At 70.0% G+C, this 54,629-nt stretch carries 60 protein-coding genes and 4 pseudogenes (1 of these 64 running past the window's edge); 18 read left to right on the forward strand and 46 right to left on the reverse strand.

What is annotated here, in order from left to right; genetic code table 11:
* Positions 1-527: pseudogene (locus ACIQGV_RS37820) on the reverse strand (hypothetical protein); the annotation flags it as partial.
* A 139-nt stretch (positions 528-666) separates the two neighbouring features.
* On the opposite strand from ACIQGV_RS37820, the pseudogene ACIQGV_RS37825 reads away from it, so the two are divergent.
* The 4 genes and pseudogenes from ACIQGV_RS37825 to ACIQGV_RS37840 form a co-directional block, all read left to right on the forward strand.
* Positions 667-852 (forward strand): annotated as a pseudogene (locus tag ACIQGV_RS37825) (IS5/IS1182 family transposase); the annotation flags it as partial.
* A gap of 562 nt (positions 853-1,414) precedes the next feature.
* Positions 1,415-1,657: a hypothetical protein gene (locus ACIQGV_RS37830; RefSeq protein WP_402503565.1), complete on the forward strand. Its 243-nt coding sequence runs from the start codon at positions 1,415-1,417 to the stop codon at positions 1,655-1,657.
* On the forward strand, positions 1,654-2,535 hold the full coding sequence (locus ACIQGV_RS37835; RefSeq protein WP_402503568.1) for an XRE family transcriptional regulator: 882 nt from the start codon (positions 1,654-1,656) through the stop codon (positions 2,533-2,535). The genes ACIQGV_RS37830 and ACIQGV_RS37835 overlap by 4 nt, the downstream gene beginning before the upstream one ends.
* An 11-nt stretch (positions 2,536-2,546) precedes the next feature.
* Positions 2,547-3,350: a hypothetical protein gene (locus tag ACIQGV_RS37840; RefSeq protein WP_402503571.1), complete on the forward strand. Its 804-nt coding sequence runs from the start codon at positions 2,547-2,549 to the stop codon at positions 3,348-3,350.
* Positions 3,351-3,646: 296 nt separating this feature from the next.
* Here the strand turns inward: ACIQGV_RS37840 and ACIQGV_RS37845 are convergent, their stop codons facing one another.
* Positions 3,647-4,027: a GPI anchored serine-threonine rich family protein gene (locus ACIQGV_RS37845; RefSeq protein ID WP_402503574.1), complete on the reverse strand. Its 381-nt coding sequence runs from the start codon at positions 4,025-4,027 to the stop codon at positions 3,647-3,649.
* Positions 4,028-4,412: 385 nt separating this feature from the next.
* A complete protein-coding gene (locus tag ACIQGV_RS37850; protein ID WP_402503576.1) occupies positions 4,413-4,910 on the reverse strand; it encodes a lamin tail domain-containing protein in 498 nt (165 codons plus the stop codon).
* Between the two features lie 602 nt (positions 4,911-5,512).
* On the opposite strand from ACIQGV_RS37850, the gene ACIQGV_RS37855 reads away from it, so the two are divergent.
* The gene (locus ACIQGV_RS37855) at positions 5,513-5,974 is read left to right on the forward strand and encodes a hypothetical protein (RefSeq protein ID WP_402503578.1); all 462 of its coding nucleotides are present in this window, start codon (positions 5,513-5,515) and stop codon (positions 5,972-5,974) included.
* Positions 5,975-6,018: 44 nt separating this feature from the next.
* On the opposite strand, the gene ACIQGV_RS37860 is transcribed toward ACIQGV_RS37855, so the two are convergent.
* The 3 genes from ACIQGV_RS37860 to ACIQGV_RS37870 all read right to left on the reverse strand — a co-directional run bounded on the left by ACIQGV_RS37860 (position 6,019) and on the right by ACIQGV_RS37870 (position 8,545).
* Entirely contained in the window at positions 6,019-6,693 is a 675-nt protein-coding gene (locus ACIQGV_RS37860) for an HNH endonuclease family protein (protein ID WP_402503581.1), read from the reverse strand.
* A gap of 238 nt (positions 6,694-6,931) precedes the next feature.
* Positions 6,932-7,783 (reverse strand): helix-turn-helix domain-containing protein, encoded by an 852-nt coding sequence (locus ACIQGV_RS37865; RefSeq protein ID WP_402503583.1) that lies wholly within the window; start codon positions 7,781-7,783, stop codon positions 6,932-6,934.
* A gap of 9 nt (positions 7,784-7,792) precedes the next feature.
* Entirely contained in the window at positions 7,793-8,545 is a 753-nt protein-coding gene (locus tag ACIQGV_RS37870; protein ID WP_402503586.1) for a DUF6879 family protein, read from the reverse strand.
* Positions 8,546-8,726: 181 nt separating this feature from the next.
* Between ACIQGV_RS37870 and ACIQGV_RS37875 the strand changes: the two genes are divergently transcribed.
* Genes ACIQGV_RS37875 through ACIQGV_RS37885 form a run of 3 tightly spaced genes read left to right on the forward strand, consistent with a single transcriptional unit; the run spans position 8,727 to position 9,594 of the window.
* Entirely contained in the window at positions 8,727-8,930 is a 204-nt protein-coding gene (locus tag ACIQGV_RS37875) for a hypothetical protein (RefSeq protein WP_402503588.1), read from the forward strand.
* On the forward strand, positions 8,927-9,385 hold the full coding sequence (locus ACIQGV_RS37880; protein ID WP_402503591.1) for a hypothetical protein: 459 nt from the start codon (positions 8,927-8,929) through the stop codon (positions 9,383-9,385). Before ACIQGV_RS37875 ends, ACIQGV_RS37880 begins: the two co-directional genes overlap by 4 nt.
* Complete coding sequence (locus ACIQGV_RS37885) at positions 9,382-9,594, forward strand: hypothetical protein (protein ID WP_402503593.1); 213 nt, start codon at positions 9,382-9,384, stop codon at positions 9,592-9,594. Before ACIQGV_RS37880 ends, ACIQGV_RS37885 begins: the two co-directional genes overlap by 4 nt.
* A 414-nt stretch (positions 9,595-10,008) precedes the next feature.
* Here ACIQGV_RS37885 and ACIQGV_RS37890 read toward each other — a convergent pair whose 3' ends face one another.
* The 32 genes and pseudogenes from ACIQGV_RS37890 to ACIQGV_RS38045 form a co-directional block, all read right to left on the reverse strand.
* Positions 10,009-10,491: a hypothetical protein gene (locus tag ACIQGV_RS37890; protein WP_402503594.1), complete on the reverse strand. Its 483-nt coding sequence runs from the start codon at positions 10,489-10,491 to the stop codon at positions 10,009-10,011.
* Entirely contained in the window at positions 10,491-10,694 is a 204-nt protein-coding gene (locus ACIQGV_RS37895; protein WP_402503596.1) for a hypothetical protein, read from the reverse strand. Before ACIQGV_RS37895 ends, ACIQGV_RS37890 begins: the two co-directional genes overlap by 1 nt.
* 301 nt (positions 10,695-10,995) lie before the next feature.
* Positions 10,996-11,455 (reverse strand): annotated as a pseudogene (locus tag ACIQGV_RS37900) (hypothetical protein).
* Complete coding sequence (locus tag ACIQGV_RS37905) at positions 11,437-12,114, reverse strand: GGDEF domain-containing protein (protein WP_402503598.1); 678 nt, start codon at positions 12,112-12,114, stop codon at positions 11,437-11,439. Before ACIQGV_RS37905 ends, ACIQGV_RS37900 begins: the two are co-directional and overlap by 19 nt.
* Before the next feature lie 99 nt (positions 12,115-12,213).
* Positions 12,214-12,516: a hypothetical protein gene (locus ACIQGV_RS37910; protein WP_402503600.1), complete on the reverse strand. Its 303-nt coding sequence runs from the start codon at positions 12,514-12,516 to the stop codon at positions 12,214-12,216.
* A 99-nt stretch (positions 12,517-12,615) separates the two neighbouring features.
* Positions 12,616-13,494 (reverse strand): AAA family ATPase, encoded by an 879-nt coding sequence (locus ACIQGV_RS37915; protein ID WP_402503602.1) that lies wholly within the window; start codon positions 13,492-13,494, stop codon positions 12,616-12,618.
* A gap of 34 nt (positions 13,495-13,528) precedes the next feature.
* Positions 13,529-15,652 (reverse strand): SpoIIE family protein phosphatase, encoded by a 2,124-nt coding sequence (locus ACIQGV_RS37920; RefSeq protein ID WP_402503604.1) that lies wholly within the window; start codon positions 15,650-15,652, stop codon positions 13,529-13,531.
* Between the two features lie 3 nt (positions 15,653-15,655).
* Positions 15,656-16,081 carry a hypothetical protein gene (locus ACIQGV_RS37925; RefSeq protein ID WP_402503607.1) on the reverse strand — a complete coding sequence of 142 codons (426 nt, stop codon included), beginning with the start codon at positions 16,079-16,081 and terminating at the stop codon, positions 15,656-15,658.
* 89 nt (positions 16,082-16,170) lie between these two features.
* The gene (locus ACIQGV_RS37930) at positions 16,171-16,581 is read right to left on the reverse strand and encodes a hypothetical protein (protein ID WP_402503610.1); all 411 of its coding nucleotides are present in this window, start codon (positions 16,579-16,581) and stop codon (positions 16,171-16,173) included.
* Entirely contained in the window at positions 16,578-18,671 is a 2,094-nt protein-coding gene (locus tag ACIQGV_RS37935; RefSeq protein ID WP_402503723.1) for an integrase, read from the reverse strand. The genes ACIQGV_RS37930 and ACIQGV_RS37935 overlap by 4 nt, the downstream gene beginning before the upstream one ends.
* Before the next feature lie 44 nt (positions 18,672-18,715).
* Positions 18,716-20,371: a hypothetical protein gene (locus tag ACIQGV_RS37940; protein ID WP_402503612.1), complete on the reverse strand. Its 1,656-nt coding sequence runs from the start codon at positions 20,369-20,371 to the stop codon at positions 18,716-18,718.
* 77 nt (positions 20,372-20,448) lie between these two features.
* On the reverse strand, positions 20,449-21,981 hold the full coding sequence (locus ACIQGV_RS37945; protein WP_402503614.1) for a site-specific integrase: 1,533 nt from the start codon (positions 21,979-21,981) through the stop codon (positions 20,449-20,451).
* A gap of 28 nt (positions 21,982-22,009) precedes the next feature.
* Positions 22,010-22,273 (reverse strand): annotated as a pseudogene (locus ACIQGV_RS37950) (AAA family ATPase); the annotation flags it as partial.
* Entirely contained in the window at positions 22,270-22,620 is a 351-nt protein-coding gene (locus ACIQGV_RS37955; RefSeq protein ID WP_402503616.1) for a hypothetical protein, read from the reverse strand. The gene ACIQGV_RS37955 and the pseudogene ACIQGV_RS37950, both read right to left, overlap by 4 nt.
* A complete protein-coding gene (locus ACIQGV_RS37960) occupies positions 22,617-23,036 on the reverse strand; it encodes a hypothetical protein (RefSeq protein WP_402503618.1) in 420 nt (139 codons plus the stop codon). Before ACIQGV_RS37960 ends, ACIQGV_RS37955 begins: the two co-directional genes overlap by 4 nt.
* A gap of 29 nt (positions 23,037-23,065) precedes the next feature.
* A complete protein-coding gene (locus tag ACIQGV_RS37965; protein ID WP_402503621.1) occupies positions 23,066-23,485 on the reverse strand; it encodes an RRQRL motif-containing zinc-binding protein in 420 nt (139 codons plus the stop codon).
* 746 nt (positions 23,486-24,231) lie between these two features.
* Positions 24,232-24,789 (reverse strand): hypothetical protein, encoded by a 558-nt coding sequence (locus tag ACIQGV_RS37970; RefSeq protein WP_402503623.1) that lies wholly within the window; start codon positions 24,787-24,789, stop codon positions 24,232-24,234.
* A gap of 71 nt (positions 24,790-24,860) precedes the next feature.
* Positions 24,861-25,049: a hypothetical protein gene (locus ACIQGV_RS37975; RefSeq protein WP_402503625.1), complete on the reverse strand. Its 189-nt coding sequence runs from the start codon at positions 25,047-25,049 to the stop codon at positions 24,861-24,863.
* 66 nt (positions 25,050-25,115) lie between these two features.
* On the reverse strand, positions 25,116-27,248 hold the full coding sequence (locus ACIQGV_RS37980) for a chromosome segregation protein ParM (protein ID WP_402503628.1): 2,133 nt from the start codon (positions 27,246-27,248) through the stop codon (positions 25,116-25,118).
* A gap of 80 nt (positions 27,249-27,328) precedes the next feature.
* Positions 27,329-27,742 (reverse strand): conjugal transfer protein TraB, encoded by a 414-nt coding sequence (locus ACIQGV_RS37985; RefSeq protein ID WP_402503630.1) that lies wholly within the window; start codon positions 27,740-27,742, stop codon positions 27,329-27,331.
* Between the two features lie 16 nt (positions 27,743-27,758).
* Positions 27,759-29,975, reverse strand: coding sequence for an ATP/GTP-binding protein (locus ACIQGV_RS37990; protein WP_402503632.1), 2,217 nt, complete (start codon positions 29,973-29,975; stop codon positions 27,759-27,761).
* Positions 29,976-30,130: 155 nt separating this feature from the next.
* Positions 30,131-30,367 carry a hypothetical protein gene (locus tag ACIQGV_RS37995; RefSeq protein WP_402503635.1) on the reverse strand — a complete coding sequence of 79 codons (237 nt, stop codon included), beginning with the start codon at positions 30,365-30,367 and terminating at the stop codon, positions 30,131-30,133.
* Positions 30,364-30,852, reverse strand: coding sequence for a hypothetical protein (locus ACIQGV_RS38000; protein ID WP_402503637.1), 489 nt, complete (start codon positions 30,850-30,852; stop codon positions 30,364-30,366). Before ACIQGV_RS38000 ends, ACIQGV_RS37995 begins: the two co-directional genes overlap by 4 nt.
* 125 nt (positions 30,853-30,977) lie before the next feature.
* The gene (locus ACIQGV_RS38005) at positions 30,978-33,140 is read right to left on the reverse strand and encodes a hypothetical protein (protein ID WP_402503640.1); all 2,163 of its coding nucleotides are present in this window, start codon (positions 33,138-33,140) and stop codon (positions 30,978-30,980) included.
* A 61-nt stretch (positions 33,141-33,201) separates the two neighbouring features.
* On the reverse strand, positions 33,202-33,576 hold the full coding sequence (locus tag ACIQGV_RS38010; RefSeq protein ID WP_402503643.1) for a hypothetical protein: 375 nt from the start codon (positions 33,574-33,576) through the stop codon (positions 33,202-33,204).
* A gap of 132 nt (positions 33,577-33,708) precedes the next feature.
* Complete coding sequence (locus ACIQGV_RS38015) at positions 33,709-33,900, reverse strand: DUF5999 family protein (protein ID WP_402503725.1); 192 nt, start codon at positions 33,898-33,900, stop codon at positions 33,709-33,711.
* A 125-nt stretch (positions 33,901-34,025) separates the two neighbouring features.
* Positions 34,026-34,343 (reverse strand): WhiB family transcriptional regulator, encoded by a 318-nt coding sequence (locus ACIQGV_RS38020; protein WP_402503646.1) that lies wholly within the window; start codon positions 34,341-34,343, stop codon positions 34,026-34,028.
* Between the two features lie 138 nt (positions 34,344-34,481).
* Entirely contained in the window at positions 34,482-34,667 is a 186-nt protein-coding gene (locus tag ACIQGV_RS38025) for a hypothetical protein (protein ID WP_402503649.1), read from the reverse strand.
* Positions 34,668-34,770: 103 nt separating this feature from the next.
* Positions 34,771-35,154: a hypothetical protein gene (locus ACIQGV_RS38030; protein WP_402503652.1), complete on the reverse strand. Its 384-nt coding sequence runs from the start codon at positions 35,152-35,154 to the stop codon at positions 34,771-34,773.
* A gap of 308 nt (positions 35,155-35,462) precedes the next feature.
* Positions 35,463-35,879 (reverse strand): hypothetical protein, encoded by a 417-nt coding sequence (locus tag ACIQGV_RS38035; RefSeq protein ID WP_402503655.1) that lies wholly within the window; start codon positions 35,877-35,879, stop codon positions 35,463-35,465.
* On the reverse strand, positions 35,876-36,724 hold the full coding sequence (locus tag ACIQGV_RS38040) for an IS5 family transposase (RefSeq protein WP_402503658.1): 849 nt from the start codon (positions 36,722-36,724) through the stop codon (positions 35,876-35,878). The genes ACIQGV_RS38035 and ACIQGV_RS38040 overlap by 4 nt, the downstream gene beginning before the upstream one ends.
* 1,067 nt (positions 36,725-37,791) lie before the next feature.
* The gene (locus ACIQGV_RS38045; RefSeq protein WP_402503661.1) at positions 37,792-38,049 is read right to left on the reverse strand and encodes a helix-turn-helix domain-containing protein; all 258 of its coding nucleotides are present in this window, start codon (positions 38,047-38,049) and stop codon (positions 37,792-37,794) included.
* A 111-nt stretch (positions 38,050-38,160) separates the two neighbouring features.
* Here ACIQGV_RS38045 and ACIQGV_RS38050 point away from each other — a divergent pair, with 111 nt between their 5' ends.
* The 7 genes from ACIQGV_RS38050 (at position 38,161) to ACIQGV_RS38080 (ending at position 44,429) form a co-directional block, all read left to right on the forward strand.
* Positions 38,161-38,706, forward strand: a complete 546-nt coding sequence (locus ACIQGV_RS38050) for a GntR family transcriptional regulator (RefSeq protein WP_402503663.1) — start codon at positions 38,161-38,163, stop codon at positions 38,704-38,706.
* Positions 38,707-39,480 carry a GntR family transcriptional regulator gene (locus ACIQGV_RS38055; protein WP_402503666.1) on the forward strand — a complete coding sequence of 258 codons (774 nt, stop codon included), beginning with the start codon at positions 38,707-38,709 and terminating at the stop codon, positions 39,478-39,480.
* Positions 39,481-41,191: 1,711 nt separating this feature from the next.
* Positions 41,192-41,866: a hypothetical protein gene (locus ACIQGV_RS38060; protein WP_402503669.1), complete on the forward strand. Its 675-nt coding sequence runs from the start codon at positions 41,192-41,194 to the stop codon at positions 41,864-41,866.
* A 159-nt stretch (positions 41,867-42,025) separates the two neighbouring features.
* Positions 42,026-42,157, forward strand: a complete 132-nt coding sequence (locus ACIQGV_RS38065; protein ID WP_402503672.1) for a hypothetical protein — start codon at positions 42,026-42,028, stop codon at positions 42,155-42,157.
* A 324-nt stretch (positions 42,158-42,481) separates the two neighbouring features.
* A complete protein-coding gene (locus tag ACIQGV_RS38070) occupies positions 42,482-42,733 on the forward strand; it encodes a hypothetical protein (RefSeq protein WP_402503674.1) in 252 nt (83 codons plus the stop codon).
* Positions 42,730-43,317: an RNA polymerase sigma factor gene (locus ACIQGV_RS38075; protein WP_402503677.1), complete on the forward strand. Its 588-nt coding sequence runs from the start codon at positions 42,730-42,732 to the stop codon at positions 43,315-43,317. The genes ACIQGV_RS38070 and ACIQGV_RS38075 overlap by 4 nt, the downstream gene beginning before the upstream one ends.
* A complete protein-coding gene (locus ACIQGV_RS38080; protein WP_402503680.1) occupies positions 43,314-44,429 on the forward strand; it encodes a hypothetical protein in 1,116 nt (371 codons plus the stop codon). The genes ACIQGV_RS38075 and ACIQGV_RS38080 overlap by 4 nt, the downstream gene beginning before the upstream one ends.
* 202 nt (positions 44,430-44,631) lie before the next feature.
* On the opposite strand, the gene ACIQGV_RS38085 is transcribed toward ACIQGV_RS38080, so the two are convergent.
* Entirely contained in the window at positions 44,632-44,745 is a 114-nt protein-coding gene (locus ACIQGV_RS38085) for a DUF6207 family protein (RefSeq protein WP_402503728.1), read from the reverse strand.
* A gap of 25 nt (positions 44,746-44,770) precedes the next feature.
* The gene (locus tag ACIQGV_RS38090) at positions 44,771-45,253 is read right to left on the reverse strand and encodes a hypothetical protein (protein ID WP_402503683.1); all 483 of its coding nucleotides are present in this window, start codon (positions 45,251-45,253) and stop codon (positions 44,771-44,773) included.
* 82 nt (positions 45,254-45,335) lie between these two features.
* Here ACIQGV_RS38090 and ACIQGV_RS38095 point away from each other — a divergent pair, with 82 nt between their 5' ends.
* Positions 45,336-46,211, forward strand: a complete 876-nt coding sequence (locus ACIQGV_RS38095) for a CGNR zinc finger domain-containing protein (RefSeq protein ID WP_402503685.1) — start codon at positions 45,336-45,338, stop codon at positions 46,209-46,211.
* Here ACIQGV_RS38095 and ACIQGV_RS38100 read toward each other — a convergent pair.
* Positions 46,208-46,609: a hypothetical protein gene (locus ACIQGV_RS38100; protein WP_402503688.1), complete on the reverse strand. Its 402-nt coding sequence runs from the start codon at positions 46,607-46,609 to the stop codon at positions 46,208-46,210. The genes ACIQGV_RS38095 and ACIQGV_RS38100 overlap by 4 nt on opposite strands.
* 573 nt (positions 46,610-47,182) lie before the next feature.
* On the reverse strand, positions 47,183-47,365 hold the full coding sequence (locus ACIQGV_RS38105) for a hypothetical protein (protein WP_402503691.1): 183 nt from the start codon (positions 47,363-47,365) through the stop codon (positions 47,183-47,185).
* Between the two features lie 819 nt (positions 47,366-48,184).
* On the opposite strand from ACIQGV_RS38105, the gene ACIQGV_RS38110 reads away from it, so the two are divergent.
* A complete protein-coding gene (locus ACIQGV_RS38110) occupies positions 48,185-49,585 on the forward strand; it encodes a replication-relaxation family protein (protein ID WP_402503694.1) in 1,401 nt (466 codons plus the stop codon).
* A 369-nt stretch (positions 49,586-49,954) separates the two neighbouring features.
* Here ACIQGV_RS38110 and ACIQGV_RS38115 read toward each other — a convergent pair whose 3' ends face one another.
* Positions 49,955-50,161 carry a hypothetical protein gene (locus ACIQGV_RS38115; RefSeq protein WP_402503697.1) on the reverse strand — a complete coding sequence of 69 codons (207 nt, stop codon included), beginning with the start codon at positions 50,159-50,161 and terminating at the stop codon, positions 49,955-49,957.
* A gap of 919 nt (positions 50,162-51,080) precedes the next feature.
* On the opposite strand from ACIQGV_RS38115, the gene ACIQGV_RS38120 reads away from it, so the two are divergent.
* Positions 51,081-51,626, forward strand: coding sequence for a lamin tail domain-containing protein (locus ACIQGV_RS38120; RefSeq protein ID WP_402503700.1), 546 nt, complete (start codon positions 51,081-51,083; stop codon positions 51,624-51,626).
* Between the two features lie 184 nt (positions 51,627-51,810).
* Here the strand turns inward: ACIQGV_RS38120 and ACIQGV_RS38125 are convergent, their stop codons facing one another.
* The 3 genes from ACIQGV_RS38125 to ACIQGV_RS38135 all read right to left on the reverse strand — a co-directional run.
* Positions 51,811-53,037 (reverse strand): helix-turn-helix domain-containing protein, encoded by a 1,227-nt coding sequence (locus ACIQGV_RS38125; protein WP_402503703.1) that lies wholly within the window; start codon positions 53,035-53,037, stop codon positions 51,811-51,813.
* Between the two features lie 154 nt (positions 53,038-53,191).
* Complete coding sequence (locus ACIQGV_RS38130) at positions 53,192-53,473, reverse strand: hypothetical protein (protein WP_402503705.1); 282 nt, start codon at positions 53,471-53,473, stop codon at positions 53,192-53,194.
* A 427-nt stretch (positions 53,474-53,900) separates the two neighbouring features.
* On the reverse strand, positions 53,901-54,629 hold the 3' portion of the coding sequence (locus ACIQGV_RS38135) for a sulfite exporter TauE/SafE family protein (protein ID WP_402503707.1). The gene runs 57 nt beyond the window's last position; the window shows 729 of its 786 coding nt (coding positions 58-786); the start codon falls outside the window, past its right edge; its stop codon occupies positions 53,901-53,903.

Here is a 54,629-nt window from a genome sequence, read left to right on the forward strand (position 1 = left end):
CCGAAGGCGTCGACGATGTCCTTGTAGTCACCGGGCAGCGCGGTGCCCAGCGCTGCCTCCGTCGCGGCCCAGTCGACGCCGCACCGATCGGGCTCCGTCCGCCCGGTGGCCTCCCGCAGCAACGCCACCCACCCGGCCCCGGGCGGGCGGGTGAACGCGCGCCGGGCGAGGACCACCACGCGGCGCGGGCCCTCGGCGGTGGCCGTCACGCCGTATCCGAACCAGTGCTCGGCCAGCACCCACCCGCGCAGCTCCAGCAGCCCGCCCTTCCCGCCGATGGGGAGCCCGCCCTCCCCGCCCACCGGCGGACCGTCGGGCACCTCTGCCGCCCTGCCCCCGACGACCCAGGCACGTACCGGCAGACCCGTCCCGTCAACCACGTCCGCAGCGACGCGCTCCAGCTCGGCCAGATCCTCCGCGTCACTGGGCACACAGACATGCCCTGCCCCGTGAATGGGCAGCGGACAGTGCAGTTCGGGCGCGCGCCAGGCGTCGTTCAGACGGGCGCGCAGAGCTGAGGCGTCCACGCGGCCAAGTGAACAGCACGGCACTGACATCGAGCCCTTTCCAATCTGCACAAGCAGTACGCCGTTGGGCCGACCACAGGATGAAGCCCCGGGCAGGCGGGTTCTCAACCAAGATCACCAGTCTGTCAGGAGCTTCCGCGTGCTTGTCTGCCCGTCCGGTATCGACCTGTCCAGCCGCTCTCTGCAGCACCTGTCCGGTCTCCTCGCAGGCCACCGTCGACAAATCGGCTCCCGCCGGCGTCGCCCGACCTGTGGCCGGCAGGCCGTGCTCGTCCTGGCCCACCTGCGATGCGGCGACACCCACGCCCGCCTCGCAGCAGGTTTCCGCTGAGGATCTTGTAGGGGCGGACCAGGTCGCCGAGCAGATCAGCCTCGACACCGGCTCGTCGCGGAAGGGGCCGTGGACTGCATCCGGGCCAAGTACGGCCCTCGGTGTGACCGGCCCAGCTGCCGTCCTGCTGCGGGCGTCCTGACCTGTCCGGGAGCCGGCCGGTGTTTCGTGATGTCCATGACCCGCGGCTGAGGGGGGTGGCCGTGCGGCCCCCTTCTTGGGTGTTGCTTCAGCACAGGGGGCCGCACGGTGGTGCGGCGTCGATGTGGCGCCCTCGCATCCCATGATGCGGCATGTGCGTCCGGTCGGGGCCGGAAGTGACGTTTCCCCCTCAAATGGTTGAATCGGCGGCTATTTGACTCCTGCGGCCCGGGTGGCGGGAGGTAGCGGGGGGTGGCTGATGAGCCGCATTGTTCCGTAACCCCATGATCACGTGGCGGTCGTGCCGCAGGCCGGTCCATGCTGAACCTCGCCTTCCTGACGGCGCTTCAGCACCGCTGTCAGGAAGGGCTGTTGGCGCGGGGATCAGTGGTTCTCTGACAAGGAAACGGATTCAATGGCACGTAAGAAGGTGGTGACCCTCGCCGTCCTGGCGGTGGTCCTCACGTGGAGCACGGTGATGACCGTGCTGGGCCACGAGACGGCCGTCGCCGTCGTGGTCCCCTCGCTGGGCCTGCTCGTGCAGCAGATTGCCTACGCCCTGACCGCGCCCGACGGCACCCGCCCCGCCGACCCCCTCGGCCCGGCCGCCGAAAGCCCCGGCCCGGCCGCCAGCGGGGGACAGGAGGCGCCCCGATGATCTGGCCCCCGGACGCCGACCAGCCGCTCCCACCGGACACCTCCACCAGGCGCGGCCGCCCGCCCGCCCCGATCGCCGCGAGTGCCGGCCTGTTCCACCGCGCCTGGCTGGAACCGGTGCGCGCATTCCTGCACGCTTCCGGCATCACCCTCGATGACCTCGTGAACCGCTCGGGCTTCTCCAAGACCCGCATCAGCGAACTCCTGCGCGGCAACGACTACTACCCCGCCTGGGAGATCACCTCCAGCGTCATCCATGCCCTGGGCCTGCCCCTGGAACCGATGCGCCGCCTCTGGCTCGCCGGCGCCCGCGAAGCACGACGGCCCGAAGCATGGATCGAGCGCAGCATCAGCCAGGTCGCCCTTCAGCCGGAACCGCCGCCCGTGCCGTACGAGGCATTCACCGACACCGTCCGCGACGCCTACACCGCCTACGCCCGCGCCTTCCTCCTCACCGACCAGCGTGCCGGCGCCGTCGTCGCGGAAACCTTCGACATCCTCTGGCTGTCCTGGAACGAAGCCGCCACCAGCGAAAATCTTCCCCGCTATGCCTGGCAGCTGCTGCGCGCCCGGGTCATGGCCCGCGCCCACCACCATCACGGCCACCCCGACCTGCGCGCCGCGGTGTTCTCCACCGCCGAGATCCATGACCACATGCCCGGCCACTTCGTCGCCCTGAGCGAACTCACGCGCTTGTTCGACGCCATCGGCCGCCTCCCGGACGACCAGATGGACATCGCCGTCCTGCGCTACCTGTGCGCCGTCCCCGACGCTGCGATCCCCGGCATCGTCGGCCTCAGCGACGTCATCACCCGCGCCATCGACCACCATGCCCGGGCCGCCCTCGAAGCCCTCCTCCCCGACCTCACCCAGGAGTGAACCCGTCCCTCATGCCCCCCATCGACGCCCTCCTCGCCCGCGCCCGCCTCAACCCGCGCCCCGATGTTCCCGCCGACACCGTCTCCTACGCCGACACCGCCTGCCTCACCCCCCTCCCGCACGTTCCAGCACCGCCCGCCACCGACCCCGCGGCCGCCGCCCACCTGCATGACCTGTGCGAGGCGGTCGTCACTGCCGTCACCGCAGACGACCTGGAGTTCGTCACCGACACCATCCCCGAACCCCACGGCGCCTGGCTCCTGGGCTGCGCCCTCCACCTCGCCGGCATCGAAGACGGCGCCCGCTTCTGGTGGCAGTTCGCCGCCGCAGCCCCCCACCCTGCCGCCGCCTACTGCCTCTTCCTGCACCACACCGCCCACGGCGAAGACCACGCCGCCGACTTCTGGTACGCCCAGAGCGGCCTGGAACAGGCCGTCGAATGCGACACCATCACCGTCACCGGCATCACCCCACCCCTGAACCGGTTCCGCTTCGACGTCGGCATCCCCACCGTCCTGCGCATCTTTCACCGCCTGACCCACCCCACCGGCCGGGCCCGCCCGCAACGGGCCGAAGCCCTCACCAACTACGTCGCCCGCGCCGTCACCCGCGGCTACCGCCGCCACCCCGACGTCGAGATCCCCGTCCCCGAACCCCGCTTCGCCGCCCGCATCGCCTTCATCCTCGCCGCCACCCCGCCCTGGGCCCTGCGCCCAGAGCGCCTGATCGACTGCGTCCTGCCCCGCCGAAGCCAGGACCCCTATCGGACCAGCGAACGCCCGCTGGACAACGCGACCCAGGGCGCGCCCGGATGAAGGACCAAAGGGAGGCGCCAGTCAGCACGGTCGGGGTTGCCACGCACGGGCTGCCCGCGGATCCCGAACCTGCCCGGCAGGCGCAGCAGTGCGCAGCTGTCACTCTCCGGGACCCGCCAGGCGTGCGACACGGCTCGACATCGCCCTACAGTCCGATTGCCCGGCTACTTTGCAGCAGGGCTCATGGCCCCGTGCTTCCGCTCGCACGCCGCACGGGGCCGTTCTGTCCTGCGAAGCCTGCCCTGCTTGCGGGAGCACATGAAGGAATCCCCGCCCGGGCTGCGCCTCTCAGGGTGTCACCGGGGTGTGGGTACCGGCTCCGGGTCGGGGCTGGCGCTGCCTGCGATGGTGAACAGGCCGGTGTATCCGGTGTCCGGGGGAGTGCCGAGGGCGATGGCGTAGTCGCTGCCGGTGGGGAGATCTGCGGGGACCCCCCACTCGCACAGGCCGTCGGTCCCCTCGACGATGGCGATCTGCAGGACCTGCTGCAGAGCGGTAGCCCGTTCTTTCATAAGGTTCAGCGGCTGCGCGCCAGGGGCGGCGTCGCTCCAGATGATCGCGTAGGTCTTGCCTGCTTCCCACTGGGCGTTGGTGATGGGCGAATCCGGCGGCTGCGACGGCGGGCAGGGGCCGGGTGAGACTGGCGGCGGTGGCGTAGACCAGGCCGAGGGCGGCATTGGCCAGGAGGCGCTGCCGCGTCAGGGTGATGGGGTTGCTGTGCACGGTTGATGAAACGAAGCCCGGGCCCGCTCATTTCGCCCGCAGAGCCCGGTGTGATACCGAGCCCCGACTGCATCGGAAAAGTCGTCACGTCCTGGATGGCCCGCCCCTGGGATGCTGGCCCACGGCCGACAGCGCCGCTGCTGAATCCTGTACACGTCGATACAGACCCGGCGGCCGGCGTCGCCCCGGCAAAAGCGCAGGCCCACCTCGAACCGGAGGGCGCAGTTGCCAGGAAGCGACACGACGCGCCCGGCCGTGGAGCTGGCCGGGCGCGCCGATCGCTTCATGCGCGTGCGTGGGTGCGGTGTTCAGCCGTCACCGGCGCACTGCGGGTTGTGGTCAGCGGCGGTTGCCGCCGTGGTGGTGGCGGTTGTTGTTGCCCCAGGATTCGTCGTCGATGAAGCGGTCGCGGTCGTTGCGCAGGGTGGCGGTGTCGGAGCGGTTGTCCCAGACGTAGTGGCGGCGGTCCTGGTAGAGGTCGGTGCGGGTGTCGCGGCCCTGGCCGGTGTGGATGCGGACGGTTGCGCGGCCGGGCAGGCGGTAGCCGTCGAAGGTGTAGGTGTGGCCGTCCTCGTCCTCCAGCGTCCAGCCGTCGAGGTTGACGGCGCGGCGGGTGGTGTTGGTCAGCTCCACCCATTCCTTGTTCAGGGAGCGGTTGGAGCGGTCGTCGCGGCCGGGGGAGTCGTACTGGACGTCCGAGATCTCCACCCTGGGGGCGCGGGCGTTGCGGTCGTGGTCGGCGGCCGATGCCGGCAGTGCCGCGGCTCCGATGACGGCGCCGGCCGCGAGGGCGGCGGCGAGCAGACGGCGGGAAGAGGCGGTAGAGGAAGCAGACATGAGTCCCCCTGCATGGTGCGGGCACCCTCCCGTCGGCGGCAGCCGGCTTTTGCGGGGCTGTCCGGGGGTGGGTGCGGTGTGCGGGTGGCGGCCGGTTGGCCGCGCATCCACACTTTGTCCACCGTGTGCGGGAGTTAAGAGGGAAACACGCGCTGTGTTACCTGTTGACCATATTTCCGTGACTGTTGAGTGTAAAGCCCATGTATGTCTCATGCTCGCGAGGTTGACGTCTGGATGGATGATCGGCCGGTGCGGGAGCGGGGCCGTGCTCTCCTGCCGCCACGGCACGCCACCCCGCCAGACTCCGGCCTGTCACCCGAAAGTGAGTAACAGCCTGCTGCATCTGCCGTGCCGGGGAGTGTGGTCGTCACAGCGCGGTGAGAACAGGGCACTCGATCATGTAAAGAGACCGAGCTGGAGCGGGCGCCCGGCCGGGACATTGCCCGCCCGGTCACCAGTGGCGTAGGCGCTGGGAGGGGGTGCGGGTTTGTCCGCACTCGGGGTGTGCAGCGACGAGAAGACCCGTACGGGCCGAAGGACACCGGACGTCGATCCGCGTGTGCTCAGCCGTGCCGTTGCGCGGCGGGTGAGACCCTGAAGCCGTGGCCGCAGACAGCACGCAGTCCCACGACAACATGCAGGACCATGCGACGCATGTCCGGGCCGAAGCCGAACGCGTGCTCGCTGAAGCGGAACGGCGAGAACGCAGCGCTCACCAGCGGGTGCGTTTTTGGGGTGTCATCGACATCGCGCTCGGCTTTCCCGCCGCAGTCCTCGCCGGACTGTCCGGAGCCGCCGGCCTGGCTTCGCCGGACGCCCGGGTCCCCGCGGCGGTGCTGGCCCTCCTCGCCGCTGGATTCCTGGCCGGAGCGGGATTCCTGCGCAGCGACGTCAGACGCGCCGAGAACCGGCGCAGTCGGCTGGCATGGGTCCGGGTCGAGGCCAAAGCCCGCCTACTCCTGGTGCAAGGCGACCAGCTGGACCGGGCGGGAGCTCAGGAAATGCTCCGGGATCTGTTCGAGAGCCGCGCCGAAGCCGTCGCCACGCATGCAGAGGAGGCTTGAGGAACGGCCATCTCGGCGCTGCGTCGGTGGCGCGGGCTGTCGTTCTATGGGGCGGGGATGTAGGCGACCAGGGTCTCGGTGCAGTCGGCGGCGAGTTCGTTGAGCCGGTCGAGTTCGCTCTGGTCGGCGGTGAGGGTCCAACGCAGTTTCGTCGCGGTCCATTCCGAGGTGTAGCGGCAGACCGCGCCCGGGGTCGGGGGCAGCCACTGGGCGGGATCCTGGTCGGCCTTTGAGCGGTTGGAGCGTGCGGTGACGGCCACCAGCGAGCTTTCCTGCGCGAGGTCGTTAGCGTAAGCCTCGCGCCGTGCCGAGTCCCACGTGGAGGCGCCGGAGTCCCAGGCTTCGGCGAGCGGGACCATGTGGTCGATGTCCAGGCTGGAGGCTGCGGTGACGGTGATGTCGTCGTAGTAGGAGTACCAGGTGCCGCCGGTCAGGGCGCAGCCGACGCCGACGCCGACGACGGGGGCGGTGACGGCCTCGGCGATGAGGACTTCACCGCGGGTGGAGCAGCCGTCGGTGGGGTCGGCGCCGGTGTTCCAGTGGCGGAAGGCGTCGCGGGTGTAGCCATCGCGGGACTCGGCGCGCAGGGGGAGAGCGGCGACACTGTCAGCGAGCGGCAGGACGACCAGGTCGGCCGGGGCCCCGTGGGCGGGACCGGCTGCGGCGACGGGGCTGAGGGCAAGGGCGAGCACGGCCAGGCCGTGTACGAGTCGGATCACCGGCCCTGTGATAGCGCCTGACGATCCTGCCTCAGCCGTTGCCGGGCGCCGGGTGAGCCGCCGGGGTGAAGGCAGTCACCCGAACGCCTTACCGAGTTGCTCCAGACGTTCTCGCCCGATTCGCAAAGACAGGTGCGTGTTTGCCCACCACTGCCCTTCCGCGTCTAGGAAGCACAGAGCACCCCGCGGGGCGTCGCTCTTCACCTTCAGGTGGAGGGGGCCCTTCCCACGCCTGAGGTCAGCGCGGGCTGAGCGACCGGTGTGCCCGCGCGATGATGTTCTGGGCGTCGGATCCGTACACCGCTGACTCGCTCAGCGCTCCCCAGATCCGCAGGTAGGTCGCGACGGAGTCGGCGTCGTCGAGCCATATCTCCGCGTGCCAGTCCTCGGCGATCACGAGCTGCTCGTCGAGGATCCAGAAACTGTTCGCTGCCGGAATGCGCAGCGATGCACTGAGCGGGATGATGCCGACCTGGACGGTGTCCATGCCGATCGTGCCCGCGAGCCGGTCGAGTTGAGCCGCGAGTACCGCTGGGGAGCAGATCAGGGCATGCAGGGCCGCCTCCCAGATCAGCGCCCGGAACTGGTGGCCGCCCTCGTACAGCCACGCCTGGCGCTGCAGGCGGACCCGTACGGCTTCCTCGGTGTCGCGTCTGGTGCCGTACAGGTCGGCGTAGCGCAGGAACATCGCACGGGCGTAGTCGGCGGTCTGGAGCATCCCGGGGACGACGGCCTCTTCCCAGGCGCAGATGACCGAGCAGCGGCTGACTGCGAGGTTCCAGCTGTCCTGGACCGGCCGGTGCCCGGCAGCGAGTTGGCGGCGCCAGGAGCGGATGTGGGTCTCGAAGCCCTTCAGCCGGGCGAGGAGTTCGTCGGCCACGTCGGGATGGCCGACTGCATCGGCCCATGCGCGGAGGTCGTCTGCCGTAGCGGTCTGACGGCCGCCCTCCAGCTTGTACACCTTGGAGTGCGGCCAGCCGAGCCGCCCGGCGAGCTGGGTACCGGTGAGCCGGCCGTCAGGCGCCGACATGCGCAGCTCCCTCAGGCGCATGCCGAGGGCCTCGCGGGCCTGCTGGTAATCGGTGCTCACCGGTGGAGGTCAGCTGTGCGTATCGAGCTGTGCGACGAACTCGTCGTACGGCACCGAGGCGTGCACGGCAGTGTCACGGACCTGGCAGTAGCGCAGCACCTCGGCGGGCTCGGTGATGATCTCCACGTCGTGCCAGGTGTCGGTGTCGTCGAAGCGCAGGACGGCGACGAAGCGGCTGTCGAAGATCCAGAAGTCCTCGTCACCGAGGTGCGCCCGCTCGGCGTCCTCACGGCACAGGCACCTGGCGTCCTCACCGGTGGCCGCGTTGACCCGTGCGTAGGACAGCAGGAACCGCTGGCCCTCGGTCGGCGGACTGTCGACGACCCGGACCCGACCGACCCGCTTACCGGCCGCGGTCTGGCGGCTGATGTTCGTGCACCAGCCGCTGTCCAGGTCTGCGGGCGCCGTGCCAGTGGCGAGGAATTCCGCATAAGCCGGATCTTCCAGGTCCGAGGCGTACCCACGCCGTGTCTCCAGGTGCCACGCGGAGTGCTCGAACGTCGCGAAGAGCCGCCCGAACTCCTCGGGGCTGATCAGCTTGGGCACGCGCTGCATCTCCTTCGGGGCATGGTTGACGAGCAGCTCGCGCGGAACCACGACGGCAGCATCACCGCCGCCGAGGTGCTGGAGCTGCGCGAGCTCATCAGGGTCGGTCACGGGCGGGCCCTGCACGATGACGTCACCTGTCGCTACGTCCTCATGCAGTGCAGGGCAGCCGCCGTTCTTGCTGTCGGTACCGGTGAACCGCAGGCGTCGTGCCATGGTCCTGGTCCCTCCCTCCGTGTCGGGCACTGGTCGCCACCAGCATCACCACCCTGGGCGGGCCCTATCCACAGCCTGGCGCGGCCCGCGTGCGACCACACGAGAACATTCCATCAGAGAGCGAGAACATTCGAGAACATCGCCTGGCCCGTGTCAACAAGCCGTCCTTACGGTCCGGTTCATGGCACCAGACCTGCAAGACGTCGTAGACCCTTTCACTGCTGTGGAGCCGCTGCGCGCCGCCCTCGACAAGGCAGGGATCGTCCTGCCCTCCCTCGCCGTCGACGCGGGCGCGCCGTCTCTTCGCCTGGTCGCCTTTGGCCGCATCCGTGCGGACGTCGCGGTGCGCCTGGCCGCCGCGCTCCACCGAGAAGGCGTGGCATGAGGGCGTCGAGCGTTGCTCAGCGGCATGTAGCCGGGGAGACATGGCTCGCCAGGTGCACCCAAGACCCGGATTTCGTCCGCGCCGAGTGGGACGCCGACCGTCTCGTCCCCTTCGTCTCCGGCGTCCATTGGCTCGTCGCGGAGACCAGCGTCGTCCACGGCTTGCCGGCCGCGAGCCGGATCCCGGAGGCACTACGTGGACCGGTACTGGCCGATCCGTATGCGGACCGGGCGTGGTGGCTGGTCCCCCTCGACGCCGACGAGGATCTGGCCGGCATCCGGCAGGTGACGGTCCATCCCACTGGCTGGGCGCTGCGGTGTCCTGCGCCGGGCTGGGAGATCGACCGGCGGTATTGGCTGTGGCGTCCGGACGGTTCGGGCCGTCTCACCGATTCCGCTGTGCTTGCCGCCGCGCTGGGTCCCGGCGGATGTCGGCTCCTGGGGAGGACAGCGTGAGGAGCAAGACCATGGAGGAGGCCCCGGCGGTCGGGATGCCGCTGGATCCTGCGGAGCCGGCGGCGGGCTGTGATGTGTGTCAGGCGCTGGCGCGTGAGCGGACGGCCGCGACGGCCCGGCAGGACTGGTCGAAGGTGTCGGACCTGAACGTCGAGATGCGCAACCACCATGAAAAGCGGGCCCGGGCCTGGACTCGGCGGGCGCAGTGAGCGGCCGTACCTGAGGAGCTACGGCCGCCCGGCGGATCGGGCCGGGGGGCCGCCTGAAGGCTGCATGGGGCCGTCCTGGCCGACGAGCGGGCGGGTGCGGAGCGGCGGTCGCCCGAGGGCGAGCAGTACCGGGCGGCCGCTCAGGCGAGTGCGTCAAGCGGACGGTGCCGGGCCTTGGCCCGCTGCGGTCGGCTCGGCGGTTTCGCTGCAAGCAGCGTAGAAGACGGAGGTGTCCTGCTCGGTGCGCGGGGCCTGATTCCTGGCCGCGAGGCCCTCCATTGTGGAGCTTGCGATGTGACGGACCGGAACCTTCACCGCACACCACTGCTCTGCCGGGTGAGGAACTCCTGCACACCCGACACAGGCGGGAAACCGTTCCAGGACCGTGCGGGTTTGCATGCTGGCGGTGGCTATTCAGGCGTCACCGCCGTTCACGCGCTCGTGGATGTCGATGAGAGTGGCGATGGCATCGGGGTTGTCCGCCACGCCAACCCACAGCCCGAAGGCGGTGAAGACGGGCACGGCGTCGGTGTCTGCGTCGAAGATGACGCAGTAGTCGCCGTACCTGTCGAGCACCATGTCCCGCAGGACCGCGATGCAGCCGGTGTCCAGGACCTCCAGGGCGTTGACGGTGAGCTGGGCGTTCCCACCAGGTGCCGGCGGCTGGACCAGGGTGCCGGTGACGCGCAGCAGGTCGCCGGGCTGGATGCCGGTCAGCAGCTCGTGGGTGATCCGGGGGTCTGCGCTGGTGCAGGTGATGACCGTATCGGGGGCGTCGTCGACGACGGTGTCGATGTCGGCGGGGCGGACGACCAGGTCGAAGGCGGCGGTGCCGCGCGGGCCGGAAACGGGTATCGCGTCGACCCAGCCGTCGACGGTGCAGTGTTTGGTGTCCATCAGCTGGCCTCCGCCAGGGTCTCGGTGGGGCGAGGGGAGGAGGGTCGGGTGGTGCGCTGCGCGATGTCCAGCAGCTCGCGGTTGCGCTGGCGCTGTGCGTCGGTAAGCGGGCGGGCCTTCGCGCCGTGGCGGTGCCAGAGCGGGGAGGCGGGCGGCTCGGGGTAGGCGAGGGTGTGATCGACGTCGCGTTCGGTGTTGCTCATGAGGTCCTCCAGGTGGAGGTCGGGAGTGGTCGCCTTGGCCCTTGGGCTTCAGCGTGAGGCCGGAGGCGAACCGCTCGAGGCGGGCCTCAACGGGGCTGGCGGTGATCCAGTCCTCGGCCCATGCCTTGTGCACGGGCTCGCCAGCGTGGGAGCGCATGGGCGTGGGCTGGCTGCACAACGGACAAGAGGAGGTCCTGCCGGCGGTTGAAGTACCGGCCATCGCGCCAGACGAGAAGTTCGCCGGAGACCGGAATCAGGCCCGGCTCGAACGGCGGTTTCTGCTTCGCGCGTCCCCTGTCGGTCATGGCCGGAAGAGGGGCAGCCGCTGGAACATGCGATGCGATCCAGCAGGTCCTCGGCCGGTTTTCAGGGCCCGAGCTGTCCGGTGGCGAGGACCGGCAGCGGCAACTCCTGGACGTCCTCCAGGACCAGGTGCCAGGTGCCGGTATACCCCCACGACGTGCAGGGCAGAGCCCCCGAGGTCGCGGTGGCAGTCAACCAGGCGGGCCACGCCGATCACGGCTCCGGTAGTCAGCTCCCGGCCGTGGGTCGTGCGGGCGATCAGCGGCACGCGCAGGGCGGGCCGGTCGATCTGCTGGCCCGCGTGCAGGAGCATCCAGTCGGCGCCAACTCCAGGGCTGAGGAAGGTTCTCGACGTTCTTGGCGCCGGTGAGGATGCAGGTGGCGTGCGACTGCTGGACGCTGATCCCGCGGATCCAGTCGTTCTCGTGCGCGGCGGGGGTTATGCGGCTCGCCCCCACCCGGCTGTGCCCGACCGTCCGGCACGGCGTCCGTTGATCGACGGGACCGTGGTGTGCGCGGCGGTGGCGACGCGTGCGCGACCGGAGTGCTTGCCGTCGTACAGGGCGGCATCGGCGGCCCGCTGCAACGCAGTCAGGTCACGGGAGCCGAGGACGGCGGGGGTCGCGGCGCCGACGGAGGCGGCGACGTCGACGGTACGGCCGTCGTCCAGGGTGACCGGGGTGTGCAGCATTCGGACCAGCTCCTCCAGGCGCTGCTCCACACACGTGGCGGACAGCTGGAGGACAATCGCGAACTCGTCGCCGCCGAGCCTGCCGACGGACGCGCGCGGGCCCGCCCAGGCGGTGAGCCGGGCGCCGAACGCGGCAAGGACGGCGTCCCCGGCCGCATGGCCGAGGGTGTCGTTGATCTGCTTGAAGTGGTCGGCGTCGACCATCACCACGGCCACGCTGTCGCGGTGACGGGCCAGGATCCGGCGGGCGCGGGCGGTGTAGGCATCGCGGCGCAGCAGGCCCGTCAGCGGGTCGCGGCGGGTCCGGGCGAGCTGCTTGTACAGCGTGACGGCGTGCACGGCCCAGCCGGTCAACGGCACGGCCGCGGTGGTCAGTAAGAGTGCGTGCTGCCCGATTCGGGCCTGCATACGCAGGACGGAAGCCATACTGATGATCTCCTGTCTGTCTCGTCTCGTACACGAGGTGGGTGGGCCCGGGACAGCCGACTGGTTTTCCGGCCTTTTGGCGGCCGTCCCGGGGCGGATCTACAGCGTGAGACCGCTGCGGCTGCTCCAGCCGACGCAGTCGTGCCACAGGCGGGCCTGTGCGGCGGGCCACTCCATCTGCCAGCCGGGCCTCAGCCCGCGCGCTGCCCAGCTGTCCGGCTGCTTGCCGGGGATCTCGAGTCCGGCCGTGTGCGCGGCGAGCGCGGCGTCGTACACCTCTTGCGCGCGGCGCAGGGCTGCGGCGGGGGAGTCGGCGAGGCCGGTGAAGACGTGCACGCCATGCTGGCCGGGGTTGTTGCTGTGGTGGATGGGGACGTCGACCTCGTAGATGCGCAGGTGCATGACGTCCGGCTCCTCTCTGTTCAATGGCTGGGTGAGGGACCACCGCGGCCGTCGCGGCCCCGCTGGTGTGCCGGGGGCCGGGCAGTACGGAAAAGCCGGTCAGTCTCGGATCGCTTCGAGGGCCTGCTCTTCGAGGGCGGCGCGGCCTTCGGGGTCGTCGTCCTGACCGTCGGCGAGGGCGTGGACGGTGGTGCGGTGCGCGGCGAGACCTGCGGGGCCGCCCTGGACGGGGAGGTGGCACTGCGGGCAGCTGTGCCACCACTCGTCCCCCGTCTCGAGGGCTGCCGGGGTGAGGGGGTGGGGGTGCTCGTCCTGGTCGGTGTCGTCGTAGCTGCCGTGGACGTCGCACACGATGCCGTCCCGGTGGTCCAGTTCGCCGGTGAGCGCGCGGTGCAGGTCGGTGATGCTGCAGGCCGGCGTCCAGGCGTAGCCGCCGCATTCGGGGTCGGCGGGGCAGGGCACCATGACGTCGAAGCCGATGTCGCCCTCGCCGTCGACGTCGGTGCGCAGGGCCAGGGTGAGGTGCTGCTGGCCGAGGCGGATCTCCGCGACGCGGTCGCCGCCGGCGATGTCGGAGCCGTCCTTCCATCGCCACACCGGCAGGATGTCGGGGTCGAACGTGCGGCGGACCAGGAGCAGGTCGCTCAGTCCCGGGCTGCCGTCGTGGCCGAGGTCGGCCTCGTGGCGGGCGGAGAGCCGCTTCAGGAACGGCTCCAGCCGGTTCAGGGTGTCGGCGAAGACGACGGTGGTGAACCCTTCGGCGGCCAAATGTTGGTGGGAGTAGGTCATCGCCTGGTGCTGGGCGCGGACGACGTCCTCGGGCACGCGCCGGTTGGCTGGGCGCAGTCCCTGCCGCTGAAGGCAGACCGACAGGGGTGTGGACACGAGGACCGCGGCGGTGGGCATGCCGTGGCGCTTGGCGGCCATCACCAGCCCCACTCTCACTGACTGTTCAACGTTGGTCGCGTTCCCTGTCAAGTCGTTGTGTTCAGTCTCCGGTCGCGTTGCAGGGCTACCCGCGCGGGCGGAGAAGGAGCAGTGCGATGTCGTCGTTGCGGGGCGCGGATCGTTCGGCGTGGTCGAGGAGTGCGTCGGCGAGAGTTTCCAGGCTCTCGTCCTTTGCCGCTGCCAGGTGGGCGGCGAGGGCGGCGGTCGCGTCGTCGATATCGGTGCCGGGGGTTTCGACGAGTCCGTCGGTGTACAGGGCGAGGACGGATCCGGGTGCGAGCGGGATCTCGGTGGTGGGGTAGTCGGCGTCGGGATCGATGCCCAGCAGCAGGCCGGGGGGCAGGCGGAGGGTGTCGGTGCGGCCGTCGGGATGGCGGAGCAGGGCAGGCGGGTGGCCGGCGGTGGCCATTCGTACGCGGTGGTGGGTGGGGTCGAGGTGGGCGATGAGGCAGCTGGCGAACAGTCCGGGGTCCAGATCGCACAGGAGGCGGTTGGTGCGGGCGAGGACGTCGCCGGGGGTGGAGCCGGTGGTGGCGTGGGCGCGTACGGCGGTGCGGATCTGGCCCATGAGGGCGGCGGCGGTGGGGTCGTGTCCTTGGACGTCGCCGATGGCCACGGCGGCGGTTGCGTTGGTGCAGGGGATGAGGTCGTAGAAGTCGCCGCCGATGTCGATGCCGTGGCTGGCGGGCCGGTAGCGGGCGGCGGCGTCCAGGCCGGGGATGTGCGGCAGGGTGCGGGGCAGCAGACCGGTCTGCAGGCCGTGGGCGAGGGCGTGTTTGGCGTCGTAGAGGCGGGCGCGGTCGAGGGCCTGGGCGATCAGGCCGGCCAGCGAGGTGAGCAGGGCGCGTTCGGCGGGCGGGAAGGTACGGGGCTGGTCGTAGGCGAGGACGAGGGAGCCGACCGGGCGGCCGGAGACGATCAGCGGGAGGAAGGCCCAGGAGGCCATCGCGTCCTGGTGCACGGCCGGCGGATATGCCTTCTTGAGGTCGGCGAAGGTGGGGAAGAAGGCGGGCGTGCCGGTGGTGATGGCACGGACGGCCGGGGTGTCGGAGGTTAGCGGGGTGGCGTCGAAACGGCCCATCAGTTCCGGGCTGTAGCCGCGGTAGCCGGTGATGTGCAGGCGCCCTTCTTTCACGGTCAGCAGGGCCAGGGCTTTGGGGCCGAAGGCGGGCACGATCTGGTCGGCGGCGAGCTCGACCACGTCGTGCACGCCGGCGGCCTCGGCCAGCGCGGTGGCCAGGTGGGTCAGGTGGTACAGGGCTGTCGCGCCGATGGGCTCCGCGGGCTGCGGCAGCGGGTGTGTGGTGGCGGGCGGGTGTGTGTCAGCGGGGGTGATGTGGACGCTGATGCCGCTGTCGTCGGGGTAGAGCTGGAAGAGCAGCCAGGTGTCGGGTGGGCGGCGGGCGGTGAAGGAGGTGGGCTGGCGGCTGACCACCGCCGCCCGGTAGCGGTCTTCGAACACCGGCTCGTGCAGCCAGGGGAGCACCTCCCAGGGGCGGTTGCCGAGTAGGGAGCCTGCGGGAACGCCGACCAGATCGGTGCCGGCGGGGTTGATGAAGGTGAGCCGGCCGTCCAGGTCCAGGGCGCAGCAGCCCATGGGCAGGCGCGCGGTGAAGTCCAGGGCAGCGGTGGCCTGCATGGGGTCGGCTTCACGAGGGTGTGGCGCTGGGAGCAGGCGGGGCTCGTCCGGGGGCTTGAGCGGGTGGCCGCTGGCGGCGGCCTGGTGCAGGATCGCTGCCGCGCGGCGGCAGCAGGTGTTGATCGATTCCTCTTCGGCCGTGCTGAGCTGCGGCGGGTGCCAGACGGGCCACAGCAGCACGACGCCGCCCCACACGGTGCCGTTGCTCGTGATCGGGGCCGCGGCGAGCATGAAGTCGTAGGGCAGGACGAGGCCGACCCTGGGGTAGCGGCGGGCGACGTCCTCCTGGCTGCCCAGCCAGACCATGGAGCGCTCCCGTACGGCGTCCGCCACCGGGATGGCGGCGTCCAGCGGGATGCGGGCCCACGGGGCGGCGATCCGCCCCGACACGCCGCCCGCCAGGACCAGACGCAGGACCCGATCGGTCGACGGCAGCAGGTAGAGCAGCCCCACGGAGGCGGCGGTGTCGCGCATGACGTCGGCGAGGACGGAATCGGGCAGTGCCACGCCGGACCCTACGAGGGCGCTGGGCGCGGTGGGCCGCCGCATGGCCTACCGCCCGCTCCGGCCGGACCGGGCCACGCTGCGGGCGCGCCCGAAGCGGGCGCGGGCGGCCTCGGCGCTGATCCCCAGCCCCGCACCGATCTGAGCCCAGCTGGCCCCGGCCCGCCGGTCCGCGAGCACCGCCGCGCGGACCAGCTCCCCGGCCAGCTCAGGGATGCGGGCGACCGCCGCGCAATGCCATCCCGGGGGCGTTCCCGGCGAGGGCGGTGATCCGGGGACCTGGGCGAGGCCCTTCACCTGCGACAGCAGGACCTCGCCCGCCGCGGCGACCCTGTTCCGCTCGGGCGCGGCCTCCTGCCACCGGCGTCGGGCCCGCCAGGCCGCCTGCCGGTGGGCCGGCTGGCAGTAGCGGCGCCCGTGGCCCGTCGGCCCCGGCAGCCAGGCACCGCACCAGCCACACCGCACATCACCCATATAGGGATAATATGCCCGCTATGCCGTAACGGCCTTTCGGGGGTCTGCCTCTCTGGAGAGTGCGCAGTGCCTTGCCTCGGCTGGCAGCCTCAGCCGGTGGTGGGGCGGAAGGGGATCACGTTCTCAGCGGCTGGGGCAGCCTGTGCTGAAGGCCCCTTGCCTGCAGTGAGAACGGCGCTGGCGAGGGTGAGGTTGGTGACCAGCCGACGGAGTTCTTCGAGCTCAGCCTCTTTGTTGGCAAGGGTCTTCTTGAGCTTGGCGACCGTCGTCCGCAGCCGCTTCTCCGGCTCTGGGACCTGGCGTGCTTCCTTGCGGACACGTTCGTAGAACTCGTGCTTCAGATCGATATGCCGCTTCTGCAAGGCCATGCGGTGCACGCCGGCCTCGGCGGCGAGGGCGACCACGGTGAGGCTGCCGTTGGATGTGGTGGCCTGCCCGGTCAGGAGCCGGTCCATGGCTTCGCGGATGCGGGCGCGCTCGCCCAGGTGCTGCTGATTCATGTGAGGGCCTCGGCGGGTTGGGCGGTGACGTCGTGTGTGTCGGCTGTTTCGCGGAGCCGGGTGGCGTTGGCGCGCAGACGCTTACCGACGGGCTGTGGTGCGTGGGCCGCAAGCTGGTCGATCTCGTCGGCGCGTTCGCGCAGGCGACGGGCGTGGGTGTCGGTGCGGACGGCGTTGCCGCAGCCGGGTCGGCAGTCGTACTGCCTTGGAGCAGTGGCGCCCGGTTCGGGTTCGCATAGCGCGTTGTCGTGCTTGAACGCGCAGATCAGGAACGCATCGGGGTTGTCGAACAGCACGACGCCGTCTCGGGCGAGGAAGGCTGCGGCCTTCCTCGCGAAGGTGCGGGGGACGATGCGGCCCTCGAAGCGAGGGGTGTGGACAGCGGCGGTGAGCGCTCTGCGGGCGGCGGGTCCGGAGATCCGTTCGCCGGCGGCGACCTGGTCTCGTAGTCGCGCTGCGGTGTCGGCGGCGGCCAGTGCGGTTTCGACGTCGAGTACCGCGTGGATGCCGCGGCGGCTGCGGGCGCCGTAGCCAGCGGAGGTGCGAGCGTCCAGCACGGTGCGCATGTGCCCGTACTGGATGGCGAGCGCGATCAGGCCGCCGGGGCGCCGGGCGATATGCCAGGACAGGGTCCGTCTGAACCGGCCCAGCCGGATCGGGCCGTGGGGGTCCTCGGGGATGCTCTGCTCAGGAAGGCCCTGGGCTGCGGCCTCGTGGTTCACCCAGGCCACGAAAGCTTTGATGCGCATCGCCAGCGTGTCCTTCTTCAGTGCCCCGAGGCGATGGTGATGGTTGTGGTGGGCGGCGCTGAGGAGGAGTTCTCCTGGCGGGACCATCCGCTCCAGCACCCGGATGGCGTGGACGACCGGTGTGATCGCAACCCACGGGACGCTGCGCTCCTCACCGGCGGACACGTGGTTGCCGTCCTCGTCGGTGACGTTCTTGAAGTGGTGGCTGCGAATCAAGTGCCGTCCGGGAGTTCCGTCGTCCCCAGGGGCTGGGTCGGGGCAGCATCCGGACCGCAGGCTTTGGACCTCCTGCGTGCGCATACCGGTCAGGTAGAGGCAGATGATCGCGGCAGCGGTGCCAAGGTGGCGCATCAGCTCCGCTGCCTCGCTGAAGTCGATCTTCTCGCGCCACGGCTTCCCGTTGATCTGCCCGCGGACCGGCACCATCAAGGGGCAAGGCCCGGGCCGTTGTCCGACGATCTCCCTCAGGCCATGTTGCTGGGTGAACCGCACGACCTGACCGGGACTGGCGCCGGTGACAGCGCCGACGTACGTGCGGGCCACCCAGAACCGGTTTCCCACCCAGGTCGCGGGCAGCGGGGCACCGCTGCGCACCAGGGGAAGCAGTAGCTTCTCTAGAGCGGCCCAGCCGGCCGGGCTGGCTTTGTTCGAAGTGGCGAGATCGGCCAGGCGGCAGCGTTCGGTCCAGGCCGCCAGGATGTCGTCGGCGAGGTCGTCGACCAGCCGGATGGCCCAGATCAGCAAGGGGCCGAGGACCAGCGGGTCCAACGGCTCCGTCGAGTTCTCCCCGAGCGCGGTGTTCCCGAACGCGGGAAGGAAGTCGTCGACTCCTTCGGTCTCCCACGGAGGCTGCGTGATGCCGCAGGGACTGGCGCTGAGCTGGTCGAATGCCCACAGGTCCGTCAGCCGGGCACAGATGATCGCAGCCGTTTCGCGGGACACGCCCTTGCCCAGGCGCTCACTCGCATAGGCTCGCCACTCGTCTTCGGTGCACGCGGCGAGGCTGGGCAGGTGGCGTTTGTGCAGCCAGCGGGCGAGTCGCATCCACTCGTAGCAGGTGGCGCGCATGTCGGGACCGGACGTCCGGCCGCGCGCCACGACGCCGCGGGTGGAGAGGTAGGTGGGCCGGAGCCGGCCGTTGATCATCGTCCAGGCCACGAGCTTGACCTGCTCCCGCAGGGAATCGGGGCAGTTCTTCCAGTGAATCTTGCCCAGGCCGGTTCCGGGGTTGTCGATGAGCGGGGCCATCGACCACACGGCATCCCGGTAACGGGAGTTCGGATGCGTGTTGCCAGGGCTGATCCACGCGGACAGGACCACCGGGCTGTCCTCGTGGGGCATCGACAGCACGTACGGGTCCGTCTCGGCGGCAGCGTCGGGGGTGGTCACGGAGTCAGGTCTCCCTTCAGCAGGAGGCGCACCAGAGCCCGGTCGGCGTCGCCCACCTGGGTTCGGGCAGCGCTCCAGGCTGCCGGCCCCACCTTCTCGCGCAGGTCCTCGAGCCGGAGCGCGTGGTCGCTCCACCGCTCACGCCAGGCGAGGTCTGGCAGCACGGACCGCAGGCTCTGCAGCTCCTGGTGGAGGTGGGCGAGCCGAGGATGGTGGCCGGGGTGAACGTGGGCGTTCCGGCAGCCCAGGCAGAGGAGGAAGTCTGCCCCGCAGCCGCCTTCCCCGTCGGGCCACGGGCTGGTCGTCTCGTCCGCGCAGTCCGCCACCAGGGTCTGTTCGTGCCCAGCGTCCGGCTTGTCCGCGACGTGTCCGGCGAACACGGTGGCCCGGGCCTGTTCGAGTGCCTCTCGGGCTCCGGCCTCGAAGACGCTTTGCGATTCACGCCGCACGCGCTGGTCGGGCAGCACGTAGACGCTCTGGTGCGTGCCCGGCGTGTGCTGCAACGGGCGTCCCTCCCGCGTCACCGTCGTCCTGCGGGTTCGCTGGAACGGAGATCCGCCCAGGCCGTGGCTGGCGGCCCAGTTCTGAGCGTCGCCGTTGCTGATACCGAAGGACAATGGGCCCACATGGCTGGGACGTTCCGTGTTCCGATGCAACCGGTCCGGGTAGCGCCGACGAGCGACCATCAGCAGGTCCGTGGAGGAACCGAGCCGGGCAGCCAGGGCGCGTCCCCAAGCGGTCGCTTCCAGCGCCTGGGTGATCAGCCTTCCGGGGGATCCGGCGCCGGTGTCGGTGACGTTCTCCGTGGAGAACCACAGGCCACCTCCTTGCCGGCGCTTCTCCACCTGGATCTGGTAGGTCACCGAGGTCGTCTGCCCGGCGGAAGGCGCCGTGGTCGGGACCGGCAGGCGGTCGTAGACCCCCAGGTTCCAGCCGAACCGGTCAGTCAGGAGGACGGCCAGCGCGGTGAGCTCCGCCCGGCTCAGGAACAGCCTGCCCCACAACTTCGTGTAGCCGCTGCCTCCCAGGAGCGTCCGATGCGTCGGATGCAGTGAACCCCCGGGCATGCGGGTGTGCGGGACGGAGCCGGTCTGAGCGAGGTGATCGAGAACCTTGCCGATCCGCCAGTCGCGGCTGCCCTCCCGCTGCTCGCCCCGTCGCCACGTCTCAAGCAACACCGTGTTCTCGCGGATCCGCAACAGAGCCGACCGGAACTGCCGCTGGGCGACCAGCACCACCTGCTCGCGCTCCCCTTCCTCATAGGACTGCCTCGTCGACTCGCTCGCAGGCAGCCGCCGGACCAGTTCCTCGGCCACCGGACCGGTCGCCAACCGCGGGTCCAGCTTCAGCAAGGGCCGGACATGCCGCATGGTGCTCCGGCCGCCGCTGGTGCTGATGTTCTTCACGCGCCAGCGCTTGACCATCGCCACGGTCAGATCCCCGAGATCTTCAGGGGCGTCCTCCATCGCGGAGACGAACCGCGCGAACGCCAGCAACGCCACCCAGTAGCTCTGCGCCGTCTCGTGGCTCGTCCACCTGACAGACCGAGCAGCGAACACCTCGGCAAGCGAACGCTGCATCGGCTCGGCAACCGGCAGCGTGGCGAAGTCGTAGTCCTTACCCAGGCCGGCCTTGTTGACGACCCTGACCATCAGCCCGTTCGGGGCAAGCGGGGGATCTGTGCGGTGGTCGGGTGGCGGCAGGACGGCTCGTCGTCCTCGGCGGCCGGTCACGAGGCAGCCTCGAGGAGCGCGTCGATGTCCTGGATGCCCGCCGTTTCCCGGGCCAGCCTCGCGAACACGCCGTTCAGGTCCTCGCCCAGATCCTCCTGTTCGTCGGTGACCTCGGCCGCAGCAAGGATCGACTCCAGCTGCAGATGCGCGACCGGCGCGAGGTAGTGCCGCTTCGTCGTCTCCACATCCGCATGCCCGAGGAGCGTCTTGACCAGCCACCACGGGTCACCGAACAGCAGCGCGAAGTCCCTGCGGTCCGCCGCGGTGAGCCCGAAGCGACTCTCCACCAGCCGATTCAGCAGGACCAGCATGTAGAGCGCGTAGGAGTGCCGCGCGGAGTGCGGCGTCGCGTACGGGCTCTTGCCGCGCACCTCTGCGAGCCGGAACTGCCGTTTGACCTCCCGCTCCTCCGGCGTGAGCAGGACTTCCTCGCAGCGTAGATTCGCGAGTCGGAACACGCCGTTCCACCGGTCCGGGGCCATCGGCAGGCCCTCCTCGGTCAGCCACAGCCACGCCGGCTCCGGCCCGTCCGGACCCTCCAGGAAGAGCCATTGCCGTTCACGCCAGCCCAGGCGGCTCAGCTCCTGGCCGCCAACGGCCCCGTTCCGATCGACCCACTCCAACGCCGGCTTCAGCCCGCCCGTCACCTTCGTGACCAGCCGCACCACGGGCAGACGCTCATAGCGCCCCTGTGCCTGGGCGCGCTGCACCGCCCACGCACGCTCCGACTCCACATAGGCTTCGACCTGGCCGACCGCGTCCACCGAGGCGTAGAAGACCCGGCCGTTCTTCGACCTGGTCACCGCCGCGGCGACGCGGCCGTGGCAGTACCGCCCATGCCGCAGCCGCTGGGTGGGCAGCTCGAACGTCAGCAGCGACCCGCCCTCCTGCCGGCGCAGACCCGAGCTGAGCAGCAGCTGCACGAAGCTGGTGTTCCGCAGCTCTGTACGCGACTCCCACTCCGGGCTCGGTACACCGGCGCGGACATGGCCGCGCAGGCCGGTGTCCGACCACAGCCCCCACGTCCGCGGCGTCAGCCAGGACACCCGCGCACTCACCGAGTCAGCGGCCCGGTCTTCCTTCCGCGAGACGTCGACCGGCAGCGGGTACACCTTCGCCCACCGGAACAGCTTGGTGAACGCAGCAGCCTCCCGGTTCCACTTCGTCCCGCTGATTCGTCGCGGATTCTCCGGGGCCCGGCACCGCCAGTCCCGATAGTCAGCCAGATCCCGCTCGGTCGCTTGTCGCCACGGCACACCCCGAGAGGACAAGAACTCCAGCAGCAGCCGGGTATCCGTCGCGTAGTTCCGCTTCGACTCCCGCTCCAGCCCCCGGAACTCCTTGGAACGAACGAAGTCCAGCAGGTCCACATCGACCATGCCGTCCGGCCTCACGAATACCGGATCCCCCGGCCGCAGCCCGAGCCTGGCCACCGCTTCCGGCAGGTTCTGTACCCCGAGAACCCCCTCCGCGGGCAAGGCTCCCCACCGCGCTGGATCCGGCACTCTCACCACGTGCCACGTGCTCAACGGACGCCTCCTCTGACGCTTGAACACGCGCAATCATCAGGGAAGCCTCGTCGATCACCGTGTTGAGCTTCCGGGCCATCCGGCGCTCCAGGATCACCTTGAGGACGTCGGCGGCGTCGCGGGTCGCCTCCTGGTCGCCGGGGTCGTCGCTGACCGTGCCGCGCAGGGCGTCGAGGGAGAGGACCTGGGAGGCCGGCCAGGTGCGGGCCAGGGTCGACTTGCCCGCGCCGGAGGCGCCGATCAGCACGATCAGCCCGTTCTCGGGCATGTCCGGGTACAGCACGGAGGTCATGCCTCGTCTCCTCGCGGGTCCAGTGCGCGGGCAGCCAGGTTCAGACGCTGTCCGGCGTTGTCGGTGATCAGGGCGGCGGCCTCGCGCAGGGGGCAGGAGGCGTTGCCAGCGTGGTCGGGTTCGACCTGCTCCGCCCGCCGGGCCGCGGCGGTGACCAGCTGCGCGAGGGCGGGGAAGAGGCCGCCGGGTTCATCGGTGTCTTCCTGGAGCTCGCACAGGATCGCGGCGAGCTCACGGGCGTCGACGTCCTCGGCGTTCAGGTCGTCCTCGATCTGCTGAAGAGCAAGCTGGGCGATGTTGGCCGAGGCGCGGAGGCGGTCCAAGCGGGTGCGGGTGAGGCCGGTCATCGGGTGGTCGCCCTGGTGGTGGCGCGGGCGGTGTCGGCGAGCAGCATGGTCAGCGCGTGGCCGTGGCGGGCAGCGGCTTCCAGGCGCTCGATGAGCTCGTTCGGCAGGCCGCGGTTGCGGGCTCCGGCCTGGAGCCCTTCCAGGTAGAGGACGTCGTCCAGGACGCGGTCGCGGACATCCAGGACCGTGGGCTGGACGTGCAGGGCGTCGGTGTTCCGGGCAGTGGCGAGGGCCGCATGGTCGGGAGACTGACGGCAGGCGGACTCGCTCTGTTCGGTGTGGACGGCGTCGATCTCGCTGCTGGTGTAGACGCGGTGCCAGACGTCGTCTTGAGTGCGGTCGTAACCGCGGTGCCAGCCCGGGCGGGCGAGGATGCGGTCCAGCGGAGAGCGGCGCGTAGGCAGGCCGAGGGCCATGGGTGGCTCTTCCTTCGGGAGATTCGTGGTCAGGCGGCCAGCCGGTGGACGACCGGGGCGGTGGATGCCATGTAGGTGTCGGGGCTGGGCTCGTAGTCCTTGTCGCAGGGGTCGCAGACGCCCTGGATGCGCAGCGGGAGGCAGAAGTAGTAGCGGCGCTGGCACTGCGGGCACGTGGACCTCGCGGCCATCGCCCGGTCCAGCGCCTCTTCCTGCGCCAGCGTCGGTATTCGCTTGGGCCGGGCGAACTGAAGGCTGTAGAGCCAGGCCCGGGTGGGATGGGTGCACGCCTGGTCGGGGCGGTAGGAGCAGCGCTTGCAGCGCAGCACCGCGACCGGTCCGTGTCCGCCGGGGCTCAGCCCTCGGTCTCGTAGTTGCCGCCGGGTGACCAGACTGTCGGGGACGGCTCCGCGGTCGTGTTCCGGCAGGGTCGCGTCCGTGCGGGGCACACGCCTGGTCTTGCGGCGCCGCGTCGTGTGCGTCCTGGGCATCACCGCTGCCAGGAGCCGGGCAGCCGGGCGGGGCGTAGTGGGTAGCGGGGGCCGGGACGCTGCGGGCGGGGCTGGCCGATCCGGCGGCGCGGGCGGGGTATGAGCACGGGCGATCCCCTCCAGAGGGTCGGTGCACGGCGAGCGCCACGCCTGCGGTCGGCCGGGGTGGCTGGGCGTCGGCGCAGGGCAGACCGTCTCGGTCACACGAGCCCACCCGGGAAGGGCGGCGGTGCCGATGGCGAGGCGGGGCTGACGGACGGGCGGGCGTGCGCGAGGCAGGTATGGGCTGGGTGGAAGTCGTGGCGGCGCAGGCGGGGGCACTGCGCGCGGGGCACGCCTGCGGGGTGGCTTGCGGTGTGCGGCGCGGCCGTGGTGCCCCGTGTGGGCGGCAGGCAAGGGGACGGTCTCGTTGCGGGTGCCGTCGTCGTGGCGAGGCGGTCGCTGCCGGAGCAGGATCCTTGCGTGTCGAGACCTGATGACCGGGGCATGGCCGGACTCCTGGGTCAGAAGGCGGGATGGCTGACCTCGAGGAAATCCGCCCGCCCCGACCTGACCACGGACCATGGGACCCCGACCACGGTCACGATGAGGACACGAACTCCGTGGTACGGCCTGTGGTCGCTCATGGTCGGGCCGACCACGGGGCGTACCACGGACCAGGAACCGGTCCGGGGCAGGCGTGGGCCACTGTGACGGGGGAGCGGTCACAGGCCGCGGGTGTCGGCGAGGCCGGCGGCCTGATCGAGCATGCGGAGCGGTATCCGGCTCGTTGCGTGTGCGTCGTTGAACGACGGCACGGAGTCGACGTCGTCGCCGAAGCGCCGGCGGATCGCGTCCAGGAGCACCGCGGCCGCGTCGGCTTCCAGACTGCGGTTCCCTCCGGCTTCGGCCCGGATGGCGCCGAGCATGCAGCGGGCGCCGTCCTCGTCGGCCAGGGCGCCGGCGCACCAGCCACCGGTGAGGAGGCGGTGGTGGGCGCGCTGGAGCAGAGCTGCGACGGGTGTCAGGTACAGGTTCGGGAGCGGGGCAGGTGGCATGTCGACGGGGCCGGTGACGAGGTCGGTGAGGTCGACGGGGCCGGTCGGGATGTGTGCCGTGTTGACCTCGTAGGCGACGGCTGCTTCGTCCAGTCGGATCGTCATCGCCGCGTTGGTCAGGGCGAGGCGTTCCTCGAAGGACAGTTCCACCGGGGGAGCGGGCGAGGCGGCCTGAGCTGTCGGGGCGATGTGCCCCGTGGCAAGAGATGGGTGAGTCTCGGGCATGGCGGTTCCCAGGGGGCGTCGAAGCAGGGCGGGGCGGGGTGGTGACCTCGACGCGGTGGCCGGGGCGGGCTTCAGACGGCGGCGACCAGGCCGGTGATCACGCCGATCGCGTCCCGGATGACGGGCGCGACGGCGGTGGAGGCGAGGAAGAAGCCGAATCCTGTGCAGGCCAGGGCAGACCACACGCCCACAGTCCCCTTGCGGAGCAGGAGGGCTACAACGGCGGCGAGGAGGACGACGGCGGAAATCGATACGGCCACGGGGTGGGTCCTTCCAGGTGTGAACAGGGCCCGGCCCATGCGGGGCCGGACCCTGCGCGGGCGGGGTCAGATGCCGGAGAGGTGCTTGATGGCTTCCAGTGCCTGGCGGGGTGAGATGACGGCGTCGCGGCGCGCGGTGGTCTTCCCGCCGCTGCGGTGCTGGACGTCCTGCCTGGGCGGCGCGTCGTCGCTGCCCTCGTCGTCCGGTTCGGGGCCGAACTCGCCGGGCCGGGGTGGCTCGGTCCAGTCGAACCACAGGCCGCGGGCTTCGAGTTCGCGGATCTCGTGAGCGGTGAGGGTGGCGGCGGTGTCGGGGAAGAACTCGTCAATGCCCGCTTTGAAGTCCATGAACAGGGTGCGCAGGACTTCGGGCTGGTTGGCTTCGACGATCCAGCCGGCGCCGCCGGTGTTGGAGTCGGCGGGCGGCTCGGGCTCGCCGCGCATGACCCGCTCGAGGCGGCCTGCTTCGGCAGGGGTGAACGAGCGGGGGAGCGGGGCGGGGATGTGCTCGGGCGGGATGCCCAGGGCCCGGAACATGTCACCGATCTTCTTCGGCGCCACCTTCAGCACGACGGGGATGCAGTTCTCGCGGAGGTTCTCGACCAGGAGCTGCGTGAACCCGTCCTGCACGTAGATGGACTGGCCGGCGACCTTGATGCCGATGCCGTACTTGCGGCCCTTGACCGACACCCGCTCCGCGAGGTCCATGATCTCCGCCCCGTACAGGCCGTTGCGGGCGGCGGACAGGAACTCGTCCAGGTAGGCGGACAGCATCCGGTAGGGGCAGCCGACCGCGTTGCCGGACCACTCGTGAACGAGACCGTCCTCCCAGACCATCTCGCCGCGGATCTCCATCAGGGCGTCCAAGGCGCGCAGCAGGCGGAGCATGTAGAGGGCGCCGACGCCGTAGCGGGCCGTGTGCCGGCCCAGCGCCGCGGTCTTCTCGTCCGGCGCTTCCGTGGCCAGCATGACCACGGCCCCGTGCAGGGCGTCCGCAGCCACGTGCAAAGCCATCAGCTGCGTCTTCCCGCCACCGGACGGCGCGACGAACAAGCCGTGGGCAGCGCCCCGGTCGGTGTAGACCCGGTTGCGGGCAGGCTGCCCGTTGCCGAGGTAGCCGGTCACCCACCGGCCGTCCGCATCCGGAGTCAGCAGCTCCCTCGTGACGGGGAAGACCTGCGCCAGCGGCGAGGCATCCCACAGGGAGACCAGGACCTGGCTGCCGTCGACGGTCACGAACAGACGGCCCTCGTCGTACTTGGTACGCAGCGCGGCCGCCAGCGAGTGCAGGTTGACGCTCGGCTCACCCAGCTCGTCGGGGACCCGGGCGATGTAGTGGGTGACCTTGCGGTCGTCGTCGCGGACCTGCTGGACGAACTCCGAGCCGGGAACCGGGCCGCCGTCGGCGCCGATCCGATCCGCCCACCACTGGCGCGCCGTTGGGGCGGTGCGGCGCCGCTCGTTCGCGTCGGGGGTGACGTCGACCTCCCGCCAGCCGGGCCCGCCCTCACGCCTGTGCTGGCGTGCCACCTCGCGGATCCGCACGTCGGTGACGTCGACACCGAACGCCGCCGCCACCGCATCGTCGGTGAGACCGGTGATGGGCCGTCCCGCTTCTGACGCGCGCAGCAGCAGCGACAGGTCGTGGGGCATGCCGTCGTGCGGGGTGGCCTTGACGACGACCGTCCGGCCCGGCATACCCCGGGTCTCCCACAGCCGGCGAACCTGGCGGGTGAACGGGTCGGCGCCGTCGTCCGGCTGCGCCGGCGACGGGACAGCAGGTGGAGCGGCGGGCTGCAACTGCGGGGCCGGTGCGTGGACGGGGGCGGCGAGGGCGGGCCGGTGACGGCGGCGGGTGTGCCGGGACAGCGGCATCACCAGCAGCCCGGCCGCCGCCCACCCGGCGGCGAGCAGGCCGTCCAGACAGTAAGGGCCCCAGCCGATCGTGTTCTTGGCGGCGATGTCGACGGCAGCGGCGAACACGGCCGGCGACCAGCGCAGCACCTTCCGGCCTGTCCCCGTCTCGCCGGTCTGACTGTCCTTGTAGGCCAGTACCCACCCGCCGACGCCTGCCGCGCCCGCGAGCTGCACGGCCGTGTTGACGGGGCTGTCGGGCATGAGATTCGGGGCCGCGGCGAGGACCGGGGCGGCCAGCGTGTACAGGGTGCGCTCCAGTGCGACGCTGCGCGGCACGGACACAGGGGTCTCCTTGGGGAGGAACATGAGGGGGCGGCCCGCGCCTTGGTGGTGCGGGCCGCCCCGGGCAATGCCGGGTGAGGTCAGCGGGCGAAGAAGCCCGGCTTGGGGGTGCGCTCCTTGCGGCCGGAGCGGATGTCGTCCAGCGCCTCGTACAGACGGGCGTGCGTCCGCTGCGCGGCATGGGCGAGGCCGGACACCTCCCGGGCCGTCTCGTGGAGCTTCTGCACCTCCGCTCCGGCGCCGCCCAGGGCGAGGGCCACCTGGTTCGTCATCTCCACGAACGTCGGGTCGAGTTCGGCGTTGGCGATGGCCGTCGCCAGGGTCTCGGCGCGGTCGGCGTTCGTGCGCATGCCGCGCAGCAGCGTCTCGAGTTCGTCGCCGGCCAGGTCCATGGCGTTGGCGAGCGTCTTGAGTTTGTGCTGGACGGCCTTGTACCGGGTGTCGCCGTCCGTGGGGACGGTGGTGGCACCCGGGTGGGGGGTGAGGCTGCTCATCGGCACTCGCTTCCGGTCAGTCGTGGTGGGTGGCGGCGGATGCCTGGGCAAGGCCCGCGTCGTTCATGGCCTGGACGTCCTCGCCGTAGGTCCGGCCGACCGAGACCGCGGCGACCCGGGCCGCCTTGGAAGCGGTCTCGCACTCGGTGGCACACCGTTCGGCCAGCTGCTTCATGCGGGCCGCGGCGTCCGCCAGGTCCGTGATCTGGTCCACGACCTCGGTGGCAATGTTGTGGTCACCGACCAGGTCGGCGGCCATGTCCCGCAGCGCGTCGGCGACCTTCCCGAGCGCGACCGCCAGTTCCTGGGCGCGTTCCTGGTCCAGTGCGGCGGAGATCGCGATGTTCACGATCTCCACCAGGTACTCGTCGAACGTGACGTCCGTGCGGTGCTGCACCGGCGTCTGCCCCGGTGCGGTCGTGCCGGCCTTCGATCCCAAAGGGTCCTCCTGAGTGGTGGATGAGCTGCGTGCGGTGGTGCCGGGGCGCTGGGCGTCTGTTTCCGATGGGGCAGGCAGGGCTGCCGGGCCGGTGAGATGCACGGCGAAGGGATCGGCAGGACCGTCCACGATCACGGCGTCCCAGATGTCGTCCTCGACGACCTCGCGCCGGTAAGGCCGGGCGGGGCCATCAGGGCGGTCCATCGTCTGCCCGTAGTCCTCCGGCCGCCCCCTGCTGTGAGACGACTCCTGCGGACCGGGGCCGGAACGTGAAGACCCGCCCCGTGCGGAGGGAGGATCCTCGCCCTTCCGCCTCCCACCCTCGTATCCGCCTGCGGCTGCACCCGGGTCAGGCTTGGCCGACGCCGGTTCCTCCGCTGCGGCGGAGCCGTCACCGCCAGCGGCTCCGGCAGGTCCCGTACCCGCCTTGGCCCCGTCTCCTGAGGCAGTGCCGCCAGCCTTTCCCCGACCGGTCTGACTGTCCTTGGCGCCCTGCGGACCCTTCCTGGCCTCGCTCTCGCTCGGGGCCTTCCCGTCGGATCCGCTGGGCGGCGTCGAACCGCCTTTCGTGCCGCCGTCGGTCTTCTTGAACTCGGCGTCGCCCTTTGACTTGTCGGTGGCCTGCTCGGGGCCAGGCTTGGGTGCCTTCGGGTCCTTGGAGGCGTCGTCATCCTTGCGGCTGTTGTCCTTGGGCTCCGTGACCGGCTTGGGCTTCTTGGCGTCTCTGTCAGCGTCCTTCGCCGTATCCCGCTTCGCCGCGTCGCGCCGGGCCTGCTTGGCAGCCTGACGGTCGGCCTTGGCCTTGCGGCGCTCCTCCCGCTCGGCCGCCGCGCGGGCGTGATCGCGGTCCTTGGAGCGGTCGGCGAGGTCGGCGGCCTGCGCGGCGCTGCGCCGCTGCTGACGTGCCGCCTGCCGGGCGGCAGCCCGCTCGTGGCGGCCGCGGACCCGTTCAGCCTGGGGACTGGCGGCGGGCGTGTTCTGTGTCCTGCCGCTGTCGCCCTTCGAGCCGCCCTTCCCCGAGCCGCCCGAACTGCTGTTGCCGGTGGCCGCGTTGCCTGACCCGGAGCGCCCTGAGCCGTTCTGGCGGCCCTTGGGGCCGCTCGACGACCGGTTGCCCGCCGGAGCGTCTTTACGGCCGCCAGCGGCCCGATCGGAGCGTTCCTGGGCCCCCTTTGGGGAACCGCCTCCGGAACCGGCAGACCCACGGGTCCGCGAGCCGCCCCCGCTGCCAGCGGACTTCGCACGGCCCTTGTCGGCGCCCATGCCGGAGCCGGACGCGTGCGCGGAGTCGGCCTTGCCGCGCGCGGCCGCCTTGTCTCCCTTCGCCTTCATCAGCGCAGCATGGAGTTTTCCGTTCTGCTCCATCAGTGCGGTTTCCTGAGCAGTGCGGGCCTCCAGGAGCGCGACCTGGCGTGCAATTTCCGCCTCCCGGAAGGGCGCTTCTCCGGCGTGCCGGTCCCGCACTACTTCGAGCCGGTGTTCCAGCCAGTCACCGAGCCGGTCGGCAAGAGAACGAGGCTGCTCGTATTCCTCTTCCTCACCTTCTTCGTCCTCGACGTCCGGCGCTTCAGGAATTCCGGTTTCCTGTAAAGCCGTTTCCGGGGAAATCGGCCCACGAATTGAGGAAAGTCCTGTCGGTGTTTCCGCGGATTGCAGCGGGACAGCCCCTTCCGGACTGATGTCGGGAGGTTCGGAAAAGAAGAGATCTCCGCCGTCGGGGGCGTCCGGCATTCCGCCGGAATCGCTTGCCCGAGCGGGGAGGCGAACCACGTTGCTGTCGGTGTCGTCGGACACCCGACTCCTCCTCCTGGGGTTTGACAGTCGGTACCGGCCTCGCGTACACGCGTGCGCGGCACGCGTGACACGTGGCACGAGCGGCACACGTTGGGATCGCCGAAGGGCCGCCCCAGGGATCGGGGACGGCCCTTCATGCAAGGGGTGCGTGGGGGTCAGCCGGTGTGGCGGCGGTAGACGTTCTCCAGGGCGAGCGCGACGTCACGAATGAACTGCGTGTCCCCGTCGCGGTATGCCTGCGTGCCCCGGATATTCATGATCCGGAGCCAGTAGTAGAAAGCGCCGAGTTCGCTGCCGTGCTGGGCGGCCAGTTCCTGACGGATTTTCCGCTCGTGTTCGGCACGGTTGTATTTCTTCCGCTCCGCTTTCGTGAGCGGCCGGCCCCCGGTCACGCCGACTCCCGGCGGTCCAGGTTGTAAATCGACGTGGGACCACTATAGCCGGAATTCGGCCCCTGTGTGGTCCGCCGCTGAGGTGCTTCGGGAGCGGACGGGAGTGGCGGAGCATTTTTGCGGTCCTTGAGCTGTTCCTTCTCCTTGCGCTGTTTCCTGACCGCTTTCACCTTTTCATCGTGGGCGTGGCGCCTCTCGGCGCTTTTCTCGAGCCCGGCGGTGATGTTCTGAAGGCTTTTGATGAGGTCCTTCAGGGACTTTTCCACCGGGTAGGACCGCAGGAATGCCTGGCCCCTCTTGTCGCCCTCGACGCGGGTGCTGCGGCAGTGCACGCGGGTCTCGCGCTGGAGGATCTCCAGCTTGGCCTGCATGTCCAGCGCGACCCGGTGGAAGTCCGCGAGGTAGTGCGCGTACGCGGACGGGTTCTGCGCGATCTCCCGCAGCGCCGCGTGCGGGTCTTCGAAGAACGGCTGGCTGGTGCTCACAGGGGCTCCTCCGTGAGGTTCGGGTCTGCTGTGCTCGGGGGCTGTCGACGTGCTTCCGGCAGTCGCAGTGAGGGCCAGCCCAATTGCCGTGGGCTGGCCCTCACTGGTGTGTGCCGGACGGCGGATCAGCGCAGGTGTTTGTCCGCGTCCTCGGGACGCAGCAGGCCGGCTTGGGAGAGCAGCCGGACAGCGCGGGACTGGTTGACGCTGAGCTTGGTGCGGGCCTGGTAGAGGGTGACGAAGCCGTCCTCGTCGCGCGGCAGGTTCTGTACGAGCGGCAGGAGTTCAGCGTCCGTCCGTACAGGCGTACCGGGACGGTCGGCACCCGCCGTACCGCTTCCGATTGCAGGGGAGGACGCAGCGGCCGTACCTGTACGAGCCTGCGGAACACCGTCACCGCCGGACTGTGTACGGACGCTGACCGACCCGGTGCGTACCGGTACGGCCGCACTGGCCGTACCGGTACGTCCCGCAGCCGCTGTACCTGTACGCCGCGCCCCGCGGGAAGTGGTGTGTACACCGTCTGTACGGTCCCTGTACGGCCTGGTCACCACCCCTTCGGACCCGTCATCGTGCGGCGGGTGCGAGGCGGGGCGCACAGGGTCCGTACCGTTGTGTCCGGGGCCCGTCCTGTCCGGGCGTACCGAGCCGTGAGCGGTGTACAGGTCGCCGCTGGCAGCCCCTGTACGGCTGGACGACGCGCTGTCCGTTCCGTCTGCACGCCGGTGCGTATCTGTACGGCCGGGCATTCCGTTTCCGCTGTCCGTACCGGTACGGCCGCCTGCAGCAGCCGTACTGCCGTGCCCGTCCGTACCGTCGTCGTGCATGAGCGTGTGGACGCGCCAGATGACGGCCACGAAGATCAGCACGACGAACGTGGTCAGCTGCCACGGCGCCGACTGGCCTTCCTCGACGATGTGGGCCTGCTCGGACAGGTGATACGTCACGTTCGCCGACGCCATCAGCAGCAGCGCGTAGGGGATGTCCTTCTTGGCGCGGAACGCGGTGACGCAGTAGACGTCAATGGACACCGGCAGCAGCGGGGCGACGTACTGATTGATGCCGACCATGCGGGCCAGCTCGTACTCGCCAGAGGCGGCGAGACCGACGCCGGCGGCGAGCGCGATCCACGGGGCGGTCTTCCACGCCTTGCGGCTAAGGTTCTGCTGCCAGCCCCGGAAGCGGGAGGTGGCCCGCTTCGCCTCCCGGGCCTCAGCGAGCAGCCGGCGGGCGCGGGCCTCATCCGCCCGCGCCCGCTCGGTGATACCCCTCGCCTTGCGCTCCGCCTCCGTGGTGATGCGGTCGGCCTCCTTCTGGGCGGCCTCCCGCAGCTGCACCGCGACGGTCCTGGCTTCCTCCCGCAGCCGCTCACGCTGCTTGCCGCACGCCTGCTTGAGCCCGGCGAGCTCCTCAGCGAGGGCCTTGCGCTTGGTCGCGGCGTCCGTGTCGAACTGGTCGGTGAGCTCGCGCAGCCTGGTGCGGGCCTGCTCCGCCTCGGTGTGCGCGGCGGCGACGTGAGCGTCGGCCTCACGGCGCCGGTCGTCGGCGGCCTGGACCGCGTCCGCGTACAGCTGCTCCGCCTCGCCGCGCCGGCCGTCGTACTGCTCGGCCGACGCCTTGGCGAGCTGGGTGAACCGCTCACGGGCCTGCTCGACTTCCCGCTGCGCCGCGGCCACCAGGTCGTCGGCCTGCTCCTGGGCTCGGGCGAGGATCTGCCCAGCCTCGGTGCGATGCCGGTCGACCAGGGCGCTGATCTCGGTCAGGTCGGCCTCTGCCAGACGCCGCAGCTCAGAAACCGCCTTCCCGGTCGCCTCGCGGTCGGCGGCGGCCAGCTCAGTCAGGTCGGCAACCTGCGCGCGGGCCTCCTTCACGAGGGTCGTAGCGCGGTCGCGGGCCTCAGCCAAGAGCCGGTCGGCCTCGCTGCGCGCCGCCTCCAGGCCGGTTTTGGCCGTCGCGCGCTGCGCGGTGGCCTCCCGGTCGGCATCAGCGATGATGCCCGTGGCGCGGTTCTGCGCCTCGGTCATCAGCACGCTGATCTGATCGTGAGTGTCGGTGACGGTGTGCGCGGCTGCCGTCTCGGCTTCTGTCTGAAGGGCGGCGCCCTGCTCGCGCGCGGTGTCGATGATGTCGGCGGCCCGGTCCCGGGCGTCCGTGACACAGGCCAGCGCCATGGCGTCCGCTTCCGGCTCCGTCAGACCGGCCGGGGCCGGCGGAGCAGTGGGAGTGGTGGAGGCAGTGGGCTTCTTGCGGGCGGTGGGCCTCTTGGTGCGGGTTCGAGTGGCGGCCACGCCGCCTCCTTCCGGGTCAGGTGCCGCCGCCCCGTCTCGGGGGCGGGTCCGGGGCGTTCGGTCAGGGGCGGTGGGCGGGCAGCGTCGCCGCGTCCTGCACGAGGTGCTGGCGCAGCCAGGCGACGGCGGCCGGGGGCATCGCCCCGGTGTCCGGCTCGCGCAGCGGCGCGGTGTCGATGTCGTGCATCGCGTCCGTGGCCGGGAGCAGCCGCATGTAGTCGGGGTCGATGCCGGCGCGGGCGCGGCCGGTGCTCAGCTCGGTCAGGTCGTAGAGGACCTTGCGGGTGTCGGTATGCGTCCAGGACCGCTCCACCCGGCCGACGGCAGTGTGGCCGGGCAGCCCGAGCCAGAACTTCTCGGCGTCGCGGAACAGGACGATGTCGCCCATGGTGTAGGTGGCCGTCGGGCGGGCGGCCTGTGTCTGGGGCTGGGTCACGTGCTCTCCTCGCATGCCGTGCACCGGCGCTGGGCCGGCGGTCCGGACTGTCCGGCTCTCTGTCACCGCCCGCCCCCTGCCGCCGTGAAGTCGGCGGCCGGGGCGGGCTTGGGCGAGCGGATCGGGCAGCCGTCAGGCCACGACCGAGAGGTTCCGGTGCGGAGCGATGACCTGGCCGTCGGGGAGCAGCTCTCCGGTGTCCTCGAAAACCACGACGCCGTTGCACAGCAGGCTCCAGCCCTGCTCCGGATGGCTGGCCACCGTGTGGGCAGCCTCCCGGTCACTGCTGTCGGCGGTCGGACATGCCGGGGTGTGGGTACACAGCGAGCCCGGCAGCCGGGTCGTACCAGTGGTCGTCGCGGTGTCGAGCTGGGTATGGCTGCGCATGGTCTCTCCAACTGAGGAAGCGGGCCGGGGCCTTTCCGGGCCGGATGCGTATGTGGGGCGGATCAGGCTGTGCGGCGGGCGCGCTTGCGGGCGGCGCGGCGCTTGATGGCGCGGCGCTCGTCCTCGGACAGGCCGCCCCACACCCCGTCGTGCGTGCCGGACTCCAGCGCCCACTGCCGGCACTGCTCGATGACCGGGCAGCGGCGGCAGACAGCCTTGGCCTCCTCGATCTGCAGCAGGGCCAGTCCGGTGTTGCCGATCGGGAAGAACAGCTCGGGGTCTTCCCGGCTGCAGAGTGCGCGGTGCCGCCAGTCGGCGCTGGGCTCGGCGGCCGGCAGGTGGGCGGGGGAGAGGCTGAGGAGGCTGGGTAGGTCCTTCATGGATACTCCCGGTGATCTCGTATAGGGGTGAGGGGCCGGTCCATCGGGCGCCTGCAGCGCGTCGGCCCGGCCGCCCTCAACGGGGGCGGCCGGGCCAGGGGCAGGCGACGCCGTGGTGATGTCGGCTGGAGGGGGCGCTCAGGGCCGCTGCTCGCGCAGCCGGGCGGTGTAGGCGTCCTGGAGGCGGACGAACCTTTCGTACAGGGGCGCTCCGGCCGAGCACGTCTGCCCGGCCGTGCATGCCGGGCAGGCTGCCTTGTGCTTCCGGTAGGCGCTGTACGCGGCCATGTAGCGCTTGTAGAGGTCTGCGTGACGGCCGCTCACTAGCGTCGGTCTTCCTTGCTGCGGCGATTGATCTCCGAACGCCGGTTCTGGTTGGCGTTCTTCTTCGACAGCTCGGCCTTCTCGTCGTCGGTCAGATGCGTGATCACGCCTCCGCCTCCCCGCCCGTCGCGCCCAGAGCGTCGGCCTCGCGGACTAGGTGATCAGACGTCGTCCACACACTGCCGATGACGAAAGACTCACCGTCGGGGCGCAGAACGTCCCGGATGACCAGTGCCCACTGGACGCACCTCCGGCGGAGCAGGGCTCGAGCCAGCTCGGGGTCGAGGACCAGACGGAGCACTTCGAACGCGCCGTCCGCGTTCCGGTAGATCGCGCCGACACCGCGCGGGCCGATCTGCTGCGCGACGACCCGGCGCAGCGCCTCGCGCATCATCGGGTCGTCCTGCATCTGGTGCTGCGGCGGGTGGGGCAGCCCGCCACCAGGGAAGGGCTGGCGGCCGTCGCGCTCGTGCGGACTGGGTCGCATCGGAAGGGGCGGCCTCTCGGCCAGGAGGGCTGGAGATGTCATGATGCTGGGCATGCAGGTGTGTCCTTCCGCGAGGGGTGACCTGCGACAAGAACCCCCAGGGCCCTAATCCCTGGGGGTTCGTCGCTCCTATTTGGTGGCTCCCGCCCACTCCGGCGCCACCAGCCCGCACGGGTGGTGAGCGCCGACCAAGCAGCAGGATGAGATGGAATTGCCTGTCAGACGACAGGGCGGTACAAGTCAGGTCGGCTGCGAAGCATCTGGTCCTGAGTGGGCGGTTCGTGAGTTGATGTCCGTTCCGGACTTGGTCACTGCTTCATGCTAAAGGTGCCGGGCTCGGCCTCGATGAGGATTCCTAGTGTGACCAGGCGTTTCATCTTGGCGCGGGTGCGTTCTATGTGTTTCGGCAGGAGCGCGAAGTCGAGAGCCTGGCAGATGTCGCGGGCTCTCAGTGGACCGGTGGTGTCGTTGAAGACGGCGAGAATGCGCGGGTAGTCCGGATGCTCGGGCAGCTGCAGACCCCCTGCCGGGTCGACCGTCCGGGCCGGGATTCGGTCGACGAGGCCGGTGATGGTCGTGCGGGTGATGGCGAGGTGTTCCAGACGCAGTTCGGTCTCACGGAGCTGGTTCTGCAGGGCGTCGATCTGGGTGCGGAGATCGTCGGCCAGGGCCCGGACCGCGTCTTCCTGAAGGTCGAGTGCCTGGAGGAGGGGGTTGAGGTTCACGCGCCAGCCATCTGCGGATCGCGCCAGGTGAGCGTGTTCGCGTCGGTGAGCCGGCGGGCCATGACGTGAGTCATGGCCCAGTAGACGCGGGAGGTGGAGGAGGCTGGGCGGTGTTCGTAGTCGCGGACCAGGCGCCGGTGCAGTATCAAGATCCCGAACGTCTGCTCCACCCGCCACCGTTTCGGCTGCGGAACGAATCCCCGCTCTTCAGGGTTGCGCCGGACGATCTCGACGTCGATTCCGAGGCCGGCCCCGTGCGTGACGACCTGGTTCTTGAAGCCCTGGTCGACCAGGGCCTTGCTGACCGAGCCGCCGGCCGCGACGACGACCTGGTCGAGCAGAGCGATGCCGGCAGCGTTGTCGTGGACACTCGCGGCCAGCACGGTGACGGCGATGACCAGGCCGAGGACATCCACAGCCAGGCCCCGCTTGCGGCCCGGCACCCGTTTCGCGGCATCTTTGCCCGTCGTGACCGAAGGGACCCCGGCGGCCACCCGGACACTCTGGGTGTCCAGGATCACCAGGGTCGGGTCCTCTAATCGCCGGTCCCTCTCCCGCACCTGGCAGCGCAGGAGTTCATGGATCTGCTGGTCGGTACCGTCGTCCCGCCAGGCGGCGAAGTAGTAGTACGTCGCGCTCTTCGGCGGCAGGTCGTTCGGCAACAGAGCCCACTGACAGCCGGTCCGGGACTGGTAGAGGATCGAGTTCACGATCTCCCGCATCGAGTAACGGCCCTGGTGGCCGCTGACGGAACGGTGCCGGTTCTTCCAGGCCGTGAGCACCGGCTCGATCAACGCCCACTGCTCGTCGGACAAGTCGCTCCGGTACGGCTTGCGTTCATTCACCCCACCGATCCCAGCAGGCCACCGGCACCGGACCGGAACGTTCCGGCTTCGCCCACACCATCAGGTGACGCCAGAACCACTCATAGACTCACGAACCGCCCACTGAGCAATCGCAGACATTCGAGCGGCCAGCCTCCGGCCTACTTCGCACGAGACGTTCCGTTTGCAGGGCGTGCAGGAAGCACGGTGCTCACGGAGAGCGGAACGGATCTGCCCGTAAAGTGGGATAGCCGGGGCCGCAGCGATTGCTGTGGTGCGGCGAATCCGCTCACGCAGCCCGATAGCGCGAGAACAGCGCCCGGAGCGACAGTGGGAGCAGCCGCTCTGCAGATGTTCGACGAGTCGCTCACGCGGCTGACGGGTGGCGGCGGGCATCTGGACTGGTGCAGGGGCAGTTTGCGGACGGGGCCTGCGCATCGGGCGCATGCTACGGCGGCTGGACGCGGTGCTCTCAGCAGCAAGCAACCGCTCAGCCCACTGCTCCAGAGTGATGTCGACATCGATCCGCTGCGCACTTCCTGGGCATCGGCGGCCGTTGGATGCATTTGCCGCGCCAGCCTCGTCGCGGTAGCGGCGGCCCTCCGCCTTGGGTTGCTCGAGACCGTCACGGTGCGGACGGATCATCGACCGGCTGAGCCTGCGCCAGGTCTCGCAGTCCGGGCAGACAACTGTGGGGGTCTCGCCCGACCGTAAGCTCAGGTGCTCCGGTCGCATATCGCTGGCCTTGATCGGGGTTCGCCCGTTGTGGCGCATCTGATCTCCCTTGCTGTTGCGTTCTCCGCTGAGCAGGTGGAACAGCATCCAGTCCTGGTCAGCGGGCAGCGCAACGGCTGCGGGTGACCCACCTGGCTGGGTTCCAAGGGACCGCGTCGTACTTGTCACCTTGGCCGCGCTGGTAGCGGCGGTCAGCCAGACATATGGAGTTGAGAAGGAGGGGTCGTGGGGCTGGCTCCGCCAGTCGATGCCTCCGCAAGGTGGCTCCAGGCGGGGAGCCGGGTCCGAACACCCAAGACATGCTGCGATCCCGGGATCGGTCTCAGGCAGGAACTTCCTGGGCCGTCGGGCCTTTATGCCGTGGTGGCGGTGGTGGGCTGCACTCGGCACCGGACCTCGAAGGCTCGGAAGTCGTCCTCATGCACCCGCAGCGCCTTCTTGTATCCGCGGCCGATGGCGATGGCTGGCAGGTCTCCCGCCTCAATGGCCTGGTAGATGGTCGAGACGGCTACGTCGAAGTACTCGGCGACAGCCTTGACCCGGACGTATTGACCTGGCCGTGAGATTGGCTTCGGACCGGCCAACGCCGCCGTGGTGTCCATGGCTTCCATGCCTCACACCGTAGCGGCATACCTGCATACCGCGCAAGCAGGTATGCTTGCCATAATGGGTTCTCGGGTACGGCAGTAAGGTCGGTAGAGATCGCAACGGAAAGGACGGCCATGTCAGACGACTCATGGGTCAGTGATTCGGCGCCGTACCTTCGCCCGCACAGTGGCAAGGCCCCTGACGCTTGGACTGATGAAGCGGCCAGCCGGGGCCGAAGGGGCGGACAGAAGACTCTCAGCGTGGCTACCGTCGCCGCCCCCGAGGACATCCGGGCAGCGCTCCGGCTTGCTCCGGGTGCGGAGGTGGTGGTCCGGAGCCGACTGATCTTGCTGGACGACGCCCCGGTTGAGCTGTCAGATTCGTACTATCCGGCTGCCATCGCGGCTGGTACCCGCCTTGCCGATCCTAGGAAGATTCCAGGTGGCGCGGTGAAGCTCCTCGCAGAACTCGGATTCACGGGAGAAGAACATGTCGAGCAGGTCAAAGCCGGCACTGCCAGCCGGGACCAGGCAGCACTTCTCGACCTGGAGCCCGATAGTCCGGTACTGCAGCTCACTCGGGTCAACCTAACGGGTGAGGGTGTGCCGTTCGAGGTGGCGATCATGACAATGCCGCCCCAGCGGCACCTGACCTACCGACTACGGACGGGAGCCCGTTGAATGGCACGCGAGTACACCGATGCCAGAGATCCCTACCAGAAGATCGCCGCCGAGATGAGGCGGAAGATCATCCGTGGTGACCTTGCACCAGGTACACAGCTCCCGACCGTGGCACAGCTCATGGAGCAGTACCAGCGGGCGTCGAACACCACGATCCAGAAGGCGCTGCAGCTCCTCAAAGACGAGGGCATCGCCGAGGGCCGGCCAGGTAAGGGCGTCTACGTGCGCCAACACAGCCAACAGGCCATCGAACCGATGGCGTACATGACGCCCGCAGCGCCCGGCGAGCCGTACAAGTGGATGACGGAAGCTGCAAAACAGCAGCAAGCTGGCGGGGCGCAGCTGCTGGATGTGGCAGTGGTATCTCCTCCTGCCGAGGTCGCTGCTGCGCTGGAGCTGGAAGGAGGCGAGCAGGCGCTTCTCCGCAAGCTGGTCCTCACCCTGGACAGCGAGCCTACGGAGCTGACCCGCTCGTACTACCCGTTGGCGCTGTGCGAAGGCACTCCGATGATGGAGAAGCGCCGCATCCGTGGCGGAACACCGGCACTGCTGAACCAGTTGGGCTTCCCGCCCCGCGAGTTTGTCGATGACGTCTCGGCTGAGATTCCGACGGAAGAGGAGGCTGTCACGCTGGAGCTGCCGAAGGGCATCCCAGTGCTGGTTGCTTTCCGGGTCGTTTACTCCGACGACAGGCGTCCCATCGAGGCGACGCTCATGACGAAGGCGGCACACCGCTACCGGATGCGATACAGGATGCACGTGAGAGAGGGGTGACTGCGCAGCGCCGATCCAGCGCACTGCAACCGCCCATGGTTCGGGGCCGGGACAGTCCTCGCGCACTACTACGACACTGCGCTGGTCTGACGGCTCTCATTTCGGGGTGAAGAGTCGGTGACGGCCTATCAGACGCTTGTCCGACACATCGCCATCTATGGCCTTCCGCTGGCCTGCTGGGGGAGTAGGGTACCCCTGGACCTGATCCACAACTGCAAAGAAAAAAGCCCCCTGGACCTTAGGCAAGTCCTGAGGGCTCTCGACCGGGGTAACCCGGTCCGGCGTACCCCCTTTGTGTAGAAAGGAGGTCGCGTGATGCAGGGTACCCGTACCTGCACGCGGACACACACCACCCCGCCGTGGAAGCGACTGAAGAGCGTCGCTCCGGCGGGGTGCCCGCGCTCCGGCGACTTCCTCATGGCCAGCCTGCGCTGGGACCGTCTTACGTCCTTCGAGCGCATCGACTTCCGTGCTGGTGGGCAGCGCGGTCAGTGCTCCACTCCGGAGGCCCGATCGCCATAAGCACTTGATGAGTGGCGGCGCCCGCTTCAGGGCCCCCTAGCCACCGGGACGCCCAGTTCGCGAGGTGTTACCAGCACCTCGGCTGAGCGCCCCCAATACCGACCGGGTTACCAGCCCCGGTCGAAGGGGTCGTTCGGGCCGGTTACCAGCCGGATCGAACGCTCGTACAGGTTCTCCTCAGAACCACGAAGCACCGACAGGGGGCTTCGTCATGCCGTTTTGGCGATGCCTCCACGACAGGAGCCATTGTGCAGGACTGCTATGCCGTTTTCCAGCCCAGCTACGCCCCTTTAATCCTTTTTAGCCGCTTCTGGCTGCTGTCATCTACAGCATTTCGCGCCGACGCTTCCCTCATCAGCCCTCGCCGGCGCACCCGATGAGTGCCGTAGCGGCGCCCGCGGTATTCGTTCCGGCTCCGCGAGGGCCCGTCGACGACAGTGGGGCCCCTGCGGACCCGGAGCTGTGGGTACCGGAGGCGCGGCAGTGGCTGCCCACGTCGACGGGCCGGATCGCATCGGACGGCTACAGCTGGATGCAAGGCGTGCACTGGGTAGCGGGCTCGGGGCTCTACAAGCCGCGCCGGCACCGGTCTCACGGACCCCGCTCGTTCGGCCCGATGACAGTGGTTGTCGCGCAGCTGCTCACGGAGCTGTCACCGTGCCGGCCGGGAGTGAAGTACCTGGCCCGGCGTACCGGTCTGACGATGCGTGCGGTGCAGTACCACCTGCAGATCCTCCGCGAGACCGGACTGCTTGCGTGGGAGACGCGCGGGACACGGGTGAGTGGTGGGCAGGCGCAGGCATCGGTGTATGTCCGCGTGCTGCCCCCGGAGTTCGACACCGCGCTCGGGATCCGTACTTCCGGTGAGGGCACCGGACGGCGGGTGACGGGGATCGCGGAGACCGGCCGGAAGCTCATGACCTGCCTGGCGAGAAAGGCGTCCCGGAAGGTACGACGGCCACGGTCGGCAGTGTCCCCGGTGAAGGGTGCCCGAAGCGGGTCATCTGGGGCTTCAGCGACTGCCGTTTCGGCTGCGCCCTGTTGCACCCCAATGGGGGGTGGTTCCACTACTGGTCTGTCTGCGGGTGGTACTTCCTTCCCCCCTGAGAGCAAGCTCGCAAGCGGGCAGCGCAAGTCCCCCACCCCGAAGAAGTCCAAAGCCAGGCTCGCCGGTCGCCCGAAGCTGAACGTGGTTGGCCGACGCTTCCAGCTGGCCAGAGAGCTGACCCAGGAGCTGGACTGGCTGCGCGGCTGCTCGGTGCCGCGGATCGCCTGGGTGGCCCGGACCATCGCTGACGCTGGGTGGACGACGGCCGACGTCCAGGGCTGGCTGCACTTCCGCCGAGGGAACATCACCCAGGTACGCCGGGGCTCCGGCATGCTCGCTGCACTGTTGGCTGGTGCAGAGAACGTCCTGGACACCCCAGAGAAGCGGGCCATCGTGGTGGAGGATTGGAGGGCCGCGCAGGAGGCTGCCCGCCGCTACCGCATCCAGCAGGTCCGCGCCCGTACCAAGCGGTTCGAGGGCGGCTGGCAGGCCCCGTCCAGCCGCGCCGTCCAACGGAAAGTGGAAACCGCGATCGCGCAGGTCAGCGAAACGCCGGGTGGCGGCCACGAGCCGGACCAAAGCCAGGCCCCCGACGACCTGGCCGCGCCATTCGAGATGAGCACGCAGGAGCACGACGACCTGCGCGCCACCGCCCAGGGCCAGCTCATGCAGGGCGAGACAGACCTGATCACCGGAACCATCAACGTGATGGGCCACCAAGCCGCAGAGCGCATCTACGGCTCGGACCTGGTGCGTCGTGCCCAACAACTGGCAGGCGCTGTCCGCAGCTCCCGGGTGGCACTCGACCACCGGTAGTGCGCCCAACGTTGACAGGTACACATACATCGTTCACGGCGCCGCCGCAGGAAGAGCGGCTGTCTGCCTCAGCGTAGTGGGTTCCCCTCACACACGCGGGGATGGGCCCGTTCGTGCAGGGAGGAAGGCGCGACCAATACACGCTCTCCGCGCGCGGGGATGGGCCCGTACTCGGTACTTTTCCTGGCCCTGGAGGACACCTGGCAGCAGTACGGTCTGATCGCCCCGGCCGAGCGCACTACCCACGCCACCGACTGCTGCGTGGTACCCCGGCCCGGCACCGACCTCTGACTGGGGCTGCTCTGATCGGACAGTGTACGAACCTGTCGCACCCGGGCCCCAGGGGACAAGCCATGACGCCCCGGGGCCCGGATCATGAAGGGGCACTCTGTCCAACGATGCGGCTGTCCCGGCGTCACGCAATGCCAGGCGAGCCTTTGCCCTTTCGCGATCCGCGGTGCGCGGAGTGCAGCAGCGGTGACCCGGGGTGCGCGGCTCCGCGACTGCCGGTATGCCGTACCGGCGGCTGAGTATTGTGACGCGGGTCACGCTACCCGTCTCTGTCTTCGTGCACGACCTACTGGCTGACGGTGTTGGCTACGAGAGGGGCGCGCAGTGACAGAGGACCAGATCCATGCCATGGAGCCGGGCCGCTTGACCGGGTTGGCGGTCACGATGGTGCAGGTTCGTGGCGCGGTCTCGCTGGAGCGCGAGAAGCGCAGGACGATGACGCAGCTCGCGGACTGTCTGAGCGGCCACGGTCAGGCCGGTCAGGTCACGCATCGTGACCCGCTTGGCGGTGAGTGGACCATCACGGTGGTCCCGGCCGCCGCCGCGGACAATGAGCGGGGGAGCCGTCTTCGGTGACTTCTGCCGGACAAGGGGAGGGCCGTGCGGATCCCCGTGCGGCCTTCTACCGCATGCATCACCGTCGGCTCGTCGGCTACTTCGGGCGCAGGGTCAGCGACTTAGGCGAAGCCGAAGCTCTCGCCCAGGAGACCTGGATGGCGTTCCTACGCCGCTTCGACAGCTATCAGAAGATGTACCAGGACCCCGTCGCACCGTTGTTCGTCATCGCCCGGCGCAAGCTCGTCGACTGGTACAGGGACAAAGGCAAGAGTCCTGAACTCCCCGGCGATGAAGTTCTCGGTGAGCGTCTCGCCCAGGCCGCAGCCGCCTGTCCCGACGTGATCAGCCAGACTGACCTGCGCATCGACCTGCATCGGACGATCGCCCGGCTCACGCCGCGGCAGCGCGAAGCCGTCGAGCTCCGCTACGTCGACGGTCTCGACCGCGAGACCGTCGCCGCACTGATGGGCATCACCGTCGACGGGGTGAAGAAGCTGATCAGCGCAGCCGTGACGACTCTCCGCACGGCGAAAGACCTGGCGGGCTACCCGCCACCCACCGCATCCGACGCCGGCACCACGTGCAAGGAGGTGCGCAAGTGAGCCCCTCGGACAGCCGCCCCGAGCCGATCGAAGAAATCCTCGCCGCCCTGAGCGAGGACGGCCCCGCCTACACCGACGATGACCTCGACGCCGGCTACAACGCGGTACTCGACGAACTCGACCACCTCACCCCCCAACGCGCCCGGGAGCTCGACGACCTGGCCGACGAGGCCGAACTCGGAAGCGACGCGCATGCGCTTGGACTCGAGTACCTCGACCGCGGTGATCTGGAGCGCGCAGCCCGCTGGCTGCGCATCGCCGCGCGTCACGGGGTCCCGGGCGCCGAGCAGCAGCTGCAGGACGCGTGCGAGCTGCACCATGCCTTCGACTGCCTCACTCCCGAAACCGCACCCCAGCGCCTTGCTGCCGCGGAGGAACCCACCAGCACCGGCTGGGGGACTGTGGACCTGACCCGCTACGCGTCGCATCTGCTGGAGTTCGGCTTCAGGGATTTCACCAGGGAGCAGATCCTGCGCGATGCGCACAAGGAAGCCGAGCGCATCCTTGCCGACGCGCGGCGCGCGGCTGCACAGATCACAGCAAGTGCCCAAGGAACCGCGCACAGCAGTGACACGCCGCTGCGTGCGGCGACGAACCACATCCGCCGGTTCCCGAAGCTTCATACCGGCCCCGACTGCGAGCGTATGACCTTGCCGCTCGCATGGAATGCGAGCGGTTCTGTCGAGGTAAGGTACATGGAGGAGTTCGGCATTCCGCTCATGCTGTGGTCGCGGGGAGAATGCCACGACCTACCGCTTCAGCATCTCCGATCCGTCTGGTGCGATGAGGAGTGGCTGGCTTTCAGCCAGCAAGTCACACAGCAACGAAGCCAGCGCCAGCCATGTGCAGGCATGCATACTCTGCTCAACCTGGTGGGGCGTGAAGCTGCTGAAGCCTACGAGCAAGCCGTGGAAGAGGGCGACTCCAGCAGTCTGCGTCTGTACTTGGCTGCTGATGCCCAGCTCATGCCCCGGCTGCTGACCTGGGCCCGGACGGCCCCTTCCATCACCGCTGCCGCCGTGCACAAGGCCCTCGCTGGCACGATGACGTCTTCCAGCACGGGACTGATGCTGCCGGCGGCCCTGCAGGAGCATTCCACTACAACAGCCTGACCGAGTCTGGGTATGAGACTGCTGCCAGCGGTAACACGGCAGCAGCTGCCCCAACGGGCGGCCCCAGGTCTCGGAAGGGCGAGGACAGCGGCGGCCTGCCGTGACGACACACGGCGGGCCGAGCGCTGTTCCGGACTGACGCAAGGAGCTTTTTCGTCCGCGCGCTGGGCAAGACGAACGGCCGACAGCGGTGTGCCGGCCGTCAGCGCAGGTCCTGGCGCACGTCGAGGCAGCAGCGCAGCCGTACGCCAGGCTCCCGTACGGTCCGAACGGCCCCGGAGACTTCCCCCGGGAGATGTTTCAGAAGGTGCCGCAGTAGACGTTGTTGCTGGGTGCCTGAGTCAGCTGGCCGCGCGTGCCCGCGCGGATCCGAATACCTCGTCGAAGTGGTGGGCGTGGCGGGTGCTGATGAGGTGGTAGGCCCCGCTGTGGTGGCGGCGGGCGTGCGCGGTGTAGTGCAGGACTTCTGCCGGGGTGAGGATCTTCAGGTCGCCGAGCACGTAGTACAGGGGTGTCGGCGCGTGGGTGGCGGTGAAGAGCAGTCCGGCGTTGACGGCGGCTGTGCTGAGGGCGTATTGGTCGGAGGTCGTGCTGGGCATGCGGTCCTTGGCGTCAATGGTGACGACCTCGCCGTCGCGGGCGGCTATCAGGTCGGGGAACCAGCGCAGCGTCGAGGCGGTGCGGGCAAGGGCCTGGCGGATCACCGCCGGGTAGGTGCCCTGGCCACACCGTTCTACCGTCCATCCACGTGTTCGCAGCGCCATCGCGACTTTCTGTTCGTGTGCGTCGCCGATCTCCTTGCGTTCCTGCCAGTGCGTCACCACGACTGCTCCTCCCGCAGGTTCACCATGGCTGATACGAACCAACTCCTTTTCGTGCTACTGCTGCATGGCTATGATGCCCAGCATGGCGGCATACGTAGACCCACGGTTTCGTCCCACGCTCTGGCCAGGAACGCCGGTCCCCACCCCCGAGTTGCGGCCCTTGTACCGAGCGCGAGCCGAAGGCGAATGGATTGTCTGGACGGTCCACCAGCGCACCAAGGTCACGCCGGTGCCACTGCCCGAGGATTTCTACCTGCGCGAGCTGATGGAACTCGACGCCCACAACCTCGAGGCCATCGCGGACCTCATGCGCTCGTACGGGTATCTGGGCGGGAATATCAGCTCCTTCAGCTTCGACGAGGAGGACCACTACCGGTACGTCGCACTGCAGGAGCAGGAGCATCCCGTCCACGGGCCGTTCTCCCTCCACGGAGAACTCGCCACCCTGTTCGTCACCCAGGCCCAGGAAGCCGTCACCACCTGGACGGCCCTGCGCCGCGAAGGGGGCCTCGATGCCCTCATCGACGCCGAGGCCACCGAGGAAATGCTGGCCGAAATGCGAGCCGCGAACACCGACAGGGACGAGGTTTTCCCCCACGACCTGGCCCACCTGCGCGAACTCCTGATCGACCTGAGGATCGGCAACCTCCACAGCACACTGAATTCGGCGCTCGAACCGTTCAGTATCGGCATCGGCACACTCACCGACCGCCTCCCCAGCCTGCTGTCCGTGGCGTTGCTTCAGCTCTACAACCACCTCGCCGAAGACGCCACGATCCGCGAGTGCGCCAACGAGACCTGTCGGCGGGCTTACGTACGCCAGCGCGGCCGCGCCGAATACGGGCAGAACCGCACCAGTGGCACCAAGTACTGCACCCGCGAATGCGCCCGCGCCCAGGCCCAACGCGAACACCGCCGCCGCAAGAGCGCCGCACAGTCCGCCGAAGGTACTGCCTAGGCTTCCCAGCGCGTGCCAGCCAGACGCAGCAAAGCTTGCTGCTTGCAGATGCTCGGCACCGTCCCCTTCCAATGCGTCACCGACCAGCTGGGCAAGCTGCGCACGAAAATCGACCGACGCAAGGCACAGACCCGGAGCGCGCGGGTGTACGCGGCCCAGAGACTGCTGGCAAAAGGGCGCATCGATGCCCCCTCCTGGAGATCACCGAGCTCGCCGACATCGGGGGTGGCTCCTTCTACAACCACTTCGACAGCAAGAAGGACCTCTTCCGCGTCGCCGTGAAGAAGGCGCTGGAGTGGTGGGGCTCGCTCATGGATGGCCTCACCACGGACATCGACGATCCCGCAGTCGCCTACGCCCAGAGTTTCCGCATGACCGGCCGCCTGCACCGTCGCCACCCCGAGCTGAGAAAGCCCGCTCCACCTCCCGTCGGATCGGAGGCCGCCCCGGCGACCGCATCGCCGGACGCCCCGTCACCCGTGTGGCCCATCCCGTCGGCCGGCCCTTCCAACACCTGAAGGTTCCCCTTGGCAGCGTCCGCTACCTCTTCGGCGACGACCCGCACCGGGCCTCCGATGCACGGTGGCAGAGGGGAGATCTCTCCCTCCCGGCACACCGTGCACCGTCACCGGTCGTAGGGGCGGTACACGGTGCGGACGATGTCGTGCATCACCGCACCGCGGTGCGTTCCACCGGGTGGAAGTGCACGACATTATCCGCACCGAGTGGAGAGCGGAGGCCATCGCGAAGCGCACCCGGTATGGGTGGAGTCCACTCGGTGCGCTCCACTGGGTGGGGGAGTGCGTTCCATCGCGCGCAACTCAACGCACCATGCGCGCGCCGGTCCGCACCAGCGCGCCGCCGCCCCGGACGGCCGGTGTGAGTGGCGCGCGCCGCCTGCCGCACGTCGGCCTCCACGATCCGCGCGTGGGACAGACCCCGGCACAGAAAGCCGCCAAGGCGGCACGCGGTCAGCAGCCAAAGAAGCGGCCCGGCAAGGCGCAGCGCGAGGCGATCAAGCAGGCGCAGGCGGCGAAGAAGAAGGCGGGCGGCGGGAAGCCGGCCGCGAAGAAGACGGCGGCGAAGAAGGCGGTGCCGCTGCCGCGCGGAACGGTGCGGGCCGCATACCCGGGCACCTGCTCGGCCTGCTTCAAGGACTACGCCAGGGGTGAGGTCATCACGAAGGTGACCGACGGCTGGGGACGCCCCGGCCGCGCGCCCCGGAAGCTGTCGGCAGCCGAGCGGGAGTTCGCCCGGAACAGGGCCCGGATCGAGAGCGGGGAGACGTTCCGCGGCCAGAAGCCCTCGGACTGGCGGCGCGGAGCCCCGCCGTCCAGCACCCGCCCCGCCCGCTGGACCCCGGCCCGGCGGTGTGGCGTCGGCCACGGACAAACCCACACGACATGGGGGTGGTCTGGGCGGAAAAGGTCACCTGTCGGGTCTGGTCGGCAGACCGCGGACAAGGGGGTCTTCCTCACGGTGGCCCCGGCCTGTGCGCACATCCGCGCGCGGGCCGGACGACCGCCGATCCGGCCAGCAACAGGCCGGAGGAACGAGGACACCGTGCCCGCTCCCGACCGACCCACCCCTTCCCGCCCCCCTGCGCGGCCGCGGTCCTGCCCCATCCCTCACGCTCTCGCCGCCTGGCCCGGCCGAGCCCGGCGTGTCGGCTGCTGGGCAGGCCCCGGTGAGGGCCTGCCGCCGGCGCTTGCGTTCCCACTGCCGAAGCCACTTCCGTGCCCGGCATCCACGCACCCGGCATTTCCCCTTGTCACCACGGGTTTCCGGGCCCGAGCCGGATCGTCACAACCCTCTTCTCTCCTCCACTCACTGCCGAACCCCTGGGACATGGGTGGGGGCGGATTGTCAGTGGCAGAGGCGAGTATCGGGTTCAGGGCGTTTTGGGCTCCATCCGCGGCCGGGGGCCGGCGCCCGGCCGCCGGCCGGTCGCGGACGACGGGAGGGCGAGCCTGATGGCGGGCAGGCGCAAGGAGAACGAGGCGGGATCGAGCAACGACCTGCGCGCAGATGTGCTGCGCGTCCTCGGGGTGCTGAAGGTCGCCACCGCCGACCAGATCCAGCGGCTGTCCTCGCCGCACCTGACCTACCGGCACACGACCAAGCCGACCCCGGCGAAGCAGAAGGAGGCCCGGACCGCCTCCCACCGCGCCGCCGTGAACGACCTTCGGCGTCACGGCCTGGCCGTCGACGGCGGCCGCACACGGCGCGGTGAAGAGACCCGGCTGCTCACCGCGGCCGGGCTGGCCGCCGCCGCGATCGACCTGGACCGCGAGATGGAGGAGATGGGCGGCATGCCCAAGAGCGCGGGCCGCTCCGGCGCCTCGCACCCGATGACGGTGAACGAGACGGTCATCGCACTGATCCGCCCGAAGCCGAACCTGAAGAAGGTCATGCGGGAGCCGGCCGAAGCAGTCGCGGCCGCGCAGGCCGCCGCCCGTTCCCCCGACGGGATCGGCACCCTCGCCTCCTACGCCACCGAGGTCGCGCTCCCGGTGAAGGGCACCTGGAAGAACCCGGCGATCGGCAGCGCCCGCGCCGACATCGTCCTGACCGCGCCGGAGGCCGGGGTGCCGCTGCTGTTCATCGAGGCCGACAACTGCACCGAGGAAGCCGTCCTCGTTGCGCAGAAGTTCGACAAGTACGCCCGGTTCTTCCTGCGGCAGGAGAAGGACACCGACGGCGTCGAGAAGCCGCTGTGGCGCACCCGCTGGTCCGCACCCGCCGCAGATGCCTACGAGCGGGTGCACCCGCCGGTCCTGCTCGTCTTCCACCAGGCCGGCCAGCGGCCCGCCAAGAGGCAGATGGCCCGGGTCGCCGACCTCACCCGCCACCACTGGCAGGGCCGGTGGCATCCCGAGGGCGGCTACACCTCCTACGACCGCTGCATCCCGATCGTGGCGACCACGCTGGAGGAGCTGCGCGAGCACGGCCCGGCCGGGCCCGCCTTCTGGCGTTTCGGCCGCGACCACCGCCAGCCGCTGCTGGACGCGATCGGCAACGCCCGCCGGGACGCCTACCTCGTCCGCCGTCAGGCCGCCCGGCAGGAGCAGCGGCGCCGTGCGGAGAGGGAGGCCGCGGAGCGGGAGGCGCTGCGGCCGGTCTGCGCGGACTGCGGGCACAAGTTCACCGATGCCCGGTGGGAGGCGGTCGGCCACACCCGGGACTGGAGCAAGCGCCAGCCGCACTCGCACCTGTGCGAGGACTGTCGGCACCGCGCCGTCGCCGCCCAGGCACAGGCCGAAGCCGACGAACGCCAGCGCCATGAGCAGGAGCAGGAGCGTCGCAGTCAGGAGCAGGAGGCCGAACTGCCCGCGCAGAAGGACGGGGGCTGGTTCTCCCGCTTCCGCACCTGACCCTGGCAAGCTGCGGCGACCGGTCACGCGGGCTTGCCCAGGGCGACCCTGGGCAAGCCCGCCCGCGTTGTCGGCGGCGGCTGCATTGCTTGGTCCGATGAACGCGATGAGCAGCTGCTGAACGGCCGCGTCTACGGTCTGACTACGGCGACTCCCGCACCGGCCCGCTCTCGCACCGGACCTACGCCGCGCTGGGTCGGCGGTCCGCTGTACGGCCTGCTGCTGGACATCCATGGCTGGCGGACCGAGGAAGTCGACGAGTGCCGCCCTGTCCACCGAGCTGCCGCGGTGGCCCGCCGGCCGCGCCCTGTACGACCCGCGCCCTGGAGAACCCCGCATACCTGGGCCGGGCGTCAGCTGCCGCTTCTTCTACCCGGGCGCCACATCCTGACGGCCTGCGGCGCCGCTGCCCTGCGTCAGCTGGGCGGCCGTGTTCTCGATCCACAGCAGCGTCCACTCGACACCAGCCTGCCAGCCGGGCTCCGCACCGTCGTACCGGCCTTCGGCGTCGGCACGGATGTTGGAGGCGAGGGTACGCAGGTCCTTCTGCAGTGCCTGCCGCCTGGCCGTGTCCACGGCCTGATCATTTCCTCGGTGATGTCACCGGGTCGGAGCGCGCTCATCGCCCCACCTTGGACGACCTCCCCCGCTGATGCCCATACCGTGAGGTGACCAAGATGGATGCCGCTCCGGCAGAGATCTGTTCAGCGGGTGATCTCCCGTGGCAGGCTCGCGGCCTGCCCAGGTGAGGGGAGCAGGCGATGGAGGGCTTCGCGAAGACGGAGTGCGAGCTGTGCCCAGACTGCAAGGCGGGCCCGGGCCCGGAGAACGTCCGCGTCGGGGCGGGCCTGCCAATCCAGATGTGGCACAGCCCGGACTGCCCGCAGTGGACCATCATGCAGATCGGCTTCGAGGCCGGCTCCCGGCGTATCAAGGAACAAGACGCCTGGGCCAAGGGCGTCTTCCCGGCCGCCCATGAACGCCTGAAGCGGGCCCCGCCGCGCTGCCGCCCGGCACGCCTGCCAGCCGTTCGTCGACGCGCTGACCGAACTGGTCCAGGTGCAGGCCGACACCACCGGCTTCGTCGTCCTGCACCGCTGGACGGAGATCCGGGAACGGCACTTCTCGCCCCAGCTGCCAGCGAGGCGTCCCGGGCCCGGTCCGGCTGTTACGCACTTTCGGGTGAAGGGCCGGACGGTGGTGGGGTGGCGTGCCGTGGCGGTCTGGGTGCGTGGCTCTGTCCCTGCAAGGACGGCCTGCCCTTCGCAGCGTCAACCGTGCCAGCAAACGACATATGTGACTGTTGCAGTCGACAGTCACGAAAATATGGGCAACAGGTAACACACTCCGTGTTCCCTCCTCAACTCCCGCACATGGTGGACAGAGTGTGGGTGCGCGGCCGGCCGGTCGCCGCCCGCACACCGCACCCACCCCACTGGTGGCCCCGTAAGGGGCTGTTGCCGGGGGGAGGGTGCCCGCACCTGCTGGGGGACACATGTCCGCTACCTCTTCCCGCACCTCCCGCCGTCTGCTGGCCGCCGCTCTCGCGGCCGGCGCCGTGATCGGGGCGGCGGCGCTGCCGGCGTCGGCCGCCGACAGCGACCGAGCTCGTGCTCCGAGGGTGGAGATCTCGGCCGTGCAGTACGACTCGCCCGGTCGGGACGACCGTTCGAACCGGTCGCTGAACCGGGAGTGGGTGGAGCTGACCAACACCACCCGCCGCGCCGTCGACCTCGACGGCTGGACGCTGGAGGACGAGGACGGTCACACCTACACCTTCGAGGGCTACCGCCTGCCGGGCCGTGCCACGGTCCGCATCCACACCGGCGTGGGCCGCGACACCCGCACCGACCTCTACCAGGACCGCCGCAACTACGTGTGGGACAACCGCTCCGACACCGCCACCCTGCGCAACGACCGCGACCGGTTCATCGACGACGAGTCCTGGGGCAACGACCGCCACCACCACGGCGGCGGCAACCACCACCACGGCGACCGTGGCCACCACGGTGAGCGCGGGCACCACGGCGACCGCCGCTGACTCCTGCCCTTTCCGTGCCGGTGACGGCTGAACGCTCCGCCCGCGCGTAGGCATGATCATTGGCGCGCCCGACCGCCTCGGTGGCCGGGCGCGCCGGTGTTTGCTCATGACGGTTTCCGCGACGGACTGGTGCTGCTGCACGGGAGCCGCGGCCTTGTATGAGGTGTGTCAGCGGCGGTGGGTGTCAGCGTCCGCTCCAGTGAGAGACGCCGGGTATCGGGGCGGCGAGGCATCGGCGGTTTGCCGTGATGCCGCGCGGCGGGCCGAGCGCCTCCCGGAATGCGGTGAGGAGTTCCTCGACCCGGGTGGCCGGCGGCGGGGATTCCTCTCGCGCGGGAGGCTTGGGGAGTGTCGGGGGTGGCGCGCTGGCGGGGGAGGCGGGTGGTGTGGTCGTTTCGGATTGCCACAGGGGAAGGAAGAAGGAGGCTTCGCCGTCGAGGAGCTGGACCAGGCGCTCGATGTCTTCCCATGGTCCGCTGTGGGTGCCCTCGAGGAGGCCGGTGATGTAGTCCTGGTCGAGTTCGTGGTTGCTGGTGACGGCGATGGCCCAGGGGGTGGGGCTGCCGGCGCGCAGGTGGAGGTAGCGCAGTGCGGAGGCCAGCGACGGGGCGCAGGCCGGGGTGTCGCGGCGGGTGGTGGAGTCTTCCCAGACTCTGCGCAGGACTTCGGGGTCGGCGCCGCAGGCGCGGGCGATGGCGGCGACGTTCTTCCAGGAGGGGAAGCGTTCGCCGTTCATCATGCGGGACAGGAAGCTGGGGGAGAGGTTGCTGCGGCCTGCCAGAGCGCGCAGGCTCAGGCCGGAGGCGCGCTGGAGGCTGCTGAGGACGGTGGCGAGGTCGCTGTGGCTGCGGGTGGAGGCGAGCAGGGCGGGAACGGCGGCCGGTGGCGCGGCAGGTGAGGAGCGGTCCGTTCCGTCTCCGCTGATGTCGGCCTCGGGACAGGGTGCGGCCGGGGTCTGACTGGGGCGTGCGGGTGTTGGGGCGAGCAGGGAAGCCCGGGGGGTACGGCGGTTGGGCTGGGAGAACTTCTTGCGCGCGTTGTCCTTGCTCATGCCCAGGAGCGCGGCGATCCGTTCCCAGGAGGCCCCGCGTTCCTTGGTGCGGGCCACCATGTTCGGCGTGAGGTGTTCGGCGAGGACCTGAAGGCGAACCGCCCGCTGCAGGGCGTGGGCCGAGTCGGCGTCGGTCGAGTTCAGGGCTTCCAGCGTGTCCCGTGCGGCCTGCTCGATCTGCCGCAGTTTCACGCGCAGGGCCTGGTCGAAGTGTTCGGTGTCCGGCGCCGGGGTCTGGCGGTGCCGGTGCGCGGCCTGCCGGCAGCGGGTACTGCAGTACTCGCCGGGCCAGCCGGTGGCCTGAAGGTGACGCTGGCCGCCGCACCAGGAGCAGGTGGGCTGCGAGAAAGTGTGCCCCATCGTGGCGTTCTTCCCTTTCCGATGACTTCCCGGGCGACGAAATGGGGATCGCCGCCCGGGATTAGTGACGAAGAGCGGTGTGCGTGCATCCGTTTCGTCGCATGCACGCAGACGAATCACGTCGGAGGCCGGGGGGACACCGGCCCCCGGGTCATCAGGTCACAGGGGGTTCGCCGCTGCGGTCGCGCCATCCCAGGATCAGCCACGCTGCTGCTGTGACCAGCGCAATCACCAGATCCAGGTGGTCACTTGAGCCGGGGACGACGATCAGGGCCGGGGTGGCCGCGGAGGCCGTGGCGCAAGGGGTGGCATGGCTGTTGACGGGTGTTGCCTCGCTGTTGCCGGGCATGTCTTCCTGCACGGCTGCTTTGTTATGGTCAAGCGCGGCGCGCCGCTTCAGGCGTTTGATCGCGCGCTCGATAGGGGATCCAGACAAGGGCTCTCCTAGATCGAGATGCTGTGGGGCGCGAACCCGGGGCCTGGTAAGCGCGGGTTCGCGCTCCGTGACTGTAGTGACACGCTCTGCCCACTGCCATTCGGTCAAATGCCCCCATCTGCAGCACAACAGGGGATTGATCGGACAGTTTCGTAGAGGCAGCCCGGCTAATCGGATGGGTTTTCCATTCTGTTTCTGCAAACTGTCCGCACGCCCGTGCCGATCTTGGTATCTGATCTCGGCGACGATGTCCTGACCTGTGCATACGTCTGTCCGGCGCCGCTGTTCGGCAACGCTCACGTCAGGACGGGTCGTGCGCCGGCCGTACAAGGGGCGCACCCACTGTCCTGTGCCATCGAACGTTGAGCGTGTGCCACCGATGTTTGATGACTGGTCGTTCCGTGACAGCGAAGGTTGATCGCGCAGCTCAGCGCAGTGCGTTGACCGCGTAGAGGGTGCCGAGTGCGGCGGCCAGGGTGCCGAGGAGGAGGCGGAGGAAGGGCTCGGGCAGGCGCGGTTGGAGGCGGGCGCCGAGGTAGCCGCCGATGAGACCGCCCAGGCCGCAGGTCAGGCCAAGGAGCCAGTCGGGGGCGATGCTACCGCTGTGGGCCAGGGACAGCAGGGCGTAGGTGGAGGCGCCGACGAGGGAGGTGGCGAAGGTGGAGGTGAGAGCGGCCGGGGCGACCTTGGTGACGGGAATGCCACGGCCGACGAGGAGGGGGCCGAGGATTGAACCGCCGCCGATGCCGTAGATGCCGCCCACGACGCCGACCGCGAGGGCCAGGGTGGTGACCGTCCTGGGGCGGGGTTCAGGACGCCGGACCTCCGGGGGCGTGGGGCGCAGCGTCCGTGTGATGAGCCAGATACCGAGGGGCAGTATCAGCGCGGCCACCAGGAGGCGGAAGATGCGCGGGCCGGGCAGGGCGAACACGCGGGTAACCGCTCCGAGCACAACGCCGGGCAGGGTGCCCAGTACGAGGCGGCGTACGAGCGGTCCGGTCAGGGCGCCGTCGCGCCGGTAGCGCAGCAGGGCGCCGGGTCCCGCCACCACGTTGTAGAGCAGGTTGGTGGGCGTGACGGCCGGGTTGGGCACCGCGAAGACGCTGAGCTGCACGGGGAGTAGGAACACCGCCCCGGACACGCCGACCGGCGCGGT

This window comes from Streptomyces sp. NPDC093094, assembly GCF_044754345.1.
In the GTDB taxonomy this organism is placed as follows: Bacteria; Actinomycetota; Actinomycetes; order Streptomycetales; family Streptomycetaceae; genus Streptomyces.

What these genes read in the sequence shown, in the direction of transcription:
- ACIQGV_RS37880 (WP_402503591.1), top strand. Translation starts at nt 8,927, where the DNA reads ATGAGGGCGTCGAGCGTTGCTCAGCGGCATGTAGCCGGGGAGACATGG.
- ACIQGV_RS37890 (WP_402503594.1), bottom strand. Translation starts at nt 10,491, where the DNA reads ATGGACACCAAACACTGCACCGTCGACGGCTGGGTCGACGCGATACCC.
- ACIQGV_RS38050 (WP_402503663.1), top strand. Translation starts at nt 38,161, where the DNA reads ATGTCAGACGACTCATGGGTCAGTGATTCGGCGCCGTACCTTCGCCCG.
- ACIQGV_RS37940 (WP_402503612.1), bottom strand. Translation starts at nt 20,371, where the DNA reads ATGGTCAGGGTCGTCAACAAGGCCGGCCTGGGTAAGGACTACGACTTC.
- ACIQGV_RS38125 (WP_402503703.1), bottom strand. Translation starts at nt 53,037, where the DNA reads ATGGGGCACACTTTCTCGCAGCCCACCTGCTCCTGGTGCGGCGGCCAG.
- ACIQGV_RS37925 (WP_402503607.1), bottom strand. Translation starts at nt 16,081, where the DNA reads ATGGGTGATGTGCGGTGTGGCTGGTGCGGTGCCTGGCTGCCGGGGCCG.
- ACIQGV_RS37895 (WP_402503596.1), bottom strand. Translation starts at nt 10,694, where the DNA reads ATGAGCAACACCGAACGCGACGTCGATCACACCCTCGCCTACCCCGAG.
- ACIQGV_RS38055 (WP_402503666.1), top strand. Translation starts at nt 38,707, where the DNA reads ATGGCACGCGAGTACACCGATGCCAGAGATCCCTACCAGAAGATCGCC.
- ACIQGV_RS37985 (WP_402503630.1), bottom strand. Translation starts at nt 27,742, where the DNA reads ATGAGCAGCCTCACCCCCCACCCGGGTGCCACCACCGTCCCCACGGAC.
- ACIQGV_RS37920 (WP_402503604.1), bottom strand. Translation starts at nt 15,652, where the DNA reads ATGCGGCGGCCCACCGCGCCCAGCGCCCTCGTAGGGTCCGGCGTGGCA.
- ACIQGV_RS37835 (WP_402503568.1), top strand. Translation starts at nt 1,654, where the DNA reads ATGATCTGGCCCCCGGACGCCGACCAGCCGCTCCCACCGGACACCTCC.
- ACIQGV_RS37935 (WP_402503723.1), bottom strand. Translation starts at nt 18,671, where the DNA reads ATGCCCCACGAGGACAGCCCGGTGGTCCTGTCCGCGTGGATCAGCCCT.
- ACIQGV_RS37850 (WP_402503576.1), bottom strand. Translation starts at nt 4,910, where the DNA reads ATGTCTGCTTCCTCTACCGCCTCTTCCCGCCGTCTGCTCGCCGCCGCC.
- ACIQGV_RS38020 (WP_402503646.1), bottom strand. Translation starts at nt 34,343, where the DNA reads ATGAAGGACCTACCCAGCCTCCTCAGCCTCTCCCCCGCCCACCTGCCG.
- ACIQGV_RS38120 (WP_402503700.1), top strand. Translation starts at nt 51,081, where the DNA reads ATGTCCGCTACCTCTTCCCGCACCTCCCGCCGTCTGCTGGCCGCCGCT.
- ACIQGV_RS38030 (WP_402503652.1), bottom strand. Translation starts at nt 35,154, where the DNA reads ATGCGACCCAGTCCGCACGAGCGCGACGGCCGCCAGCCCTTCCCTGGT.
- ACIQGV_RS37840 (WP_402503571.1), top strand. Translation starts at nt 2,547, where the DNA reads ATGCCCCCCATCGACGCCCTCCTCGCCCGCGCCCGCCTCAACCCGCGC.
- ACIQGV_RS37845 (WP_402503574.1), bottom strand. Translation starts at nt 4,027, where the DNA reads ATGCCGCCCTCGGCCTGGTCTACGCCACCGCCGCCAGTCTCACCCGGC.
- ACIQGV_RS37930 (WP_402503610.1), bottom strand. Translation starts at nt 16,581, where the DNA reads ATGAATCAGCAGCACCTGGGCGAGCGCGCCCGCATCCGCGAAGCCATG.
- ACIQGV_RS37955 (WP_402503616.1), bottom strand. Translation starts at nt 22,620, where the DNA reads ATGACCGGCCTCACCCGCACCCGCTTGGACCGCCTCCGCGCCTCGGCC.
- ACIQGV_RS37960 (WP_402503618.1), bottom strand. Translation starts at nt 23,036, where the DNA reads ATGGCCCTCGGCCTGCCTACGCGCCGCTCTCCGCTGGACCGCATCCTC.
- ACIQGV_RS38095 (WP_402503685.1), top strand. Translation starts at nt 45,336, where the DNA reads ATGGCGGCATACGTAGACCCACGGTTTCGTCCCACGCTCTGGCCAGGA.
- ACIQGV_RS37910 (WP_402503600.1), bottom strand. Translation starts at nt 12,516, where the DNA reads ATGCACCTGCGCATCTACGAGGTCGACGTCCCCATCCACCACAGCAAC.
- ACIQGV_RS37870 (WP_402503586.1), bottom strand. Translation starts at nt 8,545, where the DNA reads ATGGCACGACGCCTGCGGTTCACCGGTACCGACAGCAAGAACGGCGGC.
- ACIQGV_RS37905 (WP_402503598.1), bottom strand. Translation starts at nt 12,114, where the DNA reads ATGGCTTCCGTCCTGCGTATGCAGGCCCGAATCGGGCAGCACGCACTC.
- ACIQGV_RS37830 (WP_402503565.1), top strand. Translation starts at nt 1,415, where the DNA reads ATGGCACGTAAGAAGGTGGTGACCCTCGCCGTCCTGGCGGTGGTCCTC.
- ACIQGV_RS37970 (WP_402503623.1), bottom strand. Translation starts at nt 24,789, where the DNA reads ATGCCCGAGACTCACCCATCTCTTGCCACGGGGCACATCGCCCCGACA.
- ACIQGV_RS38065 (WP_402503672.1), top strand. Translation starts at nt 42,026, where the DNA reads ATGGGCCCGTACTCGGTACTTTTCCTGGCCCTGGAGGACACCTGGCAG.
- ACIQGV_RS38110 (WP_402503694.1), top strand. Translation starts at nt 48,185, where the DNA reads ATGGCGGGCAGGCGCAAGGAGAACGAGGCGGGATCGAGCAACGACCTG.
- ACIQGV_RS37875 (WP_402503588.1), top strand. Translation starts at nt 8,727, where the DNA reads ATGGCACCAGACCTGCAAGACGTCGTAGACCCTTTCACTGCTGTGGAG.
- ACIQGV_RS38045 (WP_402503661.1), bottom strand. Translation starts at nt 38,049, where the DNA reads ATGGAAGCCATGGACACCACGGCGGCGTTGGCCGGTCCGAAGCCAATC.